Origin of the sequence: Companilactobacillus miaonis, assembly GCF_036913615.1 — a bacterium.
Lineage (GTDB): Bacteria > Bacillota > Bacilli > Lactobacillales > Lactobacillaceae > Companilactobacillus.
This window is the reverse complement of record NZ_JAYKTX010000001.1, coordinates 230,412-286,495: the sequence shown is the minus strand read 5'-3', so window position 1 is coordinate 286,495 and position 56,084 is coordinate 230,412. Positions and strand designations below refer to the sequence as shown.

The 56,084-nt window shown below is 35.7% G+C and carries 51 protein-coding genes (1 of these 51 only partly in view); 35 read left to right on the top strand and 16 right to left on the bottom strand.

Annotation, left to right across the window (positions count from 1 at the left end; translation table 11 throughout):
* Positions 1-149 precede the first annotated feature (149 nt).
* A complete protein-coding gene (locus U8521_RS01350) occupies positions 150-356 on the bottom strand; it encodes a hypothetical protein (RefSeq protein ID WP_334332902.1) in 207 nt (68 codons plus the stop codon).
* A gap of 282 nt (positions 357-638) precedes the next feature.
* Complete coding sequence (locus U8521_RS01345; protein ID WP_334351610.1) at positions 639-902, bottom strand: hypothetical protein; 264 nt, start codon at positions 900-902, stop codon at positions 639-641.
* Between the two features lie 134 nt (positions 903-1,036).
* On the opposite strand from U8521_RS01345, the gene U8521_RS01340 reads away from it, so the two are divergent.
* Positions 1,037-1,462 carry a universal stress protein gene (locus U8521_RS01340; protein WP_334351609.1) on the top strand — a complete coding sequence of 142 codons (426 nt, stop codon included), beginning with the start codon at positions 1,037-1,039 and terminating at the stop codon, positions 1,460-1,462.
* Between the two features lie 100 nt (positions 1,463-1,562).
* On the opposite strand, the gene U8521_RS01335 is transcribed toward U8521_RS01340, so the two are convergent.
* On the bottom strand, positions 1,563-2,090 hold the full coding sequence (locus U8521_RS01335; RefSeq protein ID WP_334332899.1) for a phosphatidylglycerophosphatase A family protein: 528 nt from the start codon (positions 2,088-2,090) through the stop codon (positions 1,563-1,565).
* A 7-nt stretch (positions 2,091-2,097) separates the two neighbouring features.
* Complete coding sequence (locus tag U8521_RS01330; RefSeq protein WP_334351608.1) at positions 2,098-2,751, bottom strand: HD domain-containing protein; 654 nt, start codon at positions 2,749-2,751, stop codon at positions 2,098-2,100.
* Positions 2,752-2,880: 129 nt separating this feature from the next.
* Here U8521_RS01330 and U8521_RS01325 point away from each other — a divergent pair, with 129 nt between their 5' ends.
* From U8521_RS01325 to U8521_RS01315, 3 genes are all read left to right on the top strand, one after another.
* On the top strand, positions 2,881-3,444 hold the full coding sequence (locus U8521_RS01325; RefSeq protein WP_334332897.1) for a peroxiredoxin: 564 nt from the start codon (positions 2,881-2,883) through the stop codon (positions 3,442-3,444).
* A gap of 350 nt (positions 3,445-3,794) precedes the next feature.
* Entirely contained in the window at positions 3,795-4,538 is a 744-nt protein-coding gene (gene pnuC / locus U8521_RS01320) for a nicotinamide riboside transporter PnuC (RefSeq protein WP_334332896.1), read from the top strand.
* A gap of 80 nt (positions 4,539-4,618) precedes the next feature.
* On the top strand, positions 4,619-5,527 hold the full coding sequence (locus tag U8521_RS01315) for an alpha/beta hydrolase (RefSeq protein WP_334351607.1): 909 nt from the start codon (positions 4,619-4,621) through the stop codon (positions 5,525-5,527).
* A gap of 65 nt (positions 5,528-5,592) precedes the next feature.
* On the opposite strand, the gene U8521_RS01310 is transcribed toward U8521_RS01315, so the two are convergent.
* Positions 5,593-6,900 (bottom strand): PTS sugar transporter subunit IIC, encoded by a 1,308-nt coding sequence (locus tag U8521_RS01310; RefSeq protein WP_334351606.1) that lies wholly within the window; start codon positions 6,898-6,900, stop codon positions 5,593-5,595.
* Positions 6,901-7,011: 111 nt separating this feature from the next.
* Between U8521_RS01310 and U8521_RS01305 the strand changes: the two genes are divergently transcribed.
* The 3 genes from U8521_RS01305 (at position 7,012) to U8521_RS01295 (ending at position 11,343) form a co-directional block, all read left to right on the top strand.
* Entirely contained in the window at positions 7,012-7,818 is an 807-nt protein-coding gene (locus tag U8521_RS01305) for an AraC family transcriptional regulator (protein ID WP_334351605.1), read from the top strand.
* Positions 7,819-7,918: 100 nt separating this feature from the next.
* Entirely contained in the window at positions 7,919-9,358 is a 1,440-nt protein-coding gene (locus U8521_RS01300) for a glycoside hydrolase family 1 protein (RefSeq protein WP_334351604.1), read from the top strand.
* Complete coding sequence (locus tag U8521_RS01295; RefSeq protein ID WP_334351603.1) at positions 9,358-11,343, top strand: beta-galactosidase; 1,986 nt, start codon at positions 9,358-9,360, stop codon at positions 11,341-11,343. Before U8521_RS01300 ends, U8521_RS01295 begins: the two co-directional genes overlap by 1 nt.
* A 16-nt stretch (positions 11,344-11,359) precedes the next feature.
* Here the strand turns inward: U8521_RS01295 and U8521_RS01290 are convergent, their stop codons facing one another.
* On the bottom strand, positions 11,360-11,737 hold the full coding sequence (locus U8521_RS01290; protein WP_334332894.1) for a YxeA family protein: 378 nt from the start codon (positions 11,735-11,737) through the stop codon (positions 11,360-11,362).
* A 135-nt stretch (positions 11,738-11,872) separates the two neighbouring features.
* Positions 11,873-12,250 (bottom strand): hypothetical protein, encoded by a 378-nt coding sequence (locus U8521_RS01285; RefSeq protein WP_334351602.1) that lies wholly within the window; start codon positions 12,248-12,250, stop codon positions 11,873-11,875.
* Positions 12,251-12,539: 289 nt separating this feature from the next.
* Between U8521_RS01285 and U8521_RS01280 the strand changes: the two genes are divergently transcribed.
* Entirely contained in the window at positions 12,540-12,701 is a 162-nt protein-coding gene (locus U8521_RS01280) for a hypothetical protein (RefSeq protein WP_334351601.1), read from the top strand.
* A 119-nt stretch (positions 12,702-12,820) separates the two neighbouring features.
* On the opposite strand, the gene U8521_RS01275 is transcribed toward U8521_RS01280, so the two are convergent.
* Positions 12,821-14,110, bottom strand: coding sequence for a glycosyltransferase family 2 protein (locus U8521_RS01275; protein ID WP_334351600.1), 1,290 nt, complete (start codon positions 14,108-14,110; stop codon positions 12,821-12,823).
* Between the two features lie 203 nt (positions 14,111-14,313).
* On the opposite strand from U8521_RS01275, the gene U8521_RS01270 reads away from it, so the two are divergent.
* The 25 genes from U8521_RS01270 (at position 14,314) to U8521_RS01150 (ending at position 48,605) form a co-directional block, all read left to right on the top strand.
* Positions 14,314-15,261 (top strand): LacI family DNA-binding transcriptional regulator, encoded by a 948-nt coding sequence (locus U8521_RS01270; protein WP_334332890.1) that lies wholly within the window; start codon positions 14,314-14,316, stop codon positions 15,259-15,261.
* Positions 15,262-15,355: 94 nt separating this feature from the next.
* On the top strand, positions 15,356-17,017 hold the full coding sequence (locus U8521_RS01265) for a glycoside hydrolase family 13 protein (RefSeq protein ID WP_334351599.1): 1,662 nt from the start codon (positions 15,356-15,358) through the stop codon (positions 17,015-17,017).
* Positions 17,018-17,031: 14 nt separating this feature from the next.
* Positions 17,032-18,324, top strand: coding sequence for an alpha-amylase family glycosyl hydrolase (locus tag U8521_RS01260; protein ID WP_334351598.1), 1,293 nt, complete (start codon positions 17,032-17,034; stop codon positions 18,322-18,324).
* A 206-nt stretch (positions 18,325-18,530) separates the two neighbouring features.
* Positions 18,531-19,769: an extracellular solute-binding protein gene (locus U8521_RS01255; protein ID WP_334332887.1), complete on the top strand. Its 1,239-nt coding sequence runs from the start codon at positions 18,531-18,533 to the stop codon at positions 19,767-19,769.
* A 40-nt stretch (positions 19,770-19,809) separates the two neighbouring features.
* The gene (locus U8521_RS01250) at positions 19,810-21,159 is read left to right on the top strand and encodes a carbohydrate ABC transporter permease (RefSeq protein WP_334332886.1); all 1,350 of its coding nucleotides are present in this window, start codon (positions 19,810-19,812) and stop codon (positions 21,157-21,159) included.
* A 3-nt stretch (positions 21,160-21,162) separates the two neighbouring features.
* Positions 21,163-22,029: a sugar ABC transporter permease gene (locus U8521_RS01245; protein ID WP_334332885.1), complete on the top strand. Its 867-nt coding sequence runs from the start codon at positions 21,163-21,165 to the stop codon at positions 22,027-22,029.
* 154 nt (positions 22,030-22,183) lie between these two features.
* The gene (locus tag U8521_RS01240) at positions 22,184-23,938 is read left to right on the top strand and encodes a glycoside hydrolase family 13 protein (RefSeq protein WP_334351597.1); all 1,755 of its coding nucleotides are present in this window, start codon (positions 22,184-22,186) and stop codon (positions 23,936-23,938) included.
* A gap of 13 nt (positions 23,939-23,951) precedes the next feature.
* On the top strand, positions 23,952-25,574 hold the full coding sequence (locus U8521_RS01235) for a glycoside hydrolase family 13 protein (protein WP_334332883.1): 1,623 nt from the start codon (positions 23,952-23,954) through the stop codon (positions 25,572-25,574).
* A gap of 1 nt (position 25,575) precedes the next feature.
* The gene (locus U8521_RS01230; RefSeq protein WP_334351596.1) at positions 25,576-27,207 is read left to right on the top strand and encodes a glycoside hydrolase family 13 protein; all 1,632 of its coding nucleotides are present in this window, start codon (positions 25,576-25,578) and stop codon (positions 27,205-27,207) included.
* A gap of 33 nt (positions 27,208-27,240) precedes the next feature.
* A complete protein-coding gene (locus U8521_RS01225) occupies positions 27,241-29,484 on the top strand; it encodes a glycoside hydrolase family 65 protein (RefSeq protein WP_334351595.1) in 2,244 nt (747 codons plus the stop codon).
* 56 nt (positions 29,485-29,540) lie between these two features.
* The gene (gene pgmB / locus U8521_RS01220; protein WP_334351594.1) at positions 29,541-30,212 is read left to right on the top strand and encodes a beta-phosphoglucomutase; all 672 of its coding nucleotides are present in this window, start codon (positions 29,541-29,543) and stop codon (positions 30,210-30,212) included.
* 23 nt (positions 30,213-30,235) lie between these two features.
* Entirely contained in the window at positions 30,236-31,222 is a 987-nt protein-coding gene (locus U8521_RS01215; protein WP_334351593.1) for an aldose epimerase family protein, read from the top strand.
* A gap of 376 nt (positions 31,223-31,598) precedes the next feature.
* Positions 31,599-32,183 (top strand): maltose acetyltransferase domain-containing protein, encoded by a 585-nt coding sequence (locus tag U8521_RS01210; RefSeq protein ID WP_334351614.1) that lies wholly within the window; start codon positions 31,599-31,601, stop codon positions 32,181-32,183.
* A gap of 5 nt (positions 32,184-32,188) precedes the next feature.
* Positions 32,189-32,749 (top strand): hypothetical protein, encoded by a 561-nt coding sequence (locus U8521_RS01205; RefSeq protein WP_334351592.1) that lies wholly within the window; start codon positions 32,189-32,191, stop codon positions 32,747-32,749.
* Positions 32,750-32,817: 68 nt separating this feature from the next.
* Complete coding sequence (locus tag U8521_RS01200) at positions 32,818-33,630, top strand: HAD family hydrolase (protein WP_334351591.1); 813 nt, start codon at positions 32,818-32,820, stop codon at positions 33,628-33,630.
* 505 nt (positions 33,631-34,135) lie between these two features.
* Complete coding sequence (gene yicI, locus U8521_RS01195; protein WP_334351590.1) at positions 34,136-36,424, top strand: alpha-xylosidase; 2,289 nt, start codon at positions 34,136-34,138, stop codon at positions 36,422-36,424.
* Between the two features lie 137 nt (positions 36,425-36,561).
* Positions 36,562-37,713 (top strand): ROK family protein, encoded by a 1,152-nt coding sequence (locus U8521_RS01190; RefSeq protein ID WP_334332874.1) that lies wholly within the window; start codon positions 36,562-36,564, stop codon positions 37,711-37,713.
* A 708-nt stretch (positions 37,714-38,421) separates the two neighbouring features.
* Positions 38,422-39,699 (top strand): PTS sugar transporter subunit IIC, encoded by a 1,278-nt coding sequence (locus U8521_RS01185; RefSeq protein WP_334351589.1) that lies wholly within the window; start codon positions 38,422-38,424, stop codon positions 39,697-39,699.
* 1 nt (position 39,700) lies between these two features.
* Positions 39,701-41,155, top strand: coding sequence for a glycoside hydrolase family 1 protein (locus U8521_RS01180; protein ID WP_334332872.1), 1,455 nt, complete (start codon positions 39,701-39,703; stop codon positions 41,153-41,155).
* 315 nt (positions 41,156-41,470) lie between these two features.
* Positions 41,471-42,697 (top strand): GH25 family lysozyme, encoded by a 1,227-nt coding sequence (locus U8521_RS01175; RefSeq protein WP_334351588.1) that lies wholly within the window; start codon positions 41,471-41,473, stop codon positions 42,695-42,697.
* Positions 42,698-42,916: 219 nt separating this feature from the next.
* The gene (locus U8521_RS01170) at positions 42,917-45,607 is read left to right on the top strand and encodes a cation-translocating P-type ATPase (RefSeq protein ID WP_334351587.1); all 2,691 of its coding nucleotides are present in this window, start codon (positions 42,917-42,919) and stop codon (positions 45,605-45,607) included.
* Between the two features lie 148 nt (positions 45,608-45,755).
* Positions 45,756-46,127, top strand: coding sequence for a GntR family transcriptional regulator (locus U8521_RS01165; RefSeq protein WP_334332869.1), 372 nt, complete (start codon positions 45,756-45,758; stop codon positions 46,125-46,127).
* A 2-nt stretch (positions 46,128-46,129) separates the two neighbouring features.
* Positions 46,130-46,978, top strand: a complete 849-nt coding sequence (locus tag U8521_RS01160; RefSeq protein ID WP_334351586.1) for an ATP-binding cassette domain-containing protein — start codon at positions 46,130-46,132, stop codon at positions 46,976-46,978.
* Between the two features lie 14 nt (positions 46,979-46,992).
* On the top strand, positions 46,993-47,622 hold the full coding sequence (locus U8521_RS01155; protein WP_334351585.1) for an ABC-2 transporter permease: 630 nt from the start codon (positions 46,993-46,995) through the stop codon (positions 47,620-47,622).
* A gap of 38 nt (positions 47,623-47,660) precedes the next feature.
* Positions 47,661-48,605, top strand: coding sequence for a quinone oxidoreductase family protein (locus tag U8521_RS01150; RefSeq protein ID WP_334351584.1), 945 nt, complete (start codon positions 47,661-47,663; stop codon positions 48,603-48,605).
* On the opposite strand, the gene U8521_RS01145 is transcribed toward U8521_RS01150, so the two are convergent.
* The 7 genes from U8521_RS01145 to U8521_RS01115 form a co-directional block, all read right to left on the bottom strand.
* A complete protein-coding gene (locus U8521_RS01145) occupies positions 48,585-49,274 on the bottom strand; it encodes a YjjG family noncanonical pyrimidine nucleotidase (RefSeq protein WP_334351583.1) in 690 nt (229 codons plus the stop codon). The two genes, U8521_RS01150 and U8521_RS01145, sit on opposite strands and share 21 nt — an antisense overlap.
* Positions 49,275-49,370: 96 nt before the next feature.
* Complete coding sequence (locus tag U8521_RS01140) at positions 49,371-49,703, bottom strand: ArsR/SmtB family transcription factor (protein ID WP_334332864.1); 333 nt, start codon at positions 49,701-49,703, stop codon at positions 49,371-49,373.
* Positions 49,704-49,735: 32 nt separating this feature from the next.
* Positions 49,736-50,299, bottom strand: coding sequence for a cadmium resistance transporter (locus tag U8521_RS01135; protein ID WP_334351582.1), 564 nt, complete (start codon positions 50,297-50,299; stop codon positions 49,736-49,738).
* 157 nt (positions 50,300-50,456) lie between these two features.
* On the bottom strand, positions 50,457-50,864 hold the full coding sequence (locus U8521_RS01130) for an iron-sulfur cluster biosynthesis family protein (protein ID WP_334332862.1): 408 nt from the start codon (positions 50,862-50,864) through the stop codon (positions 50,457-50,459).
* Positions 50,865-51,023: 159 nt separating this feature from the next.
* A complete protein-coding gene (locus tag U8521_RS01125; protein ID WP_334332861.1) occupies positions 51,024-51,431 on the bottom strand; it encodes an iron-sulfur cluster biosynthesis family protein in 408 nt (135 codons plus the stop codon).
* A gap of 162 nt (positions 51,432-51,593) precedes the next feature.
* On the bottom strand, positions 51,594-52,730 hold the full coding sequence (locus tag U8521_RS01120; RefSeq protein ID WP_334351581.1) for an MFS transporter: 1,137 nt from the start codon (positions 52,728-52,730) through the stop codon (positions 51,594-51,596).
* A 154-nt stretch (positions 52,731-52,884) separates the two neighbouring features.
* Positions 52,885-54,237 (bottom strand): FAD-dependent oxidoreductase, encoded by a 1,353-nt coding sequence (locus tag U8521_RS01115; protein ID WP_334351580.1) that lies wholly within the window; start codon positions 54,235-54,237, stop codon positions 52,885-52,887.
* Positions 54,238-54,376: 139 nt separating this feature from the next.
* On the opposite strand from U8521_RS01115, the gene U8521_RS01110 reads away from it, so the two are divergent.
* The gene (locus U8521_RS01110) at positions 54,377-55,075 is read left to right on the top strand and encodes an EAL domain-containing protein (protein ID WP_334332858.1); all 699 of its coding nucleotides are present in this window, start codon (positions 54,377-54,379) and stop codon (positions 55,073-55,075) included.
* Positions 55,076-55,129: 54 nt separating this feature from the next.
* Here U8521_RS01110 and U8521_RS01105 read toward each other — a convergent pair whose 3' ends face one another.
* The gene (locus tag U8521_RS01105) at positions 55,130-55,555 is read right to left on the bottom strand and encodes an SLAP domain-containing protein (RefSeq protein WP_334351579.1); all 426 of its coding nucleotides are present in this window, start codon (positions 55,553-55,555) and stop codon (positions 55,130-55,132) included.
* A 273-nt stretch (positions 55,556-55,828) separates the two neighbouring features.
* Here U8521_RS01105 and U8521_RS01100 point away from each other — a divergent pair, with 273 nt between their 5' ends.
* Positions 55,829-56,084 carry the 5' portion of a bacteriocin immunity family protein gene (locus U8521_RS01100; protein WP_334332856.1) on the top strand. 32 nt of this gene lie beyond the right edge of the window, so the window shows 256 of its 288 coding nt (coding positions 1-256); it begins with the start codon at positions 55,829-55,831; the stop codon falls past the right edge of the window.

The following is a 56,084-nucleotide window of genomic DNA, read 5'->3' as shown; positions in this document are numbered from 1 at the left end:
AAAACAAAAGGTATGTCCCCCCGTGAATACAGGGAACATACCTTAGTAATTTAAAAAATATAATTTTGTCTAACTTTTCTGTTGCACTTCAATTACCACGGTCTATTTGCCTTAATGCTCGAGAGTTGACCATGTCCTGTTCCACTCTCTTATTTGTCATCACTGAATTCTTGTTCCTCATCAAAGTGAATCGTACGTAATCTTTTCGGAATCTTCATTTGTCTTGAAGCACTGACTTGGCGAACTGCTGACTGGTTATCATTAGTATGATGATGGACGATCAGTAAATCGCAGATGATCATAGTTGAGGTTAAAAATAAATTCAATTTTAAGACTTGTTTAAACTTTTTCTTCAATTACGTCTCCCAATTTTTGTTATCTTGAATTATAACGAAATTATGTATAAAAGGCGATTTTTAAGAAAAAAATAGACGATGCCTAGGCATCGTCCGTTGGAAGATTAATTCTATAGAAGGATTGTACTATTGAGAATTAAATTTTTATTATTGCATGTTTTGGGTTTCTTCCAACAAATATAGTATATTACAGTTGTTACATAAATGTAATATAATCGAACAAATAACATAAATGATAGCGTTTTTATTTAATAATATTATGAATTTAATAGTAATTTTCCATTAAATACTCCTCACCGGCTTTATCAAGCATCTCTTGCCAGCTAGAAAAAATTGAACTTGACGTTCCCAACTTTCCATTGGTAGAGAATCTAAGCTGGCTTGGTTTGTCACTCCAGCTGCCTCAAGAAATTCCTCGATACAGAAAAATTGTGTATAACGTTCCATAAATTGGTTGGAAAAATAATGTGTGAATTGGATTTGTTTTAAATTATTGCGAATTTTACATTCTTTTTCGATGAGCTCCAGTCTGTCCCTAGTCTTCATAATAATAATCCCCTAAAAATTATTGATTACTAGTTTTAATTATATCAAATCTTCAAGTCGTAAATAGCTTATTATTACCAAATTTTTCACTAACTTGCTAGAATTAATTTAGAAGATTAAAAGGGGGCAAGATCATGTTTAAAAAAATTATGGTAGCAATCGATGGTAGTAAGAGCGCTTTCAATGCTTTGAATACGGCAATAGAATTAGCCAAGAAATTTGAAGCAAAACTTTACTTAGTTTCAGTTATAAATACAGCTAATTTACCGATGAATGTCGGCGTATCTTACGCACCTGGTTTGGTACGTGATCTAGAAAACGGTGCTAGAGACGATTTGGAGAAGTCAAAAGAAATCGTCAAGAAGGCCGGTTTATTATGTAATGTTAAATTGTTAAATGGCGAGCCAAGAAATGAATTGACTCGTTTCCCTCAAGAAAATAAGATTGATTTGATCGTGATGGGTAAGACCGGTAATTCGGGCTTGGCGAGGATTTTAGTTGGGTCAGTGACCCGTTACGTGTCTGAAAGGTCTAAAACTAATGTTTTGATAGTTGATTAGAGAGTAGGATAGTTTGTAATTTTTGAATATTAAGACAACTGGCTCCAGATAACCGTGTTTTGATTATCTGGAGCCAGTTGTTTCAAGTAATGCCTTACTCTTATAAATTGCTTTCCTCTAATAAACCTTTAACTTCTTCTTCATTATGAGCTAACCAACCACAGGCTCCGGCCGCGATAGCACCAACTAAATCGTCCAAGAAAACATTGATTTTACCAGTGGATTTATCATTTAATTTCGCTAAGATTCCATGTTTCAATTTATCAACATAGCCATAGTTAGTGACTGAGACAGAGCCATAAAGACTGGCCAACGTTATCGCCATGTTTTCATCGATCCCGTAAGTTGATTCATCGGTCTGCATGATTCTTTGCATAGGTTTTGATAGCAAACCTTTTTCTGCAAGAACATCCAATTCAATTCCTGTCATAATGGCATTTTGAGCTTCCCGTTTGTGCAGAACTTTATTGATAGCATGAATTGCAATATCATTGTTTAAACCTTTGATATAATCTTTTTCAAGAAAAATGACAATCTCGGCGATGTCGTCTAGTGTCACGCCACGATCTTTGAGATTTCTGATAATGTGTTGATAGTATTCTTTATCTTGTTGTGCAAATGAGACCATAATTTATCTACCTTTCTGCATTCCATTCGTTTTTGAATTCTTTTAAGAAGTCGATCATGTATTGATGACGAGCCTGAGCAATTTTTTTAGCTGTCGGTGTGTTCATCATATCAGTTAATTTAAGAAGCTTTTCGTAGAAATGATTAATAATCGTTTCATTACTTAAATTACGATATTCGGCTTTATTTAAATTTTTTCGTGGCAAAATATCTGGATCATAAATTGTTTCGGCATGTTTGCCACCATAATAAATTGCCCGAGTGATTCCGATAGCACCGATGGCATCTAAGCGGTCAGCATCTTGGACAATTTGTCCTTCGAGAGAGAGTTTTTGGCGATTTTCCAAAGACTTACTGAAGGAGAGATTACGAGTGATAAAAAGAATTTTTTCGATTTGATCAGATGTTAATCCAAGTGTCTGTAAGAATTTTTGGATTTCTAAGTCTAATTCTTTAGGATCACTAACTAATTTATCGTCGGCAACGTCGTGTAAATATGCGGCTGCTAGAGTGATCAATTTATTAGCAGGTTCTTCGTTAAGTAATCGTTTGGCTGTTTTAACGACACGTTGAATATGGTCGAAGTTGTGACCGGAAGTGTCTTTTTTCATTTTTTGATATGAAAAATCTTTGATAGCTTGAAGTTGTTGTTCCTCTGTCATGAATATATCCCTCTTTATTTAATAAAGCTATTGTTGCACAAAAGTGTTTTTATTAAAAATAAATCGAAATGTTTGTTACTATATATTTGTGTTTAAACAAAAAGAAATTAAATTCTTGGAGGTTTGACAATGAACTATATTAATAAAGAAATACCTGATTTTACAGTTAATGCATATCAAGATGGGGAACTGAAGACTTTCAATAAATCTGATTTACTTGGAAAATGGTCGATCATTTTCTTCTATCCAGCAGATTTCTCATTTGTTTGTCCAACTGAGTTGAGCGAATTACAAGACTGTTACGATGAATTTAAAGCCGCAAATGCGGAAGTATATTCAGTTTCAGTTGATAGTCAATTCTCACACATGTCTTGGGCAGAAACGACCGATACGATTGGAAAAATTAAGTATCCAATGTTATCCGATCAAAAGCACCAATTGACTGATTTCTTCAATATTTTGGATGAAGATAGTGGTCAAGCGTTTCGTGGCGTCTTTATTGCAAATCCTAAGGGTATTATCAAGTCATATACCGTTAATGCAATGGGAATCGGTCGTAATGCTAAAGAAATTTTAAGAACTTTACAGGCAGCTCAATTTGTTGAGGCACACGGTGATAATGTTTGTCCTGCTAATTGGCATCCTGGGGAAGATACCATCAAACCTAGTGGTGACCTTGTAGGCAAAATTTAAATCAAAATTGTTATATCAAGAAGAGTGACACTTTCATTTGTTTGGAAGTGTCATTCTTTTTTTATAATTACGGCTTCGTTATAACAAGATATAGTGTTACAAATTCAAAAAAAACTATATCTTGTATCAAATGATAAATAACCCGTCTATCAGGTGGGGTAAGCGCTTTACACCGATATGGCATCAATATGGTTAAGATTACTCCTACCATTTTCACTTCAATTGGTGGTATGATTTTATTCGTCGGTTAAATTGATATTTCGGTTTAAGGGATAAATAAAATTCGATTGTTTCAAAATTTGATGATAGAAATCACGCTTTTTGAAATGGTCCAAAGAGGAGAAGATTAAATGAGTATTTTTAATCCAAAATGGTATGTTGAACAAATGAAACACTGGAGTTTCAAGAGTTACATGCTATTAATGTTTGGCTTGGGGGCCATTACTGCTTCAACACTTTCACATTCTATTAATGCAATCGCTATTTGGACATGGTTTGCGGCCGTTTTAGGTTTCACATGTACCGTTGCGATCACAAACGCTAAGCCTCTAAATGGTGTCTTAGGACTAGTTTCTGCACTTATTTATATTTTCGTAGCTATTAATGCTAAGAACTTCTCTGATGTTGTGCTTCAACTAAGTTACATTGTATTGCTTGATATTCCTGTTTTAGTCAGTCCACAATGGGCTAAAGATGCTGAAAAGCATATTCACGGTCTAACTGCTATCAAGTGGCTTTGGACAGCCGTATTCTTCTTTGCATCATGGGGCCTTTTATATTTGATGGATACACATCTATTTATCAGTCCACGTCCCGTAATTGATTCTGTTGCTGCTGCAATTGGTTTCACAGGTGCATTGTTGTGTACATTACGTTTCCGTGAACAATACTACTTCTGGACAGCTCAAGGAGTTATGTCAATCGTACTTTGGGGAGTTACAGCTACTCAAGGTGACGCAAGTCCTGTACTATTCTTGACATACATTATGTATTTCATGAACGATATGATTGCTTTCTTTGACTCACATATTCACTGGTTCCATAAGGATGCTTCTGAAAATCGTGCCAAGGATGAACAAATAGCAAATAACTAATTACATTTTTTGTTGCAATAAAATTGCCAGTTATTTATTATTGTTGAGCAGAAAGAATTTTAGACAAGGGTAATTTAATTGTGAAAAAATTTATTAAGATCACATTGTCAATAGTGGTCGGCGTACTAATTATTGGGGATTTGGCAGGTAGTGGTTATTTGTTTAACTATGCCTTTAATAAAACTGGTTACAGTAGCCAAATTGCTACCCATTTGAATAAAGATGATAAGTGGTTTTTGAAACAAAAACCACTTATCATGGAACAAACTACTAAAGACAATTTAAAGTTGAAAGCTCGTTTTTTACCAGCTGAAAAGAAAACTACTAAAACAGTGATAGTTATTCACGGATTTGGTAGTGCTAGTAAATATATGGGTCAATATGCCAAAATGTTTCATGAGGCTGGTTACAATGTTTTGACACCTGACAATCGTTCATTTGGAATGAGTCAGGGTACTTACACAGGTTATGGTTGGAAGGATAGAGTCGATATTTTAAACTGGATCAAACAATTGAATCAAAAATATGGTTCAAAGTCTGAAATTGGTTTATTCGGCGTAAGTATGGGAGCAGCAACTGTCATGTATACGCTTGGTAAGCATCCCAAGAATGTTAAATTTGCGATTGCTGACTGTGGCTATTCGACCATTTCTGGTGAATTGAATTATCAATTGAAGGAAAAGTTCAATTTACCAAGCTTTCCGTTAGTTCCTACGGCCAGTCTTTTCGGTGATTTCTTAGCAGGTTATAACTTCTATCAAGCAAGTACGAAGGATACCTTAAAGAATAATCACGTACCACTGTTTGTAATTCATGGTTCAAAGGATGACTTTGTTCCAACTAAGAATGCATATCTAAATTATGACTACACCAAAGGTCCCAAGAAACTTTGGATCGTCAAAGGTGCTGGTCATGCAGATTCATTTAGTAAAAATAGTCAATTATACATTGATAAAGCTACGACTTTTGCTAACAAATATTTCCAATAAAAAAATAACCTAATCTCAAAAAAGGGATTAGGTTATTTTTTTATGCGTTTATAAATATGTTTAAATTAAGCATTTTGTGTATTCCCATTGAAATTCTTATTAGCTTTGGTAGCTTTTTCCTCATAATCGGCATCAGTAGCTTCAGCATTTTCTTGTTTGTAAGCAGCTCTATCAAGAACTTTGAAGAATGGTAGGTAAACTGCAACGGCAATAATTAATTCAATCAATTGCCATACTGGTGCACGCCAATCACCACCAGTGATTAGATAACCGTTAATGAAAATAGGGGTTGTCCAAGGAACTTGGGCGATAACCATGCCGATGATATGTGCTTTCATCAAGAAGTAAGTGATACCTTGTAATACCATTGGAATAGCAATGAATGGAATTGCCAATGTAGGATTCAAAACAACTGGAAAACCAAACATGATAGGTTCACTGATTTGGAAGACTGAAGGAATAGCACCTAATTTTGCCAATTGCTTGTAACGTTTGCTCTTAGCAAATAGCAGACAACAAATTACTAAGGCTAAAATTGCACCAGTACCACCGATATTCATACCAAAGTTTAAGAATCCGTCGGCAGTGATGTGTGTTGGAGCGACACCCTTTGAAACTTGTTTGATATTAGCTGTTAAGAAGTAAGTATATACAGGTGATGCTACAGCACCTAGGACGTTATTTCCATGAATACCAACTGTCCATAAAATTAAAGTTAGGAATAATGCAAATTCAACACCCCAGAAACTATTCAAACCAGTAACTAGTGGTGAGAAGATAGCCTGAATGACGGCATTGATTTTGACATTAAACAATACTCTGATTATCCAGAAGAATCCTAAAGATGCGCAAGCTGGAATCAAAGCAACGAATGAACTTGCAACGGCAGGTGGAACAGAATCAGGTAGAGTAATGACAATATGTTTTTTAATGAAAAAGGCAACAATTTCACTAGAGATAATTGAAACGATAATTGCGGTAAACATGCCATCTGTACCTAAAGTAGCAGGATCGATTTGAAATTTATCATTCAACATACAGAGTAAGAATGCTGATAAACCGATTGCAGTACCAGTTAGTGTATCGATCTTGTTTAATTTGGCCATTTCATGACTCATACCGATAGCAACAATAACAGCTAAGATACCGAATGTAACTGTAACGGCTGATTGTAATCTAGCTTGAAATGGAGCTACAAACTGTGTCCAACCAGGAATAGGCAAGTTCGCTATAATCATAAAAATACTTCCGAAAATTGTAAATGGAACTGTAATAATCATCCCATCACGTAAAGCCAACATGTATTTCATATTACTAAGTTTGGCTAACGCTGGGCTAAAACTATTTTGAAACCAATTTGTAATCGCTTTCATAATTAAAAATCCTCATTTCCTTTCCGCTTGATTACCTTTAATCTAGCATACCAAAATGTTATTGTAATTAAAGATAATGCTAGCTAAATATCACATATTGAAGGTGAAAAAATGAGATATAGTTTCAAAGCAAAAGACAGATCTTTGCCCTTGTACGTTGATAGTATTGGATACAAATGGCGTCAAGAACACGTGTCTAGACCAAAGGGATATAATTATGTTCATTGGTTACAAACTTATAGTGGTATAGGAATAGTAAATATTGAAGGTAGAGACATTGAATTGAAAGAAAATCAGGGAATTTTGATCAATCAGAATATTCCTCATGATTATCATTCGAAAAATGGTGAATGGCTAACAGGATATTTCTCTTTTGGTGGACTTTTGATCTCAGAAATTACAAAAACTTTAGGCTTTCGTGATTTTTTGTACATTGAATCTCCGGAAGAAAAATTACGAGATTTTATTTCAGTTCATCATAAAGAATTTAAGGAAAACAATCGTTTAGATATCTATGAATCTTCAACTTTGGTATATGAATTTTTACTATTAATCAAAAAGTATAATGTTGTCAATCCTCATAACTATCAAATGAATAAAAATATCATTGATCCAAATTTGAACATGATTCGCGATTATTATCAAAAGGATTTAACTAATAACGATTTTGTACAAGCGACAAATTATAGTTTGCAATATATCTTAGAGGCATTTCGGAACAATTATGGTAGTTCACCACATCAAATTTTAATCGATTATCGAATAAAAAAAGCCAAGGAAATTTTGTTGAATGAACCAACGTTATCAGTTGAAGAAGTTGGTCGAAATGTCGGTTTCAATACCAATAGTTATTTTATTTCGATGTTTAAACGTGGTGAGGGTGTAACACCGGGAAAATTTAGGGGACTTTATAAATAGTTTCAAAATGTTGTATTTTTGTACAACTATCCTTGATTACTAATTGATTTTTGTGTGCTAGATTAATTCATAATTAGTAAAAAGACGAGGAGAAATGACTATGGAATTTCCCAATAATTTTTTATGGGGTGCCGCATCAGCAGCTTATCAAGTTGAAGGTGCCTACAATGAAGATGGCAAAGGTTTATCCATTTGGGATGAATTTTCGCAAATAAAAGGTAAAACAAAAAATAATACTAATGGCAAAATTGCCGTCGATTTTTATCATCATTATCAAGAAGATATTAAATTAATGTCGGAAATGGGATTGAAAGCTTATCGTTTTAGTGTCTCTTGGAGTCGAATATTGCCGGATGGTGAAGGAAAAGTAAATCAAGCTGGATTAGATTTTTACGAGAAAGTAATTGATGAATTAATAAAAAACAATATCGAACCAGTCGTTACGCTCTATCACTGGGATCTACCAGAAAAGTTACAAGAAAAATATGGTGGCTGGGAAAATCGTAAATTAATTGATTTATTTGTTGATTATTGCCGAATTCTATTTGAAAAATTTGGGACGAAAGTTAAATATTGGGTAACCTTTAACGAGCAAAATGTTTTCACGTCACTGGGGTATCGTTGGGCTTCACATCCACCAAACGTTTCAGATACTAAGCGAATGTTTCAAGCTAATCATATTGTCAATTTGGCTAATGCTCAAGCAATTTCTGCTTTTCATAAATTAGTACCAAATGGGAAAATTGGACCTAGTTTTGGATATGGTGAAGTATATCCATTGACCAGTTCACCGGCTGACGTATTAGCAGCAGTAAATGCTAATCAGTTCAACAATGATTGGTGGTTGGATGTCTATTGTTACGGACGTTATCCAGAAAGAATCTTGAGACTTTTAAAAAAAATGAAATTAGATTTTGAAATCACATCTGAAGATTCAAAAGTGTTAAAGACCGCTAAACCGGATTTCTTAGGAATTAATTATTACCATGGAGGAACAGTTAAAGCACCTAATATTGATAAAGTAAGATCTCAAAAAGATTTTAATAAAACTGATCCCTACTTAATGGCAGCTGATAATCAAGATACTTCACCAGAAAGTTATTTATTTGAATCAGTTGAAAATCCTTATCTTGAAAAAACAAGTTTCGGATGGGAGATTGATCCAATTGGATTTAGAATAGCTTTGAGACAAGTTTATGAAAAATATCAACTACCGATTCTGATTACTGAAAATGGCTTAGGTGCATTTGATAAATTAGAAAATGGAAAAATTGATGACCAATATCGAATTGATTATTTGAATGATCATTTAGTCCAGGTTGGTAAAGCAATCTCTGATGGAGTACCAGTTTTAGGATTTTGTGCTTGGTCTTTTACGGATTTGTTGAGTTGGCTGAATGGCTATGATAAGCGGTATGGCTTTGTTTACGTCGATAGAGATGATTATTCTAGCAAAGATTTGACGCGTATCAAGAAGAAGAGTTTCTACTGGTATCAGAAGATAATTGAGTCTAATGGTCGAAAGTTAGAGGTAAAGTAATGGCAATTCTATATGGTGGTGATTATAATCCAGAACAATGGCCAGAGAGTACATGGCAAAATGATTGGGATTTAATGAAACCAATCGGTATCAATTCAGCAACAATCAATGTATTTTCTTGGGCTTTATTAGAGCCAGAAGAAGGAAAATTTGATTTTTCACAACTTGATAAAATTGTTGAAATCTTAAAAAAGAATCATATTCAAATTGTAATGGCAACTGCAACCGGAGCTTTACCATTTTGGATGACTAATAAATATCCACAGATCAATCGGGTCGATACATATGGTAGACGACAAATTGGGGGCAAACGTGAAAATGCCTGCCCAAACAGTCCAGAATTTCAGCGATTGGACAAAGAATTAGTTGAGCAACTGGCTAAACGTTATGCAAATGTTGATAATATTTCATACTGGCATGTTTCCAACGAATATAATGGTTATTGCTATTGTGATAATTGCGCCAAGGCATTTAGAAAATGGTTGAAAAAGGAATATCACGATGACCTCGAACGTATCAATCACGCTTGGGGAACTAATTTTTGGAGTCATACTTATCATTCATGGAATGAAATTATTCCACCCATGAAGATTGGTGATGCCTTTAATAATGGTAAACCAGTTTTATCTGGATTGGATTTGGCATATCGTCGTTTTCAATCAGATAGTTTACTCAATAATTTTAAGATGGAACGAGATATTATTAGAAAATACGATAGTCGTCCGATTACTACTAATTTAATGGGTAGTCAAAAAGATCTAGATTACTTCAAATGGGCTAAAGAAATGGATGTCGTTTCTTGGGACAATTATCCTAGTTTTGACACCCCAGCCAGTTATACAGCTATGCAACATGATTTAATGCGAGGAGTCAAGGATAAATCATTTATGTTAATGGAGCAGACTCCAAGTCAACAAAATTGGCAACCATTTAATTCACTCAAACAACCAAATCAAATGCGCATGTTGAGTTATCAGGCTATGGCACATGGTGCTGAGACGATTCAATTTTTTCAATTGAAGCAAGCTCGTAATGGGTCAGAAAAATTTCATAGTGCTGTTATTTCACATAGCTTATCGATGGATACGCGTGTTGGTAAAGAATTGAAACAATTAGGACATGAATTGGCAAAATTACCAGAGGATTTAGCAAAAGCGCAAAATAATAATCAGGTTGGGATTATTTTTGATTGGAATGATTACTGGGCTTTAGAAGACTGTATTGGACCAACTAAAAATTTAGATTATGTACAAGAGGTCTTTAATTTTTATCGAGCCCTTTATGAACGAAAAATCGGAGTCGATATGATTTCTAAAGATAGCGACTTTACGAAATATAAAGTAGTCGTCGCTCCCAGTATGTATATCAATTCGTCTGATTTAACGAAAAAAATTGAGAGTTATGTTCAAAATGGTGGAAATTTTGTGACTAATTATATGTCTGGAATTGCTGATAGGGATGATAATGTTTATTTAGGTGGTTATCCAGGGTTATTAAAGCATGTCTTAGGATTGAAATTTGACGAAACTGATGCATTGCCATTTGACCATCAAAACAAATTGATAGCTGATGGAACGATTGTTGGTAAGGGAAGTCTTCTATGTGATTTGATTCAACCTACAACAGCACAGCCGCTTGCCCATTATTCTGGAACTTTCTATGATGAAAAGGCAGTTATGACTAAAAATCATTTTGGACAAGGGTATGCTTTTTATGCAGGCTCAAGATTGGATGAATCGGCAATGAATTTCTTCATACAAAAAATTCTTGATCAAGTAAGTATAGAGTCAGATCTATCTAAATGTGATGTTGAAATTGTTGAACGAATTGGCCAACAAGCTTCGTATATTTTTGTTATTAATACAAGCAGTCAATTTAAAAAAATTTCAAATCCAAGTCCAGAAACAATTGATTTGTTAACAGATCAAAAGACACAAAAAACGCTTAATTTGAAACCATTTGATGTTTTAATTTTAAAGAAATAAAAAAATCCTGATCAAATTAATTATTGGTCAGGATTTTTTCGATTGATTTCTTAGGAACTTTGTCCTTATCGACCTTTTCCCAAGAAAGAACTCTTTGATGTTTTTGATTGTAAGTGATTTTAAGGTAATTGTGAGCTTTGATAGGTCTTTCAATGGCACTGCTGAACTTTAAAAGCTTTTCGTTACCGTCTTGATCATATGATTTCTGTTGATAAATATAATCTTTGTATTCATTTCCAGAATCGTCTTTTTCAATGATTTCTTTATACGAATTGCCAATGTAAGTGTAATAATCATCGCCAGTGTAATTGGGAGCGTACCATAATTTGTAGCCAGCTAGGGGAATTAATAAGATTATAACAACTAATAAACTAACACCAAATTTTTTACTCATTTTTAGTTCCTCCTTAATTCACTAGGAATAATATCATAGAAAGAATCGCTTGTATCCTAACGGTTTTGTAAGGTTTGTAAGGTCAAAGATGAGAATGCATTGGCATCAATTTTTTTATAAAGAAAAAATGTAAGTTTAAATCGTATAAGTTTCCATAAAGTGATTAATTTGATCGTGGTAAGACAGGTTAATAGTTGTTTCTGCTACATCACTTTTGAACGTATAGGATTGTCCAGCAAAAATTGTTTGTCCAACTAAATTTGAAAGTTCAGAAATATCACAAGAATCCAAAACTCCTGGAGTGTTACCAGCATTTCTAAATTCAAGCGTATTTTGATTAAGTCTACGAATGAGCAAATAAGGTCGCAAATTTTGGGCGAGTATCCGATTACGCTTCTTCAATTGGCCTTTGATATTGAAAAGACTAATTGAAATTAAAATTAAACCCACTAATAGCGATAAAGCAATGATGAAACTAGTTATACTGAAAATAATTTGTGTAACAGAATTCATAAAATCACCTCTATATGTAATCGATTTTATTATTTCATAGTTACCTCAATCTTACAATTATGTCACAAATAACTAACAGTTTAGTCATAATTAGGACGATCTATTTACAAGTCAGTTTGAATCAGTAATAATGACATTTGGTAGATACGAATAGTATTTATCAAATAAATTCAGAATAAAAGTACATACAGCAACGTTTTTACTCCGTAACCAGAGTCGCCTTTAGGGCGACTTTTTTGCTATCTAAAAAATAAGATGAGATAATTTATTCGAATAAGAGGCGATGGATATGAAATTTAATGTATTTATAAATCAAATTCCAAAAGATTTATATTTTCCAAAATTTTTGATTAATCCTTTTATCGGAGCAGCAATATTAGCTTTAATGATATTTATAATGATTGAAATTCACAGTTATCGTAAGTCACATGTAAAAAAGAGCATGGTGTAAATATGTCACCTCAAAAAAGGGTATCACTAGACCGGCAAAGTACGCGGATCTAATGATATCCTTTTTTGATTTAATATTAAGTAAACTTATTTTAATTTCAGAGCAAGTTTCTATCCAATCTAGTTGCGTTGAGTTTTATCCCAACTTGTATGACCGATAATCAAATGATAACCAGAAATCATTAAACTGAAGAATAAAACGATATAAATGTAGGAAATTAGACCAATCGATAAAATCATTCTTCTTAATTTGAATTTTTCATTGATCATATCATCTGGTTGAATTACTAGATGAGCTTTATCGCTGACTTTTAGTTCTCTGATATAAATCAAAGTAAAAATTGTTCCAAAGAAGAAGCTTAAAATTGTCATGATCACGAAAGCAACGAAGATAAATTCAGGATTCTTGAGATATTTAAAAATAAATTCAAAGGTCAAATAGATAATACTGAAGTCAGCTAGGATATTGATTACAGGCTGAATGAAAAAGAAATAAGTGTCCAACTTTTGACTTGTCGTGACGGTTTTTGAAAAAGTAATTTCTTTAAGATATTTCCAACAGTTAAAGCCACCTTGAGCCCATCTTGCACGCTGACGAATCAATTTTTTTACGCTGAAGAGGGCTTCTTGTTCAACGTAAGCTTCATCAATGTATTTAATATTCAAACCATTGAGTTCCATGCGCAAAGTCAATTCATAATCTTCAAGTAAAGCGTTACCCCAAGGTTTTGAACCGAGAGCTTTGAAAATGGAGGAGTATCTGAAAAATTGACCGTTACCACATAAAGCGACGGCGTTGAGATGAGTTCTGACTAGTTGAATCAAATGATTAATTACAAAAAACTCGATATCTTGAAATGTTTGTAAAATTTTCTTGGGACTCTTCATTTTGACACGAAGTTGGATTGCATCGACAGAATTGTCGTCAAAACCGTCATTTAATTTATAAATACTATTGGCACTTAAAACTCCGTCGGCATCTAGAACACCAACGATACATTTTTGTGGATCAAGTTGTTTTTCTTTAATCAATCTTTGAATCTCTTCTACAGCACTATTTAAAGCATCACCTTTACCAGTTCTAGCATTAGGTAATTTACGTTCGACAATGGAAATGGGACCATCGATACTTTTAGCTTGTGTAACCGTATCGTCATCAGAAGCATCATCAATGACAATAATCTGTTTGTGACCAGGTAAATTGTTTAAACGAATAAGCGAGTTTTTAATGACCTTTCCTTCATTCAAACAAGGAAGCAACATAAAATAAAAGAATTGATTCATATCTTGGTCTGGTTCGTAAGCATTTTTCATATCTTGTTGAAATTGTTTGCGTTGCGTGGCGTAGATGTAATACATAATGAAACATTGAATCATGAAAATCGTTACCGCTATTAGATAAATAATCATTAAATATCATCTTCCCAATTATTTTTCAATTAAAATTCTACTCAAATTGGAAAGATGTTCAAACAGGTTGCTTATATATATTATTTTATAATTAATTAATATAATTCTAAAAATATGAACTGAAAATTAGCCAAATTTATAAAAAAACTCCTGAAAACCTTTTTAATTGTTATAATAAAATTGTGATGTATGGAGGGGAATTCATGACTACTTTATTAGATGTAGCAAAAAAAGCCAACGTTTCAAAAATGACTGTTTCTCGAGTTATTAACCATCCGGAAAAGGTGACGGATGAATTGAAGAAATTAGTCTATGAAGCTATGCGTGAATTAGATTATCATCCAAATGTAATTGCTAAAGCTCTGGCTAACAAGACAACTCGTATCATCAAATTGTGTATTTTGGAAGATATCGATACAACTGAACCTTATTACATGAACTTGATGATTGGAATTGCGAAGACTCTAGATTTGCATCAATATTCTTTGCAATTAGTAACTCGTCGTAATTTTGATATTGGTAATTGCGATGGCTACATTATTACCGGGATGCGTGAAAACGATGTTAGTTGGATCAAAGATTTAAAAAAGCCAGTAGTTTTGTTTGGTGAGAATCGTTATGGCTTAGATTATGTTGATACAAATAACAAAGCAGCAACTTATCTTATGTCACAACTGGCCTTGAAAAAGGGTTATGATAAATTAATTTATATTGGTATTGATAGTAAGGAATCATTCGAATATTCTCGTGAAGCTGGTTATTTACAGCAGGTTCAGGAGAAACGAATGATCCCTGAATTACATAGGTTTGGTAATCATAGTCATATGGCGGAAGACTTCATTGGCGAAAATTGGGATAAAATTGAAAAGAACACAGCTTTTATCTGTGCCTCTGATCGATTAGCAATGGGTATTGAACGTGGCATTTTACGTCGTGGCGGTAAAATTCCTGAAGATTTTGGTGTAACCGGTTTCGATGGGGTGTTTTTAAATCAAGTCGCATCTCCCAAAATTACTACTATTAAACAGTCTATTATTGAAATGGGTAGTGCTTGTGGAGAGAATCTACTCGATAAGATTCAAAACGGCACTTCTCAAGGTTCATTAGTGTTTGAACCTAATGTTAGTTTAGGTGGTACTTTGCGGAGCTAAACTGTTACCGTTAACATCAATCAAAGCCTTGCTATCGCGGGGCTTACTTTTTTATACTGAGATGAAAGGGTTTACAAGAAGGGGGCTGTGTATTGTGAACTGGTATGACAAAGCAATCGTGTATCAAATTTACCCCAAAAGCTTCCAAGACACCAATGATGATGGTATCGGAGATCTCAAAGGAGTAATTTCACGATTAGATTACGTCAAAGAGATGGGATTTAATACTATCTGGTTAAATCCAATCTTTGTTTCGCCACAAGTAGACAACGGTTATGATGTCTCAAATTATTTTGCAATCGATCCTATCTTAGGGGATATGAACGATTTTACAGAGATGGTTCAAAAAGCTCATCATTTGGGGCTTCACATCATCTTGGACTTGCCAATCAATCATACGTCGGATCAACATCCATGGTTTAAAGATGCTATCAGTAATCCCAATAGTATTTTTAAGGATTACTATATTTGGCATAAAGCTAAAAATGGTGATGTTCCCAATAATTGGGGTTCATTTTTTGGTGGTAGTGTTTGGGCAAAGAATCCTAATAACCCAGATGAGTATTACTTCCACTTGTTTGATAAGAAGATGCCAGATTTAAACTGGCAAAATCCAGAAGTCCAAAAATCAATTGCTGATATCGCTAAGTTTTGGATCAGTAAAGGTGCAGATGGTTTCAGGTTAGATGCTTTTATTCATATTGCTAAGGCCAATTTAGACCAAAACTCTTTAATCTCAGGGGAAAAATATCCTCAAGATGATACCTTTTATGCAAAATTGCCGAAAGTAAAAGATTACTTGGGTCATTTCGTCAAGGAAATCAAAGATTACAAGCCAGAGACGTTCTTATTTGGTGAAGCTTCTTCAGCCAATGCATTGAATGCGGCGGAATATACCCGTCCAAATGAGTATGGCTGTGACGTTGTAGTTAATTCTGGTAATTACGGTGAAGTGTACGATGATTCTAATCCAGATATTCCAGGATTTTTCCAGGATCGTAAGTTATCACTAGATTATTTGAAGAAAACTTATGTAACTTGGGAAAGTGTCTTGGCCGGAGTCTCATTACCAACTTTGACTTGGGGCAATCATGATATTAGTCGGGTATTGGATCGACTGAATTTGCCAGTCGAAAATGATGATGTGGCAAAATTGTTAGCAATGTTGATGTTCTTACAACGTGGAATTCCAGTGATTTATTATGGTGAAGAGATTGGAATGCACGGTTTGAAATATTCGAAAGTTGCTGACTTTACCGACCAAAGAGCGGTTGATCTGATTGAAAATTTACGAGGTAAATCTTTTGATGATCAAACGATTCTATATCTTTTGAATAATCAAGATGAAATGACAGCTCGTGGTCCAATGCAATGGAATAATTCTACGTATCACGGTTTTTCCAAAGCTAAGCCATGGAATTGGGGCCAAACGCAAGCAGTTGATGTTGATTCTGAGTTAAAAGATCAAGATAGTGTTGCAGTCTTTTATAAGAACCTTTTGTGTCTGAAGAAACATGACTGTTTTACAAAGGGTAATTATCAACTATTGATTACCGATAAAGATATTTATGCATATTTGCGTCAAACGGAAGATAGCGAAGGCTTAGTTGTCGCAAACTTTTCAAGTGAATCGAAGAAATTCACTTTACCGGCTGGCAAATGGAGAAGAGCGCTGGCTAATCAAGCAACAAGAGTTTCCAATGGTGTAATCACATTGAATCCTTGGGGATGCTGTGCATTAGAATCTAAAAAATAGTAGGGGTGTAAATAATGGCAGAAGATACAAGTGTTGAATTAAGAAAAGCTCAAATTTACAGTGTGTTTGTCAGAAATCACACTAAAAAAGGTACTTTGAAGGCTTTGGAAGATGACCTTCAACGAATCAAGGAATTGGGAACAGACTATATCTGGTTACTACCTATTTATCCAATCGGTAAAAAAGATCGTAAAGGTAAATTGGGTTCACCATATTCTATTAAAGATTATCGTTCAATTGATCCAAAAATCGGTTCATGGGATGATTTCGTTCATTTTTCTAAAAAAGTCCATGATATGGGTATGAAATTAATGATCGATATCGTTTATAATCACACATCACGCGATTCTGTTTTGCTTAAAGAACATCCAAATTGGTTCTTACGTGATCACATGGGTAACCTTAAAAATAAGAATCCTGACTGGACCGATGTTGCCGAATTAGATTATTCTCATAAGGATTTGTGGACTTATCAAATTGATACTTTGAAGAAGTATGCTGATTTAGTCGATGGATTCAGATGTGACGTGGCTCCACAAGTACCACTAGAATTCTGGAAAGAAGCCAGAAAAGAAGTAGCAAAAGTAAATCCAGACATGGTTTGGTTAGCTGAAACTTCTGGTGGCGGTTATATTAAATATCTCAGAGATAGAAATTATCCTGCTGCATCAGATAGTGAAATGTATCAAGCCTTTGATATGACTTACGATTACGATATTGATGAAATTTGGAGAAAATATGTTAAAGATAAGGCTTCATTGAGTCGTTATATTGAGGCTTTGAATCAACAAGAATATATTTATCCGAAGAATTATATTAAGATGCGTGCCTTGGAGAATCATGATCAAGTCAGAGCTCATAAGATGTTTATCAATGAAAATGATATGTTCAATTGGACAGCCTTTTCCGAATTCCAAAAGGGTTCAACTTTGATTTACGCTGGTCAAGAAGCAGGTATGAAACATACACCTAGCTTGTTCGATAAGGATAAGATCGATTGGAAAGACCAAAAGATGGACTTGTCTGCTTTGATGTATAGAATGCACCAATTGAGCCAAGATCAAATCCAATATGAAGGTAACTATACGGTTGAAGCACTCGAAAATGATGTTGTCAAAGTAAGTTACACCTTTGATGGCAAGATTCGTGTGGGACTATTTACTTTGAAAGGTCAACCAGGACGTGCCAAAGTAGATGTTCGTAGTGATCACTATACTAATTTGATCGATAATTCACTAGTTAACATTCAAAATGGTATTTTAACGATCGATTATGATCCAATTATTATTGAAGGAAATCTCAGATAGACTTGAAAAATACAAATAGGAGTGCTCATAAACGTTGAGCGCTCCTATTTTTTAGCAATTAATCAGACAATTATCTTATTTTTAGTAAACATAATACTGAATTTATTTTTGTTAACGGTAACATCGTGAAAGCGATTGCAACCTGACGAAAAATCAGTAATATAGAAGGTGTTAAGTGATTAGATATTTTTTAGGAGGAGAAAAGCATGAAGAAGAATTGGAAAAAGGTTCTTTTAGGTGGATTAGTTCTAAGTATGTCAATGCTAGTTTTAGCTGGTTGCGGCAGTTCTAAGAGTAGTTCATCAAGTGACAGTACAAGCAGTACTCAAAATCTAAAGGTTTGGATCGATACTGAACATGTGGCCGCAATTAAGTCACAAGTTAAGAAATTCGAAAAGGCCAATCCAAAAGTTCATGTTACAGTTAAATCAGGTTCATCAGCTGATGCTTTGAAGGATGTTTCAAAAGATCCTGAAAAGGCTGCCGATGTCTTTATGATGCCACATGATCAAATTGGTCAAATGGCAGATGCCGGATTGCTTTACCCAGTATCTAAGAAGTACACAAAGACAGTTCAAAACAACAACGTTAAGTCAGCTGTCGATGGTGTTACATGGAAGGGCAAGATTTACGGATTCCCATATGGTGTTGAATCACAAGTTCTCTACTATAACAAATCAACATATTCAGCTGACGATGTTAAGACATGGGATTCATTAACATCTAAAGGTAAATTAGGTACAAACTTTGGTGAAGCTGGTGCCAACTACATCTTTACACCACTATTTATGAGTAATGGGGATGTCTTATATGGTAAAGATGGTGAAACAGTTAAGGGTACAAACTTCAACAATGAAAAAGGTATCCAAGTTCTAGACTGGATTGCAAAACAAAAGAGTAACTCAGGTGTTGTACAAACAAGTGCCGCCGCTCTATCAAACTTGCAATCAGGTAAGACAGATGCATTCCTTTCAGGTCCATGGTCAAAGAACGATGTTAAGAAAGCTCTTGGTAAGAACATGGCCGTTGCACCTTATCCAACAGTAGACTTTGGTAATGGCGCAACACAAATGAAGGCATTCTTGGGTGTTAAAGTTTATGGTGTTAACCAACAAACTAAATCACCAGTTGCCGCTATGAAACTTGCTAACTTCTTGAGTAATGAATCAACACAAAAGGTTGAATTTGAAAAGAACGGTGTTGTTCCATCAAATACAAAGGCTCAAGGATTACAAGAAGTTAAAGATGATGAAACAGCTAAAGCTGTTATGACAATGTCAGCATCAGATCACTCAGTCGTTATGCCTAAGGTTCCAGAAATCACAAACTTCTGGCCACAAATGGACTCATTGATCAACGATACATACAAGGGCAAGATCAAGTCATCAGATTATCAAACGAAATTAGATAAAGTTGTTTCTGTTGCATCAAAGAAGTCAAATTAAAAAACAATTTTCTCTAAAAAAAAAGTAAGGGTGCGATTATATGTTTAAGAAACATTCCACGGAACAACATATAACATTTAGAGAATTGTTTATGAAGGGCGGATTGCCAGAGAAGCTTTCATTTATCATTATGGGCTTTTCAAACTTTGCAAATAAACAAATTCTTAAAGGGTTAATATTTTTAGTTGCTGAAGTTGGATTTATATTCTGGCTAATTCGCAATGGTATACATGCTTTAGCAATGTTGCAAACATTGGGAACTAAGAAACAAGGTTTGGTTTATGATCCTAAGTTGGGTATGGATGTCCTGCAAAAAGGTGACAATTCAATGCTCCTCTTATTGTTCGGTATTGCAGCGATTTTAATCTGTATAGTTTTAGTTGTTCTTTATATAGTTAACTTGAAGAGTGCTAGACACATCTTCGAATTAAAAGCAGCAAACAAGAAGATTCCATCAACAAAGGATGATCTTAAGAGTCTCTTGAATGAAAGATTCCACCAGACTTTAATGACAATTCCTCTATTGGGTGTATTGTTCTTCACAATTTTGCCACTTTTGTACATGATTGCGATTGCATTTACAAATTACGATCATAATAACTTACCACCAAAGAATCTCTTTACTTGGGTTGGTTTTCATAACTTTTCTAATGTTATCACAGGTGACATCGCTTCAACTTTCTTCCCAGTCTTGGGTTGGACTCTAGTTTGGGCCGTTGTAGCAACTGTCTCATGTTTCCTATTAGGTGTTGTTCTCGCTCTATTGATCAATACAAAAGGAATTAAGTTTAAAAAAGTATGGCGTACGATCTTTATCTTAACAATGGCTGTTCCACAGTTCATTTCACTATTGATCATGCGTAATCTATTGAATGATGCTGGTCCTGTTAACGCTTTGTTGAAGAATTGGGGCTGGATTTCTAAGTCAATTCCATTCTTAACAGATCCAACAATGGCTAAATTTACCATTATTGTTGTTAACTTATGGATTGGTATTCCAGCAACAATGTTGATTACAACTGGTATTATTCAAAACTTGGATCAAGAACAAATTGAAGCTGCCATCATGGATGGTGCCAATAAGTTCCAAATCTTTAAGTCAATTACCTTCCCACAGATTTTATTTGTCATGATGCCATCACTTATTCAACAGTTGATTGGTAATATCAATAACTTCAATGTTATTTACCTATTAACTGGTGGTGGACCAACAAATTCAAACTACTATGGTGCCGGATCAACCGATTTGCTTGTAACTTGGCTCTATAATTTGACCGTAAATACAATGGATTACAATTTAGCTTCAGTTATCGGTATTTTGATCTTTATTCTATCTGCAGTGTTCAGTCTATGGGCATATACTCATACAAATTCATACAAGGAGGGTTAAAAAATGGCACAAAAGAAAGCAATCAATTACAAAGCACAAAAGAAACGCAACCGGGCTATTGTTTATACCATCCTTACAATAATGGCTATTGTCTGGCTATTTCCAATCGTATGGATTGTTCTGAACAGTTTCAGAGCTGAAGGTGGAGCCTTCGTTCCATATATTATTCCAAAGCATTTTACAATCAATAATTATATTAAGCTGTTGACTGATTCTTCAGGAAACTATCCATTTGTCCGTTGGTTTGTTAACACATTAATCGTTTCCGTATGTACTTGCGTATTGTCAACCTTTATCACAATTTCAATGTCTTACGCATTGTCTCGTTTAAGATTCAAGATGCGTAGACCATTCTTGAAGGTTGCTTTAGTTCTAAACATGTTCCCAGCTTTCATGAGTATGATTGCTATTTACTACATTCTTAAGGCTTTAGATTTAGCTGGTAGTTTGTTAGCTTTGATTCTAGTTTATTCAGCTGGAGCTGCATTGACATTCTATGTTGCTAAGGGATTCTTCGATACTATCCCAATGGCTTTGGATGAATCGGCTATGATCGATGGTGCTAATAAATGGCAAATCTTCACAAAAATTACCTTACCATTATCTAAACCCATCATTGTTTATACAGCATTGACAGCATTCATGGGTCCTTGGATGGACTTCATCTTTGCTAAGATCATCATGGGTGATGATGTTAAGAATTACACCGTTGCCATTGGCCTATATTCAATGATGACGAAGACAACTGCTAATTCGCTATTTATGACATTTACCGCAGGATGTGTTCTGATTGCGATTCCTATTACATTGCTCTTCATGTATATGCAGAAGTACTATGTCGAAGGTGTCACATCAGGTGCTGTTAAGTAATTTAGCTTTAGAATTTGATTCTGGAAACTTGAATTACTAAATTCGTATAGTTTAACTGGCTCTGCATAAAATTAACTCAATACGTGAATGTCTTGAATTTATTTAATGCAGAGCTTTTTTTATTCAAATTTTTAAAAAATGAGAGGTATTTTCAATGAATACACCAGCAATCTATCATCGTCCAGACAGTGAATTTGCATATCTTTATAAAGATAATTTGATGCATATTCGCTTGAGAACAGCTCGCGGCGATATGAAAGAAGTCGCTTTAATTCACGGGGATCCGTATACATTACAAACCGATCATTGGCAAGAAAAGGCTAGTCCGATGAAGCGATATTTGACAACAGATTTATATGATTTTTGGACAATCGAACTAACTGAACCATTTAAACGTATCTCGTATGCGTTTAAGATCACGGGAAATGACGGAATTACCATCTTTTATGGCGACCATGGTGTGTTCGATTTTAAACCAGACGTATACAACAGCCCCGATAACTACTTTAGAATGCCTTACTTCCATGAAGTAGATCGTTTTAAAGCACCTGAATGGGTCAAAAAGACTGTTTGGTATCAGATCTTCCCAGAGAGATTTGCCAATGGTGATACAGCAAATGACCCCGAAAATACTTTGCCATGGGGTTCAAAAGATCCATCACCAACTGACTTTTTCGGTGGTGACTTGCAAGGTGTGATCGACCATTTAGATTATCTGCAAAAACTAGGTATCAACGGAATCTATTTCTGTCCTATCTTTAAAGCTAAATCTAATCACAAATATGACACAATTGACTACATGAAAATAGATCCAGCCTTTGGCGACAAGCAGACATTCAAAAAACTGGTAAATGAGTGTCACAAACGAGGTATCAAAGTGATGCTAGATGCCGTCTTTAACCATATGGGTGACAATTCTCCACAATGGCAAGATGTCGTGAAAAATGGTAAGAAATCAAAATATGCTGATTGGTTCCACATCAACAAGTTCCCAGTAACTTATCAAGATACTGGGTTCGATGAAGCTAAAGACATAACTTATGATACTTTTGCTTTTACACCACATATGCCAAAACTCAATACTGCTAATCCTGAAGTTAAAGAACATTTGATCAAGATTGCTAAGTATTGGATCGAAGAATTTGATATTGATGCTTGGCGACTAGACGTTGCTAACGAAATCGACCATGAATTTTGGCGTGACTTCAGACGGGCTTGTGACAGTGTTAAAAAAGACTTCTATATCTTGGGAGAAGTTTGGCACTCATCACAAGGTTGGCTACAAGGAGATCAATTCAGTGCGGTAATGAATTATGCCTATACTGATTCAATTTCTAAGTATTTGTTGAAGAAACAAATTTCTGCTGACAAGATGGTTTCAGACATCAATGATCAATTGATGCTTTATCGTGATCAAACTGACCAGATTCAATTCAACGTGTTGGATTCACACGATACAGCTAGATTGTTGACTGAAGCCGGTGATGACAAAGATTTGATGAAACAAACTTTAGCCTTTACTTACTTACAACCTGGAGTTCCATGTATTTACTATGGTGACGAAGTTGGTATGGACGGTGGCAATGATCCTGACTGCCGTAAATGTATGGTTTGGGATGAATCAAAACAAGATAAGAACTTGTTTAGTTTCTTCCAAAAGTTAATTGAAATTAGAAAAAATAATCAAAAAATTCTTTCCGAAGGTGAAATGGTTTGGGAAAAAGTTGCCGACAATGGGTTGATCATCTTGAGTCGCCAATTAAATGGTCAAGAAGTCAAAATTATTTTGAACTCTGGTACACAGGCTCAAACTGTTTCCAATAATCGAGAAGTAATCTTAAGTAATTTAATTGAAAATAATAATCAAGAATTAACTATTAGTCCTAAAGGGTTCGCATTAGTTAAATAGAGAGGTGCTTAATTTGCAAAAACATTGGTGGCAAGAAACAACTGTATATCAAGTTTATCCACGTAGTTTTAAGGATTCAAATGGTGATGGAATTGGTGATCTTCAAGGAGTCATCAGCAAACTAGATTATTTACAAAATTTAGGAATCGGAGCTATCTGGCTCTCACCAGTCTATCGTTCACCTAATGATGACAACGGTTATGATATTTCTGACTATGAAGATATCATGCAAGAATTCGGCACGATGGCCGATATGGATGAATTGATTGCAGAAGCTAAGAAAAGAAATATTAAAATCGTTATGGATCTAGTAGTCAATCACACGTCTGATGAACATAAGTGGTTTATTGAAGCTAAAAAAGGAAAAGATAATCCGTATCGTGATTACTACATCTGGCGAGATCCTAAAGATGGCGGCGTACCAAATGATTTGAAGTCATCCTTTAGTGGTAGCGCTTGGCAATTTGATGAAAAATCCGGTCAATATTACTTACATCTTTTCAGTAAAAAACAACCCGATTTGAATTGGGAAAACAAAAAAGTCCGTCAAGCAGTTTATGACATGATGAATTTCTGGATCGATAAAGGTATCGGTGGTTTTAGAATGGATGTTATCGACCTGATTGGCAAGCAACCGGACAAAGAAATTACTGGCAATGGGCCAAAGCTTCACGAATATCTCCACGAGATGAACCGAGCAACCTTTGGTGAAAAGGACATGCTAACAGTTGGTGAAACCTGGGGTGCAACGCCTGAAATCGCCAAACTTTATTCTGATCCTAAACGCGAAGAATTAGCCATGGTCTTCCAGTTCGAACACAGCGAATTGGATCAACAACCAGGCAAACAAAAATGGGATTTACTACCATTGAATGTTGGCAAATTAAAAGCTGTTTTGGCCAAATGGCAGACAGAACTTGGCAATGAAGGTTGGAATTCACTCTTCTGGAATAACCACGACTTACCAAGAATTGTTTCCCGTTGGGGTAATGATCAAGAATATCGAGTTGAAAGTGCTAAAATGTTTGCCATTTTGCTTCATATGATGAAAGGAACTCCTTACATCTATCAAGGTGAAGAAATTGGAATGACAAACAAACCGATCACTGATATTTCTGAAGTAGAAGACATTGAAAGTCGCAACATGTATCATGAACGACTTGAAGCAGGATATAAGAAAGAAGATATTATCAAGTCAATCAATACTAAGGGGCGTGACAATGCCAGAACACCAATTCAATGGGATGAAAGTGCTAATGGTGGTTTCACAACCGGAACACCTTGGTTAGCTGTTAATCCTAATTACAAACAAATCAATGTTAAGGATGCTTTGGCCGATAAAAATTCAGTTTTCTACACTTACAAGAAACTAGTTCAACTCAGAAAAGATAATCCAATCATGATCTGGGGTGACTTCAAGTTACTTGATACACCAGATACGATTTTTGCTTATGAAAGATCTTATCAAGGTCAAACTTGGTTAATCGTCAACAACTTTTCAAACGATAAACAAACAGTTTCTTTCGATAAAAAAGTTGGTGAGACGATTATTCAAAATTACGATCACGCAATCAAGGATCTCTCAAAGCTTGAATTAAGTCCTTGGGAATCATTTGTTGTGAAAGTGGAGGATTAAGATGGCAGACAAAACTTGGTGGAAAAACGCTGTTGGATATCAAGTTTATCCACGGAGTTTTAAAGATACTAATGATGATGGTGTGGGTGATATCCGCGGTATCATCGAAAAGTTACCTTATTTAAAAGACTTAGGTATTGATTTTATCTGGGTCAATCCGATTTATAAATCTCCTAATGTTGATAATGGTTATGACATTTCCGATTATGAAAGTATTGAACCTGAATTTGGGACAATGGAAGATTTCAAAGAGTTGTTGAGTAAAGCTCACGCTTTGGACATCAAGGTTATTTTAGATTTAGTAATCAATCACACCTCTGATCAACATCCTTGGTTCTTAGAATCAAAAAAAGGTAAAGACAATCCTTATCGTGATTACTATCTATGGGCTGATGCGACACCTGACAAGATGCCAAACGATTGGAAGAGTTTTTCTGGACATTCTGCTTGGACTTATGACAAAAACTCAGGTCAAGCATATTTCCATGTTTTTGCAGCCGAACAACCGGATTTGAATTGGAAAAATCCTAAAGTTCGTCAGGAAATTTATAAGATGATTCGTTGGTGGCTTGATCTTGGTATTGATGGATTCAGAATGGATGCCATCAGTCACATTCAAAAGGAACCTTGGGACTTTAAAATTAAAGATAATCCTTGGGCACCATTTATGAATGTTAAAGGGATCGATAAATATATGACTGAACTTCGTGATATTTTTAATGAATATTCAGTCATGACAGTTGGTGAAGCTAGTGGTGTTACGAGTCGCAAAGCCATCAACTGGACAGATCCTAATCGTTATGGCTACATCAATATGATTTTTCAACTTGAGCAAAACGTTCAAGTCGGCAAGCCCGGGGAACAACGAATCGACCCACGTGGATTTAAGAAAGTCTTAGCTCGCTGGCAAAGAGATTTAGCTGATGGCGGTTGGAACGCACTTTACGTAGAAAACCATGATAATCCTAGAATCAATACAGTTTTAGGTAATCAAACTAAACAATCAGCTAAGGCAATTGCAGTAACCTACATGCTGTTAAGGGGTACGCCATTTATTTATCAAGGTCAAGAACTAGGAATGACTAACTATCCATTTACTAAACCAGAACAGATGGATGGCTTGGATATGGATATTTTTAAAAAGATTGAAGAGAATCATTCAAAAGAAGAGACGATGAAAATTATGTCACATTGGTCACGAGATAATGCGCGGACACCAATGCAATGGGATGATTCACAATTTGCTGGTTTTTCTAAAAAGAGTTCTTGGTTGGCAGTTAACGATAATCACAAGACAATCAATGTTGAGACCGAAGAAAAAGATAATGATTCTGTCTTGAATTTTTACAAGAAACTGATTGCTTTGAGAAAGAGTGAGAAAGCTTTAACTGATGGTGATTTTGAATTGATTTTGGATGATGATCCGAGTGTATTCAGTTACTTACGTAAAGACAAAGATCAAACTTTCTTAATTATCAGCAATTTAAGCGAAAAACTTCGTAATGTAACGTTACCTAATAAAATCGTTAAAAATGATTGGCAAATAGTTTTAACTAATGATAAAACTTTGCAAATCAACAAATTTGTACAAGTTAAACCTTATGCTGTAACAGTTTTCAAAAAAATTAATTAGAAATTAAATTTTATATGTATGGTGGTTTGAAAGATGAAAAGAATATTTGAAGTGGCACCTTGGAATGTGGTCACACACAAATTAGACAAGGAAAATAAACGATTACAAGAAAGTTTGACCAGTTTAGGAAATGGTTATATGGGGATGCGTGGTAATTTTGAAGAAGATTATTCTGGCGACAGTCTTCCTGGAATTTATTTAGCTGGTGTTTGGTATCCTGATAAAACTCGTGTCGGCTGGTGGAAGAATGGCTATCCTGATTACTTTGGTAAGGTTATCAATGCCGTTAATTTCATTAAGATGAATTTTTTGATCAACGGTTCAAAGCTTGATTTATACACTGATAAAATCAGCGACTTTACTTTGGATTTGGACATGAAGAATGCTAAATTGAATCGTTCATTCGTGGTTGAAAAAGATGGCAGTAAAGTTAAATTCAACTTTGAAAGATTCTTGAGTGTAGCTCAAAAGGAATTGTCAGTTCAAAAAGTTAGTTTTGAAAATGTTGGCGATAAAGAAGTCAATGTTAAGGTAATTTCTAGTTTGGACGCTGACGTCAAAAATGAAGATGCAAACTACGACGAGCATTTCTGGCAAGTACTAGAAATTACGGAAAATGGCATTATTGCTGAAACTAAACCAAATGACTTTGGCACTCCAAGATTTACTTCAGGGATGCAAGTTAGTTATGTGACTGAATTAAAAGAAGTTGACCATCAAGTTGGTAAACTGGAAACAAGCAAAACTTTTGAAATCAACCTTCAACCAAATGAAGTTGGTAGTCTTGAAAAGCGTGTTATCGTAGTGACATCACGTGATTATGAATCAGTTGACGATATTCGAGATGCTATGGAAGGTATTTCTGCAAGAACTGTTAAAGTTTCTTACGAAGATTTACTCTCAGCACATGAAAATGTTTGGGCTGATCGTTGGAATCAATCAGATATCAAGATCGACGGTGACACAGATGCTCAACAAGGTATGCGTTTCAACCTCTTTGGTTTATTTACAACGTATTCTGGCGAAGATTCACGACTAAATATTGGGCCAAAAGGCTTTACTGGTGAAAAATATGGTGGAGCTACTTATTGGGACACAGAAGCATTCTGTATACCAGTTTACTTAGGCGTATCACAGCCAGAAGTTACTAGAAATCTCTTAATGTATCGTTATAACCAACTCGATGGAGCTTACATTAATGCCCAAAGACAAGGACTTAAGGGCGCTTTGTATCCAATGGTTACTTTCAACGGAATCGAATGTCATAACGAATGGGAAATTACTTTCGAAGAGATTCATCGTAACGGCGATATAGCGTTCGCTATTTACAACTACACACGTTATACAGGTGATAAGTCATTTGTTCTTCATGAAGGTAGTAAGATGTTGACTGAAATGTCACGCTTCTGGGCTGATCGTGTTCACTATAGTAAACGTAATGAAAAGTACATGATTCACGGTGTAACCGGTCCTGATGAATATGAGAATAACGTTGACAATAACTGGTATACAAACTTGTTAGCACGTTGGACATTGAAATACACTTTGGAGATTCTTGGTGAAGTTTCAAAAGAACAATTTGAAAAGCTGGCTGTTACTAAAGAAGAGATGGATCATTGGCAAGATATTGTAGACAAAATGTATCTACCATATGATGAGGATCTAGGAATTTTCGTTCAACATGACGGTTTCTTAGACAAAGACATCGAACCAGTCAGTGCTATTCCAGAAGATCAATTGCCAATCAATCAACATTGGTCATGGGATAAGATTTTACGTTCACCATATATCAAACAAGGTGATGTTCTTCAAGGAATCTGGGACTTCATCGATGATTTCTCAGAACGCGAAAAGAAACGTAATTTTGACTTCTATGAACCATTGACAGTTCACGAGTCAAGTCTTTCGCCTGCAATTCACTCTGTATTAGCAGCTGATCTTCATTATGAAGAGAAAGCGGTTGCTTTATATGAGAGAACAGCTAGACTAGACTTAGACAATTATAATAATGACACTGCAGATGGTTTGCATATCACATCCATGACTGGTGGCTGGTTAGCTATGGTTCAAGGATTTGCTGGTATGCGTGTACATGACGATGGTACTTTGAGTTACAAACCATTCCTACCTAAGAAATGGAATAGTTACTCATTCAGACAAGTATTCAGAGGTCGTGTCATCGAAGTAACTGTTAAAGAAGCTGGACCAGAATTCAAGTTAGTTTCAGGAGATCCACTTCAAATCAACGTTTATGACAAACCACTAATGCTTAAATAATTGTATTTAAGGTGTCTGAAGATTCTTCGGGCACCTTTTTGTGAAGGAGAAGACTTATGGTAAAATTTGAACTAATTAAAGGTTTTGTATTCGATCTAGATGGCGTGATTGCTAGTACATCAATTTATCACGCTAAAGCTTGGCACCAATTGGCTGATGAGTTAGGTGTCACATGGACAGATGAACTCGGCGACCAATTAAAGGGTGTTAGCCGCATGGATTCTTTGGAATTGATTCTTAAAGCTGGTGGCAAAGAAAACGATTACACACAAGAAGAGAAAGTAAAATACGCTACTAAGAAAAATGAGAACTACGTCAATCTTTTGAGCAATTTGACTGATGACGATATTTTGCCTGGTATGAAAGCTTTCATCGAAGATCTTGCCGCTCACAACTATTTGATTTCTCTAGCTTCAGCTTCAAAGAATGCACCAAAAGTTTTGGAAGCTTTGAATCTCGACAAATACTTCAAAGAACGAGTTGATCCAGCTACTTTGAAACACGGTAAGCCAGATCCAGAAATTTACGTCCGTGGAGCAGAGATTCTCAACTTGAAACCAGAAGAGTGTATCGGAGTTGAAGATGCCGCAGCTGGTGTACAATCAATCAACGCTGCTAATGAAACATCAATTGGAATTGGTGATCCAGAGGTCCTTAAAGCTGCTGACATCAACTTCAATGACACTTCAGAAGTAACTTTGGAAAATATCAAGAAAGCTATGGCTTAATAAAATAAAAAGTAGGTAGGAATATGACAGTTTCAAAAACAATTTTTGGGGAAATTGATTCTGAACCGGTTTACCTCTACAAGATTACTAATAAAAACCAAACTAGTATTAGTCTTTTAAGTTATGCCGCAACTTGGCAAAACTTTGAAGTGGTGGAAGACGGACAGAAACATTCATTGATCGAACATTTTGATAATCTTGATGATTACATCAAGACACCTTATCAAGTTGGAAAAACGATTGGACGTGTGGCTGGTCGTATTAAAGATGCCACTTTCAAGATCAAGGGACAAGAGTATCAGATGGAGCAAAATGAGGGTGAAAATTTCCTGCATGGTGGTAGTCACGGTTTGCAATATCAAAACTTTCAGGGTGAAATTGTTACTGACCAAGCGGTTAAATTTAAGTACGTAGTCAATGGTGAGGATGGTTTTCCTGGCAAGTTAGCCGTTAGTGTCGTTTATATTTTAAGTGATGACGACGAAGTAACGATTCTTTATTCTGGTATCAGTGATCATGACACGCTCTTTAATCCAACATGTCACGTTTACTTCAACGTTGGTGACGAAAATATTCGTGATCAAAAATTACAAATCAACGCCGATGATTTTCTCGATGTAGATGATGGTAAGGTTCCAACTGGTCGATTGTTACCAACCGATGGACCATATGACTTCAAACAACCTAAAAAGATTGGTCAAGGTCTAGATGAATTGGCTTTATTAGATAAGTTTGAATATGATGATGCCTTTGTGGTAGGTAGAAAAGCTGCAACCATCAGTAGTCAGGATCGTGCGGTCGATCTTGAAACTGATCGTAATGGGATGGTGATTTTTACCGCTAACCCAATTGATGAAAAAAAAGCTGATAAACGTGAATATGATTGTTTGGCAATGGAACTACAGACGTTACCTGACGCAATCCATCATCCAGAATTTGGCGATATTGTGTTGAATAAAGATGAAAAAGTGGTTTATACGAATAAATATCGTTATCGCAAATTAAATTAAATTTAAAAATCCTAAAGGCAAAAAGGCTTTTAGGATTTTTTTGGGTGAAGTGTGCCGTTCTCCACAGCAAATTCAGTTTGTTGCTCCGGACTAAATAGCAGATTTTTAATTTCTTAGGATAATTTTTAGTTATACGTTATTTGCATTTTATAAAATGCAAGATAAGTATTAGACGAAACCTGCCATTGACTTTACTCTATAAGTAAAGTTAATTGAATAAAGACGAAGTTTTGAAAAGAGCGCGTGAGGGTGGAAATCTGCACTTTAATGGTGAAGAACAAAAGCTAGTTGATGTGGTTGAAGCAAATTGTATTTATGTTAGGTCTAGTTAAAAAGTTACGTACTTTAAATTATTAAGAAGGGGGAGTTTATTTTGATGACAGAACATGAGAAATTATTAGCAGGTCAAGATTATGATTATCGTGATCCAGAACTACAAGGGATGATTCAAAATGCTAAAAATTTGATTTACGATTTGAATCACGAGACTGATCAGGATAAACGTCAAATCGTTATTAGAAATTTATTTGGCCACGTTGGCTCAAATTTGACGATCAATGGTCAATTTGGAGCAATCTATGGTAAACACATTTCGTTCGGTGACAGTGATTTTATTAATGGTAATTGTTATTTTCAAGATTCTAATAAAATAACTTTGGGTGATCGAGTAATTGTGGCTCCGGATACTAAATTTTATTGTGGTGAGCATGCACTTGATGCCACAAAACGTTTTGGAACTAGGGAGGATGGAAGTAAATACTTAATTACTTACACGCAACCAATTTCAGTCGGCAATGATGTCTGGATTGGTGGCAACGTTACGGTTATTGCTGGAGTCCACATTGGTAATAACGTTATCGTTGGCGCGGGAGCAGTCGTTGTCAAAGATGTTCCTGATAATTGCGTTGTCGGTGGTGTACCAGCTAAAGTGATAAAAAAATTACCAAAGTTAGGTCGGTGAAATAGATGAATTTAGAGCAAGCTCCAATTTTTCGGATGTATAAATTAGTGATTGATTCAAATAAGCGGCAGGCTTTTTTGGATGAAGGAGAAAATAATTTTCAAACATCTTTTGAAACAGAAGCGAATACTTTGATGATGTTGTCTACACATTTGGATACAGCTGGGACGACTAATTTTGTTTTTGAAATGTATAAAGATAATACTAGTTATCAAATCCACGCCAACTCGCCCCAATTTAAACAGTATGGTCAGTTGGCTCAAAAAATTGTCAAAGAAAAATCATTACAAGAGTTAGAGCCAGTTTTTTTAGATGTTTCACAAATGAAGTTATCACAAGCCAAAGTTCGCGTGACACAATTTAGTTCATTTGATGAATCAAAGTTTGCCCCCAAAAATGATTTGGAAGCTTTAATGATAGCTAAAAATGATGATGGTTATTTGTCGGTGGAAGTGAGTGATTTGTCACGATTCAATGATTTTAGAAATGTCGGTAGGATAGAGCAAGTCATGGATTTGAACCTAGATAATTTTGTTAGCCATGGAGTGAGATTTCCAACAAAGTAAAGTAAACGGTTGCAAAAATTTGGTACAATGTATTATGAGTTTACTAATAAGGATTCGAGGGAGTTTACATGCCAAAATATCTAGTTTTTATGGATCTTGATAACACTTTATTAGGAAGTGACCATAAACACATTTCCGTTCGTACCAAAGCCACCATCGAGAAATTGCAAAAGCACGAAGTAAAATTTTACATCTCGACCGGTAGAATGTACGAACTAGCCAAAATCACGCAGAACCGTTTGAATTCAGAAGTAGGGATGATCACCTCAAATGGCGCAGTTTTTGATGGAATCAACGGTCAAGAAGTTACATTATTGGGCAAGAAGACAGTGGAAGCTGCCTACAAAGTGACACACGACAGAAAGTTACCGATGATGCTGTTCACCCCAGATACAGCCTACTTCACCGAAAAAATTCCACACTTCATTGCTCAAAATGCCGGAAACTTTGATGAAGCCTTTGGTTATCACGAGATTGAAAACTTTGAAGAGCTACAAAAAATTGCCGGAATTATTACTAATGGAGTAGTTTTGTCACGCGGTGATATGGACGAATTGGACCAAGTAAGAAAAGAATTAGCAGCAACTAAATTATTACGCCTATCAGCTTCAGGCCCTGATAATATCGAAATGATCCCGTTAAAGACCGACAAGGGTACAGCTATCAAGAAAGTTCAACTAGAAACAGGAGTAGACAAAGATCACACATTTGTTTTCGGCGATGGAATGAACGATTTGGGAATGATGAAACAAGCTCATTATTCAGTAGCAATGGGCAATGCTATTCCAGAAATCAAAGAAGCAGCTAACTTTGTAACTGATTCGAATGTAAATGACGGAATAGCAACATTTTTAGAAGCACATTTTAGAGAATTGTTTTAGAAATAGATTGAAGAAGTTATTTTGAAGAGAGGGTATGTTGCCGTCTTCCGCAACAGTTCTGGGAAACGCTGGAACGCTGTGGGTATAGCTGGATTTCAGTTTTTTTGCAGTATCTCAATAAATTCTGGAATTGAATAGTATTCTATTCGAATTGAGATTTTTACGGTTTTACGGTCTGGATACGTTATAGCCTTTAATATTTTAATTGATTTAATCTGATGTAAAAAAATAGAAGATCTTACTAGAGTTGTTGGAAACTGCTGCAATCTAGTAGGATCTTTTTCTATTTCTATTATTACTTCTATTTTGAATAAAGAGGGGAAACCCAATAACTTGTCAAAATACCACCTTCCAAATACCACAAAATACTACCTTTTTAACAAAATTTGAAAAGAAATCAAAAAATCAATTGAATTCCAGGGCGAATGTTGTTTATAATGTAAGCGTTAACTTAGTTAGTTCGTTAAAAGAACAAACTAAAATACCAATAAAGAGGGTGCATTTAGTGAAGTTTACTAATGGTTATTGGATGAATCGTGAGCAATATGACGTTAATTCACCAATGGAAGTTTATGACGTAAAAAAAGCAGATCGGACATTGTCAGCTTTTGCGCCATTTAATAAAATCACTACTCGTGGTGATCAATTGAACCTTGGGGCAACGACCTTGACCTTTACTTCACCGGTTGAGAATGTAATTGGCGTAAAGTTAGAACATTTCGACAGTGAAGATCATGGCCCGGCATTTAAAATTAATGATTTGAAACCAGACGTTGATATTTCAATCGGTGAGGATTCGGCTAGTCTACAAAGCGGCGAACTGAAAGTAACCTTACCTTTGAAACGTGATTTCAATTTAAAATTTAGCGCAAATAATCATTTGATTACTGAGTCAGCACCTAAGGCTCAAGGGGTCATTTATGATCATGATAAAAAAATAAATTACATGCGTGAACAATTATCAATGGGAATTGAGGAAAAAATCTATGGTTTAGGCGAACGTTTTGGTAATTTCGTTAAGAATGGTCAATCCATTGATACTTGGAATCAAGACGGCGGCACTGGTAGTGAACAGGCCTACAAGAATGTGCCATTTTATATCAGTAGTAACGGCTACGGCGTGTTTGTCGATGAACCGCAAAGAGTCTCGTTTGAAGTCGGTTCTGAAAATGTTGATCGGGTACAATTCAGTACTGAAGGTCAATCGTTACAGTATTACGTGATCTATGGTCCAACGCCACAAGAAGTCTTACATCGTTATACGCAATTGACTGGTAAAATCAATTTGCCTCCAGCTTGGTCATTCGGACTTTGGCTCAGTACTTCATTCACAACTGATTACAGTGAAGAGACGGTATTGAAATTCATCGATGGTATGAAAGAACATCATATTCCATTAGATGTCTTCCACTTTGACTGTTTCTGGCAAAAAGGCTTTGAATGGTGTACTTTGGCATGGGATAAAGATCAATTTCCTGATTCTGAAGGTTTATTGAAAAAGATTCATGACCGAGGAATCAAGACTTGCGTTTGGATCAATCCTTACATCGCTCAAAAATCACCTTTGTTTAAAGAAGCTAAGGAAAAAGGATATTTGTTAAAGCGCTTAAACGGAGACGTTTGGCAATGGGATCTTTGGCAAGCTGGTAATGGTTTTGTTGACTTCACTAATCCAAATGCTGTTAAGTGGTATCAAGACAAGCTCAAGGAGCTATTAAAGATGGGTGTCGACTGCTTTAAGACTGACTTTGGCGAGCGCATTCCAGTCGATGATGTGAAGTTCTTTGACGGTTCCGATCCTCAACAAGAGCATAACTATTACACTTTGCAGTACAATAAGGCTGTTTATGACGCAATTGCTGAAGTAAAAGGTGAAGATGAGGCGGTAGTATTTGCTCGTTCAGCAACCGCTGGTTCACAATCGTATCCCGTTCATTGGGGTGGAGACTGCCTTTCCAACTACAATTCGATGCGTGATACTTTGCGTGGTGGTTTGTCATTCTTGCTTTCTGGTTTTGGTTTCTGGAGTCACGATATCGGTGGCTTTGAAGATGGCAAAGATATGCCAACAGCTGACCTTTATAAACGTTGGACTCAGTTTGGCTTGTTGTCTTCACACAGTCGCTATCACGGCAGTAATGTCTATCGAGTTCCTTGGAACTTTGATCAAGAAGCAGTTGAGAATACCAAACGTTACGTTGATTTGAAGTTGTCCTTGATGCCTTATTTGTACACTCAAGCAGCACATTCTGCAAGTTATGGCAATCCTTTGATGCGCCCGATGTTCATGGAATTTCCAAAAGATCCAAACGTCTATGACAATGGTACTCAATACATGTTTGGTTCACAGATTTTGGTTGCTCCGATCTTTAACGAAACAGGCCAAGCACACTTCTATTTGCCAGGAGGCAAGTGGACTAGCATTTTAGACGGACAAGTCTATCAAGCACCTGAATCCGGCAAGTGGGTCGATCAACAATTTGACGAATTAAGTCTGCCAGTTTTGGTTAGAGAAAACAGCATCATCGTCCGCCACAATAATAGCCATCACGCTTCATATGACTACACGAAGGATGTTGAGATTCATTTATATCAACTAACAGATGGGACAATCTCAACCAAAGTAGCCAATATTCACGGTCAGGATGTCGCAAACATCACCGCTAAAAAAGAAAATAATCGCGTAATTGTCAAGACCTCTGGACTTTCTGGAGATGTGACAGTTATCTTGCACGACAACGACAAGACTAAATCAGCCAAGTTAGTCGCAGACGAAGCTGAATTTACTTTCTAAAGAGATTTCGCGCCCTCGAAATGCCCCAATTGTCGTGCATAAACATCAATTCAATGGATTGGTGTTTTTTTTATTCGTTGGTCTATACACATGTAGTATGATTGTACATATAGATAAATTTATAAGGGGTTGGTGAAATGAATCGACTAACAATCAGAAGAATTAATGAGTTAAATGTCTTACGCGAAGTTTTTAATCAGACACCAACCTCAAGAGCTGACGTGGCTAAAAAATTAGGTTTGACCAAATCGACGGTCTACAATATTTTCACTCAATTGGAAAATGATAATTTAGTTTATGATATTGGACAAGGTAACAGTACAAGTAGTGGCGGTCGCAAACCGGTTTTAACTAACTTTAATGCTCAAGCTGGCTACACCATCAACACTAAAATTAACAGTAATTCGGTCAGCTGTATGGCAAACTGGCTTGATGGCAGTACGATCGATCACAAGGAATTTCCAACTGAAGGCAAAGAAGCTTCCCAACAATTATTGGCCTTGTATTCAGGAATCAAATTGATGGAATTAGACAATTCAGATTTAATGGGCATTTCAGTGGCAATCGATGGAGTAGTCAAAGATAACCATATCGTCTGTGCCTTAAATGATGATTTAGCAAAATTTGATCTAGTTCAGATTCTTCAAAGCAGGTTTAATGTTCCAGTTGTCATAGAAAATGAAGCTAGTTTAGCAGCTTTAGCAATTAGAGATTTTTCAGAAAAAGAGATTGAATCCGCTGCAGCGGTCAGTTTGTTTGATCGAGTTGCTGTAGGGATGATTATTGACGGCCAATTATACAGTGGGAAAAATTCTCAAGCTGGGGAAATTGGCAATGCCAGATACCTCGGCTTAGGAAGCAGTCAACCGACAGCACTGGATGAAGTCGGTTCAGACCAAGCAGTCTTGAATAACTTAACTGATTTGAAGGGTAAACCGGTAGTGATTGCCGATATTAAGCGTTGGTATGACTTGGAAGATGAAGATACCTTAGTAGTCTTAAAAAATTTCCAAGCAAGTCTTTCAATTATTTTACAGAATATTTTATTGCTGTTTGATCCCGAAAAAATTGTCCTCAGTTCAAAAATTTTACGAGCAATTCCAGAGTTATTGCCAGAAGTAGAGAATTTGATGAGCAATGTGGTTAATCATCCGATTAATATTGAGATGGCAGACAGTACGAATAATGACAATCTGCTTGGGGGCTGTGCTTTAATTACGCGCAGTATTTTAGAGCTACCAAAAGCTGAATTGAAATTTAAAAAGAGAACAGTACCAAGTGTTGATTAACTTTTTTATGTGGGGGAAAAGTATGCCGTCCTCCGCAACAAACTCGATTTTGGCTGGAACAATGTGGGCACGACTTGAAACTACCGCAAGGTGCGCGGCATTTCCAAGCTCGGCCTTTTGGTAAGTGCTAAAGCACTAACCAAAATTTCACATTTGAGCCAAATCGAGTTTGTTGCTCTGGACTGAAGAACGGATCTATGGTTTAATTCTTTCTAGTTTTTTAGAAATAACCGTTCTATTCCAGATTTTTCTTGTATGATTTAAAACAAAAAAATAGCAGTATCTATTTTTATAGTGAACGAATTAAGTTTCAAACACTAGAAAATGGATACTGCTTTTTTTATTATAAATAGAAATTCTAAGGATTCGGAATAGAAAAGGTTACCAAAATCAGAATAAATTACCCAAAAACTAAGAATAGGATCTAGTCTGGAGTGAAAGCTTTGTGGATGCTCAGCCGTGAAATTTCACTTAATGCTTTAGCATTTAGTGAAAGGGTGAGCTTGAAGACAATTCCTGATTTTGGAATTGGCTCCAAGTCGCCCCACAGCGTTCCAGCGTCCACAAAGCTTTCATGGAAGACGGCAATTAACCACCACCCATCAAAAAGAAATTTAGTTTTTCTTCAATAACTCTTGACTAAGTCAAAGAAAACGATTACATTTTAGTTAGTTCTTTTAATGAAAAAACTAACTAGGAGGGAAAATTATGAAGAGTATTATTTCTGGATTTCAAAACAAATTTTTGCCAGCTTTAGCAAAATTTGGAAATCTAAAGTACATGGTTGTGCTTCGTGATGGGATGATCATTACAATTCCATTTACGATTTTTGGAAGTATTTTTATGATTGTGGCAAACTTGCCATTCACTTGGTGGGCTGATTTCATCAAACCTATTTCAGGTTACTTGAATGCCGCAGTTACAGTAACATTTGGTATTTTGGCTTTGATTGTGGCAATGGGTATCAGTTATCAATCAGCTAAAGCCAATAAATTGGATACGATGACCGGAACAGTTATCCCAACAGTTGCATTTTTATTAGCAATGTTGAATGACAAAATGGCTATCGATCCAGCTGACCTTGGTTCTGGTGGTATCTTTACCGCTATCGTGGTCTGCATTATTTCTAGTGAAATTATTCGTTTCTGTGTAGCCCGTAATTGGACGATCGAGTTGCCAGATTCAGTTCCACCTGCAGTAGCAAAATCATTTTCATCTTTGATTCCTGGTTCCATCGCTTTATTCATTGTTTGGTTAGTCAGAGTTGTGTTGCATATCAATATCAACTCAGTTATTCAAGTTATTTTCTCACCATTAGTTGTCGGACTAGATAGCATTTGGGGAATTGAATTAGCTATCTTCTTAGTTTTGGCACTATGGGTCGTTGGTGTTCATGGTACAAATGTTATCGGAAGTATTTATACACCTGTTTTCTTGAGTTTCTTGACTGCTAATATCAATGCGGTATCAAAGGGCCATGCTCCAGTTCATATCGCAGCCGATGGTTTCTTGAACTTTGGTTTGACAATCGGTGGTACCGGTGCAATTTTAGGTTTAGTTTTATGTATGTTCACTGCTAAGAGTCAACGTTACAAGGCAATGCGTAATTTAGGATTGATGCCTTCAGTCTTCAACATTAGTGAACCTATCATGTTCGGTCTACCAGTTGTTTTGAACCCAACTCTGATGGTTCCATTTATTGTTACGCCAATGGTTTTGGAATTCATCACTTACTATCTGATGAAATTTGGCGTTATTGGTATGATCGTAGCCCAAGTTCCATGGACAACGCCAACTGTTATCAGTGGTTTTCTAATGACCGGTGGTGACTGGCGTGCAGCTCTTTGGCAATTGATCGAATTGATCGTTGCAGTAGCAGCTTATTATCCATTCTTTAAAGTCTTGGACAGACAAGAATTAAAGACTGAACAAGAAGAAGATGCTCAAAAGGCTGCTCAAGCAGATTCAGCTGTAAAAGGAGCTTAAAATGTATTATCAAAAATTAAAAAAGTTTCCAAAAAATTTTCTCTGGGGAGCTGCTTCGGCGGCCTACCAAATAGAAGGTGCTTGGAATGAGGATGGTAAAGGACCTTCGATTTGGGATACCTTTTCCAAGATTCCCGGAAAAACATTTCACGGTACAAATGGTGATGTAGCGGTTGATCACTATCATCGCTATAAAGAAGACGTCGAATTAATGGCGGAGATGGGTTTGAAAGCCTACCGTTTTTCAATTGCCTGGTCAAGAATTATTCCTGATGGTGATGGAGAAATCAATCAATTAGGAATCAAGTTCTACGATGATTTGATCAATGATTTATTAGCGCATGATATTGAACCAGTAATCACGCTTTATCATTGGGATATTCCTCAAGCCTTGCAGGATAAATATGGTGGTTGGGAATCTCGAAGTGTGATCGATGCCTTTAAAAAATACTGCCAAGCTGTTTTCAACGCTTATGGAAGTAAAGTTAAATACTGGGTCACATTCAATGAACAAAATATTTTCACGGCTATGGGATATCGCTGGGCTTCACATCCACCAAATGTGACTGACATCAAAAGGATGTATGCCGCTAACCATATCATTAATTTGGCCAATGCCACGGCTATCAACTTGTTCCACGAATTAGTTCCCAATGGCATGATTGGACCTAGTTTTGGTTATGGACCAACGTATCCAATCACCGCTAACCCAGATGATGTTTTGGCTGCTGACAATGCTGACGATTTTAATAACAATTGGTGGTTAGACGTCTATTGTCGAGGAACATATCCGGCCTTAGTGATGAACCACTTGAAGGCTTTGGGAGTTGCTCCAGAAGTTAGTGCTGCCGATGAAAAACTTTTAAAGTCGGCTAAACCAGACTTTTTAGGAATCAACTACTATCACGGTGGAACTTTCCAACAAAATCAAATTGAACATCCAAATACAGATCAGCACGAAAAGAATTTTTCTAAAACAGATCCGTATTTGATGCAACCAAAGTCCGCTCAGGCACAAGCTCCAGAGACCACGATGTTCAACAATGTCCAGAATCCTTATCTGAATAAAACTCAATGGGGATGGGAAATTGATCCAGTCGGTTTTAGAATTGCTTTACGTCGAGTATATGAAAAGTATCAATTACCAATCATGGTGACAGAAAATGGCTTGGGTGCCCAAGATAAGTTGGAGTCAAACAATGTCGTCAATGATCAATACAGAATCGATTATTTGCAAGAGCACATTACCGAGATGCAACGAGCTTTGACCGATGGAGTAGAATTGTTAGGTTATTGTGCTTGGTCGTTTACTGATTTGTTGAGCTGGTTGAACGGATATAAGAAACGTTATGGCTTTGTTTATATTAATCGGGATGACGATGATCAAAAAGATTTACGCCGGATTCCTAAAAAGAGTTTCTATTGGTATCGAGATTTTATTAGTAAGAATTCATAATAGAAATATATTAAAAATTAAATATCTTTATTGGACAGTATCTATTTTTATAGTGAACGAATTAAGTTTTGTGGACTAGAAAATAGATGCTGTTTTTTTGTTTTTCTTTGGAACGAATATTTAATTCAGAACAGAGGCGGCAATCAACCAATTCTCCAAAAAGTCAAAAAAATCAATATTTTTATTTTACTTTTTAGTTACATTATTGTTACTTTGTTACTTTCAGTGAACATCTTTGTAACTTTTAACTCTAAGCAAAAATATTGACTTATAATTTGGTTTGTTGCGATGGCAACGAAAGGGAGAACAAGGGATATGGCTTTAAAAAAAAGGATTATTGTTACACTTGCGGCAGTTTTGTCCGTCATGTTCGTCTTTTTTGGAGCGACTAAGGTCCAAGCTGCTCGGACTGATATGGTCGATGTATCTAATAATAATGGTGCAATGACTGTTTCTAACTTCAAGAATATGCACGACAGTTATGGCGTCAAAGCTGTGGCAATAAAAATTAGTGAAGGTACATCTTTTAAAGATGCGAATGCGGCTGGTAATATATCAGCTGCTAAATCTGCTGGGATGTATGTCAATGGTTATCACTATGCAAGATACAACAGTGTAAGTGGTGCAATTGCCGAGGCAGATTACGCTGCTAAGTTGGCTCAAGCCGATGGTTTACCAAGCGGGGCTGTTTTAGCAACTGATGTTGAGAGCTCAGAACAAAGTGGTTTGTCAGTATCACAAAATGATGCTAACAATGCAGCTTTTATGAATGAGGTTGCCAAATATGGTTACCGTTCTGTTATTTACACAATGGGTTCATGGGTTGGATATAAGATGAGTGTCAGCCAAGGCTGGATTGCATCATATCCATATGACCCAACAGGTAAAGAATGGTATACAACTGAACATGCTTGGCAATGGTCAAGTACTTATAAGTTTAGTGGTAGTAGCGGTAATTTTGATGTTTCTGAATTGTATGATGATTACTTTACAAAGTATTCATCACCAACATCAACTACAACAACAACTGATAACAATTCATCAGCTACGACCGACAGTAGTGCTAACTCAAGTAGTAGTACCGTTTCTAGCAAAAATGTAATTAAAGTTAACAACACTTCTGGAAATTATGTTCCATTGATGGCCTTACAAAGTGATGGTACGATGCAAAGAATCACAAATCGTGCTTTGAGTAATAATACATCATGGCAAACTGATCAAACTAAAGATGTCAATGGGGTAACTTATTATCGTGTTGCCACAAATGAATGGGTTGCAGCTAGCTTTCTATCAGGAGCTACAACTAATAGTGGTTCAACTGATAGTTCAACAACTAAGAATGTAATCAAAGTTAATAATTCAGCCTCATATGCTGTTAAACTAGAAGCACTTCAAAGTGATGGCACGATGAAAGTGATTACAAACCGTGCTTTGGCTAATAATACATCATGGCAAACTGATCAAACTAAGGTAGTCAATGGGGTAACTTATTATCGTGTTGCTACTAATGAATGGGTCAATGCAAGCTATGTAGTAAAATAAATAATTTTGAAATTTAATTTAAAAGTGAGAATAAATTTCTCGCTTTTTCTTTTGCTTTAATTTTTTCAATCATTTATAATGACTTTAAACAAGGGAGTAACTTGCAGAAGTTGCCTGTGGCAAAATCATCAACAAGACGTAGCTCTGGTTTTGTCTTAAATAGTGAGACTTGTACGCTTATTTAGTGTGCAAGTCTCTTTTTTTAAAGGAGGGGTTTTTATGAAGGATGAACAAAATGTCAAAGCAAGGTTTTATGCTTTAGACGAAGCTTCACTGTTAAAACAATTTAATACCAGTGAAGAGGGATTGAGTAGCGACGAAGCAAAAAAACGTTTGGAGCAAAACGGTCCCAACGCCTTAGCACAAGGCAAGAAAAAGACGATGTTTCAAAAGTTCTTTGATCAATTCAAAGACTTTATGATCATTGTTTTATTAGTAGCTGCTTTAATATCAGGTATTGTCGCCAAAGAGTGGGCCGATGCTGGTTTAATTTTGGCAGTTGTTATCGTTAATGCAATCTTTGGTGTTTTCCAAGAATCAAAGGCGGAAGAAGCAATTGATGCTTTACGTGAAATGTCAACGCCGGAAGCTCATGTTAAAAGAAATGGGAAACTAGAAACTATCAGCAGTGAGGACTTGGTAGTTGGTGATGTAGTTTTACTTGAGGCTGGTGATATTGTTCCAGCTGATATCCGCCTGTTAGATTCAGCTTCCATGAAAATTGAGGAATCAGCTTTGACTGGTGAATCAGTGCCAGTTGAAAAAGAAGCTGAGATTTTACCAGATGAAGATATCCCACTTGGTGATCGCAAGAACATGGCTTATATGAACAGTAATGTTACCTATGGTCGTGGTACAGGTATCGTAGTTGGTTCTGGTATGAATACCCAAGTTGGTCAAATCGCTGGTATGATCAACAAAGCTGAAGAAACTGGAACTCCACTTCAGGATAATTTGAATTCATTAGGTAAGACGTTGACTTGGTTGATTTTAGGAATTGCTGCCGTGATTTTTGCGGTTGGTATTTTCAATAACCACGAAGGTTTACCAATGAATCAATTAGTTATTGAAATGATGTTAGTTGCTATTTCACTAGCCGTTGCTGCTATCCCAGAAGGATTGCCAGCAATTGTTACAATTATTTTGGCCTTAGGTACTACACGAATGGCTAAAAGAAAAGCCTTAGTTCGTAAATTGCCAGCTGTTGAAACTTTGGGTAGTACGGAAATTGTCGCATCTGATAAAACTGGTACTTTGACGCAAAATAAAATGACCGTTGAAAAAGTTTACCAGTATGGTAAATTGCAAGATTCCTCAGCTCCAATTAGTGGCACTGATAAAGTTTTACAAGTGATGACTTTTGCTAATGATACCAAAATCCAAAATGATGGTGTCTTAGTCGGTGATCCAACTGAAACAGCTTTGGTCCAATTTGGTTTTGATCATGGCTACAAAGTAGAGGATGAATTACAAAAAGAACCTCGTGTTGCTGAAGTACCGTTCGATTCAGAACGTAAATTGATGTCGACGATTCATCAATTAAGTGACGGTAAATTCTTAGTTGCCGTCAAAGGTGCTCCGGATATGCTTTTACAGCGAGTAACCAGAATTCAAGCAAGTAAAGATGAGGTCCGCGATTTCACTGACGCCGATAAAACAGAATTGTTGAAACAAAATAAAGCCATGGCTACACAAGCTTTAAGAGTTTTGGCAATGGGATACAAGATTATCGACGCTATTCCTGACAAAGTCGATACTGAGACAGTCGAAAACGATTTGATTTTTGCCGGTTTAATTGGAATGATCGACCCAGAACGTCCTGAAGCTGCCAAAGCGGTTGAAGATGCGAAAAAGGCTGGAATTCGTCCAATCATGATTACTGGTGATCATCAAGATACCGCTGAAGCTATCGCTGGTCGTCTTGGCATTATCAAACCGGGTGATGACGCTGCCGTTATCACTGGGGCTCAATTGGATCAAATGAGTGACGAAGAATTCGCGAAAAAAGTTAAACAGTATTCGGTTTATGCTCGTGTGTCACCCGAACATAAGGTTAGAATTGTCAGTGCTTGGCAAGATAAGGGTAAAGTCGTTGCTATGACTGGTGATGGTGTAAATGATGCGCCAGCTTTGAAGTCAGCTGATATTGGTATCGGTATGGGTATTACAGGTACTGAAGTTTCTAAGGGTGCCTCAGATATGGTTCTTGCCGATGATAACTTTGCCACTATTATTGTCGCCGTTGAAGAAGGTCGTAAAGTCTTTTCCAATATTCAAAAATCAATTCAATATCTTTTGTCCGCTAACTTAGGTGAAGTTTTGACTTTGTTCATGATGACCCTATTGGGATGGGATATTTTACAACCAGTTCAATTGCTCTGGATCAACTTAGCAACTGATACTTTCCCAGCCATTGCCTTGGGAGTTGAACCAACTGAACCAGGAATTATGGATCGTAAACCTCGTGGGAGAAAATCAAGTTTCTTAAGTGGCGGAATCGGTTCATCGATTATTTACCAAGGAATTCTTGAAGGTTTGATTACTTTAGGAGTTTACGGTTTAGCAATCATGTTCCCAGTTCATACTGAAAGTGCTGCTATGCATGCTGATGCTTTAACAATGGCTTATGCAACCTTAGCCTTGATTCAGTTGTTCCATGCATTTAACGTTAAATCAACTTACCAATCAATTTTCTCAGTTCATCCATTCAAGAACAAGATGTTCAACATTGGTGTCGCAACTTCCTTTATCATGGTTGCTTTAACAATCGTTGTTCCTGGCTTTAACAAATTGTTCCACGTAACAGAATTGAATCTCTTACAATGGTCAATCGTTCTTGGAGCAGGCATTCTGATGATTATCGTGGTTGAAATCGTTAAAATGTTCCAACGTCAAAGTAATAAGAAATAATACTTTTTGTTAAAAATAACAGCATCTATTTTCTAAATAAGTTGGAGAATAGAGGCTGTTTTTTTGATTTTTAAAAAATAAACAGTATATAACACTTGAAAACTGTTAGTCACTGTTATACACTGTTTACATTCAAAGGAGAAAATGAATGGAAATTATTATCAATCACTCATCGATGATTCCAATCTATGAGCAAATAGTTGAACAGATCAAGACTTTGATTCGTAAGGGTGAATTAAAGGAAAATGATAATCTTCCATCAGTTCGGTCGTTGGCTCGTGAATCAAAAATCAGTGCCTTAACGGTCAAAAAAGCTTATGATCAATTGGATCAGCTGGGTTTTACGGTCACGATTCATGGGAAAGGGACCTATGTTACTGCAACTGATACTGATTTGTTATTCGAAGATCAAAAAAGAGAACTGGAAGAGGACTTTGAGAAAGCTATTCAAAAAGGTCGAAGTTTTGGAATCAGTGATGGTGATTTAAAAAAATTATTTGAATTAATTTTGGAGGATTAAGCGTGTTAGAAGTAAAAGACATTCAAAAAACTTATCCTAAGTTCAAACTGGATTGTTCTTTAAAGGTAAAACAGGGTCAAGTTACTGGTTTGATTGGTCAAAACGGTTCTGGTAAAAGTACTACTTTTAAGGCAATTTTGGGCTTAATTAGAATTGATAGTGGTTCAATTACGTTGTTTGACAAACCTATTTCACAGTTAACTGTTGCCGATAAGGAAAATATTGGAGTTGTTTTGGCGGACTCTGGTTTCAGTGGCTTTTTGACAATTAAGGATATCATGCCGGTTTTGAATAATTTATATAGCAATTTTGATAAAGAATTTTTTAGTAAACAAGTTGATAAATTTGAATTGCCTTGGAATAAAAAAATTAAAGAGCTATCGACGGGAATGAAAGTGAAGATAAAAATTTTGGTTGCGATGTCGCATGGTGCTAAGTTGTTGATTCTTGATGAACCGACTGCAGGATTAGATGTCGTGGCTCGAGATGAATTGTTGGATATTTTAAGAGAATTTCTAGAAAAGGACGAGGACAATTCGATTTTAATTAGTTCCCACATTTCTAGTGATTTAGAATCATTGTGTGATGATCTCTACATGATCAATCAAGGAAAAATCGTTTTGCATGAAGATACTGATGTCTTGTTAAGTGAATACGGAATGTTGAAAGTAAATGAAGACCAATTTGCTAAGTTAGATAAAGATTATCTGCTTAAAATAAAAAAAGAAAGTTTCGGTTACAGTTGCTTAACCAATCAGAAACAATTTTACTTAGAGAATTATCCTGATTTAGTGGTCGAAAATGGCAATATTGATGAAGTAATTACAATGATGAGTCGAGGTGACAAGTAGTGAAGGGACTTTTTGTGAAAGATTTTGAGTTGATGAAAGAACAAAAGAATGCTTATTTATTGATAATCGCAATTGCATTAGTTATGACGGTCTGGTCGAAAGAAAATTATTTTGCAATCGGATTCTTGGGTTTGATTGGATCATTGTTTACATTAAGTTCGATCAGTTACGATGAATTTGATAATGGTAACGCATTTTTATTTACACTACCGATTACAAGAAAAAGTTATGTTTATGAAAAATATTTATTTGGTTTAACCATTGGGATTTGCTTTATAATTGTTGGCATGATGATTAGTTTAATAGCTGTAGTTATTAATCATGTTGAAATGACCGGAATTTTTGAACAAGCGTTGCCAATGCTGTCGATGATAATTATTGCTTTAGCTTTAATGTTGCCGATCCAATTAAAATTTGGTGGTGAGAAAGGAAGAATTATCCTTATTGGTATAATTGGAGTAATATTTTTTCTAGGGATGCTGATCAAAGATAATCTGCAAGCACTGAATTTAACAGAAATTATCCGAAAATTGTCAGAGATGAGCGATGTAACCTTATTTTTGTTCTCTCTATTGGTGGCAATAGTAGCTTTGATAATTTCTTTGTATAGTAGCATCTTGATCATGGAAAAAAAGGAATTTTAAAAAGGCCCCGATACGAGGCCTTTTTCTGAGGTGAAAATATGAAAGCAGCATTTATTAAACAAACTGGTAGTTTTAAAGAAATCCAAATAGGTGATCTGCCAATACCGAAAACTAAAGCTGATGAAGTCTTAGTTAGGGTGATAGCTGTTTCAGTTAACTATGTTGATACCTTTGTTCGCGGTGGTGGGTTTAAAACGGAAATGAAATTTCCCTTCGTAATCGGTCGCGATGCTGTTGGTGAAGTGGTTGACACTAATAATGGTTTCGTTAAAGGTCAGTTAGTTTGGACCAATAGCATGGGATATGACGGTAGAACTGGAACGACTAGTGAATTTGTTGCTATACCAAAAGATAGACTTTTCGTTGCACCTAAGGTAGATCCAATTAAATTAGTAGCGAGCGTCCATTCGAGTGCAACTGCTGCCATAATTTTGAGAGATATTTTTCAGATAAATAAAGGTAAGAAAATTTTGATTGAAGGTGGAGCAGGGCATGTTGGTCGTAAATTGGTTGAGTTAGCAAATTTAGCAGGTCTTGTGGTTTCAACGACTAGCAATCAAAAGGATTTTGCCAAATTAGCACAGCTGGGCTCCAAGAATTGTTTTGACTATCAACAGTCGACAGCAAAAATTGCTGATAAATTCGACTATATAATAGATACTTCTGGTAAAGTTTCTTTGCAAACTAATCTCGATAAACTGAATTTGTTCGGTCAAATTGGCTTAATTACCGCACCTAAAGATAACAATTTCAATTTCAACGTCCGGCAAATGTACACCCAGAGTCAGTCGATCAAAGGCTTTGTCATCAGTCACGCCAGTTTGTCACAAATTCAGACTTCAGCTAAGTTGTTGAATCAATATTTTGCCCAGGGTAAACTTTTGGATGAGGAAATTTTGTCACTTCCCATCACGCAAGCTCAACATGCGCATGAATTGATGGAACAACACGTTAAAGCTAAATTAGTTTTGACCGTCAATTAAGGTGATCAATTGATTTAAATCACTAATTTCAAAAGTAGGTCGAAAATTAGTGTCGTTATTAACTTTTTTAGGGTTGAACCAGACACTATCTAAATCAGCTTTGTTGGCTCCAGAAATATCAGCTGTTAGGGAGTCCCCAATTACTAGCATTTGCGATTTTGACCAATTCAAATCATCGACAACGTATTTGAAGAAAGTTGGATCAGGCTTTTGGTAACCGATATCTTCGGATAAATAGAGTTTTTCAAAGTATTGCATCAAGTGTGATTGGGTCAATTGGTTGTATTGCTTGTCTTTAGTTCCGTTGGAAACAGCAAAGATGCGATGATTGTGGCTTAATTTTTCTAAAGCATTTTGTGCATGGGGCATTAACACATCTTGCATTTTGAAGAGGTTTAAGTAAGTTTGATTGAACTTTTCGCCATCAACTTTACGATTAAAGTGTTCAAAATAAAGTTTAAATCTTTTGACTAACAAATCAGAGCGAGTTAATTTTTTTTGTTCAAATTCTTCCCAAAGTTGATCATTTAGCACATGCCAGTATTTAATTTGTTCCGGATTGAACGGAAAGTCAATCAACGGAGACATTTTGTGGAGAGCTTTTTCAGCATTGGCCTTGGTATCAAGAATCGTGTTGTCCAAATCAAATAACAAAATTGGATATTTCATAATTTTCCTCCATTTATAGTTCTCATAACTTTTATTATACTGGATTATTGAAGCGTGATAATGATAAATGATTTGAAGTTGGAAACTTTTTTTACTTTATTCACCATGTTTTTTTCCACGGATTACGTGATCAGCGTGCTCTAACATTTCATTGATGACATCGAGAATATGTGGATCATCTAGGCGGTAATAATTAAATTTACCGTCTTTTTTTGAGCTGACTAATTGATGTTTTTTTAAAATTGCCAATTGGTGTGAAACAACTGACTGTTCGATATTTAAAGTTTGACTGATTTCATTGACGCTTAATGATTTTTCTTCCAGTAGCTTTAACATTTGTAAGCGATTAGGATTGCTTAATAATTTGAAAATTCGTTCTGATTCTACTAATTGGTTAGGATTTATTAAATTAACCATTTTCTTACTCATTTTAATTAAGTCCTTTTTGTATATTAACTTAATTATAGCAGAACCAAGAGATGGGTAATTAAACCACTATCCCAGAAAACGTATAAACCGATGGTCAGATAACAAATTTTCATTGCCGTATCACCGTATTTTTCCATTAAGTGTGAAATGAGTGCAAAATTAGATATCAATTTGATTAGAAAAACAATCACGATGGTTAAACAGCTAATGAATAATAATGTCAGCAGAAAAGTTTGTAAATTCTCTTGAATTAGAACCGGTAAGAAAATTGATAAATTACAGCCTGCACAGACGGATAAATAAGTAAGCAAAACGCTGATTATGTTTGATTTATGGGTAGGGTGTTTTTCATCATCATCGTCATCATGAAAAGCTAGATAGATGGGGATTATTCCTAGGGTTCCTAAAATCCACTCAGGTAGAAATGTTGATAAAGTTTTACCAAGAATAAAACTGAGTATCAGTAAAATGATGTTACCCAGTAAATAACCGATTATAACCTTAACTAAAGAATACTTTTTTAATAAGAAAAGTAACATAAAGAAAAAATCAAGATTTACACTCAAAAACGTTAACAGTAAAAGCCAGTAATTCATTTTTTGCCTCTTTCATATGTTATTGATAACATATGTTGATTATAACATATATAATTCAAAAAAAACGAACAAGTCTATTTTGGATTTAGTAGACTTGTTCGAATATTTTTGTTTTGAGGATAATTGTGATAAATCTGGGAATTTTCAATATTCCTTATTAACAGATTTGATCACCTAATTTAACCATTTGTTCATGTCTTTCTTCATCTGTTAATGGCTTTACGTCTCTCCAGTCAACAACTGAAAGGGCACCATCTAAGATTCCTGAGTTATCTTTTAAAGCTAGAGCATTATGCCATAGAGAAATATTTAATCCGTTTGTCATCAAATCAGCATCGTTAGGGGATGTCTTTAAGTCGTATCCGGCGTTATTTTCCAAAGTTTCTGTATAATTAGGATCTTCATCTTTTAAGATAACGATTTGGAATTTATCACCAATAGCACAGCTACCACCAAGGCTAGAGTATTTATTTGAACCATCATCTGTTGTTAGGATCATTGGGTAACCGCTAGGAATTCTTTCGTTTAAGTATGCTTGTGCTTCATCTTTAATATTAATTTTCATAAATGTAAAACCTCTTTTTATTTATTTTGTTAAATTATCTTGTGTTCAATCTTTATTACAAATACTAGTATACATCTTAAATCGATTATGTGCAAGTTAATTGCACACAATTTATTATTTAAAATTAAAAGATGTACTTCATGCACATCTTTTTTTAGCTTAGCAGATTTGGTCGCCAAGTTTAACCATCTTATCATGACGTTCTTTTTCAGTTTCAGGTTTTACGTTTCTCCAATCAACAACTGAAAGGGCACCGTCCAAAATACCTGAGTTATCTTTGAGCGCAAGGGCATTGTGCCACAATGAAATATTCAAACCTGCTGTAAAGAAGTCAGTGTATTGTTCTGCTGTACTCATAACATAACCAGCATTATTTTCTATGGGAACAGTGTACTTAGGATCGGCATCTTTAAGAATAACTAATTGGAATTTATCACCAATGGCACAGCTACCACCTAAACTTGAGTACTTGTTTGATCCGTCATCAGTAGTCAAAATAACTGTACTTCCTGCAGGAATTTTGTCTGCCAAATATTTTAGTGCATCATCTTTAAAATTAAGTTTCATAATTAAGATCCTTTCCGTCACAAAGTTAATTGTGCAATTGCTATTTGTACGCAACCTTTATTACACGTATTAATTTACAGCATAAAAGAATCAGTTGCAAACATCTTGCTCACATAAAAAATATAAAATATTAATAATGTTTTGTAAGTATTGGAATAAAAGCTATTTTTCTGCAATAAATTTTTTTGAGATAGATAAAAATGTTAAACCAAATAGTAACAATGTAATCAAGAATAAGACATTTTCACTAACATCGCCAGTGCCTAAAATTCCTAAGGTGTTCCATAGTAATGGGGCAAAAAACGCACTGATGATCGTAGCAATTGTTAAGTAACTACTTAAAGTATTGATTTGCTCCTGTTTAAGACCTTGGTTGCTAGTGAAGACTAGAAATGGACCTGTATAGGAGTAAATAAAATTAAAGAAGACGGCACTGGCAATCGCAATTATGCCATTGTTTGTTATCCAAAGTAATAGTAGTGAGAGTGCAGCTCCACAGTAGCCAAGAGTTAAAGTATAGCGGTGAATCTTTTTATGAATCATACCAAAAGTTAATCCAGCTAATAATCCTCCGAGATTCATTGCTGAAAGAGTCCAATTAATAATTTGAGAATCACCTAGCTTTTTGTAAGTGAAGTAACTAGGTAGCTTTAATTGCACGCCCCAGATTAAAAGATAAGTAATAAACATTATTAGAATCAAACGCCATTTAGTTTTTGGTAAGGAAGCCTTTGATTCTTTTGAATCAACTTTGATGTTTGGTACAAAGAGGAAAATCAATAGAGCAATGATTAATAATAGTAGATGTAGGAAAAATACTTGATGCCAAGAGATTCCAATCAAAATACCAGCAAAAGCCAATAAAATAGAATTCCCTAAAGCAGTCAAACCAGTCTGATAACCCAAGAGCCGAGCCCTTAATTCACCGGAATAAGAATGGGCAATCAAACTGATGGCATGTGGTGAAAATAAACCGACACCTAAACCTAAAAGGATTCGACTGACAAAAATTGCCCAAAAGTTATTGATGAACGCGGGAATCAATCCAGTCAGGGCACTGAAAATTAATCCAGTGACTACAACAGCTTTGATCGAAAACTTTTCAGTTAATTTGGGATTTAAAAGTAGTGTCACTAAAGCACTCAAATTGGCAACGGTGACTGACCATTCAATCAGAGTTGTCGGAATAGTAGGAAATGACTGTTTGAGTTGGGGAATAACGCCAGTGATAATGGTGGTTATATTCGTGACAGTTGATAAGCTTAAGATACTGATAGTAGTTTTTAATTTTTGTTTCATACTAGGCCTCGGAAGTCTTTAATAGACTTACCTTATCATCTATTAAAGTCTGTTTGAGGACATTTCTACAAGTAAAGGAGGACAATTCTCACAGACATTTGGTCAATATAGCAGAGTTTAAAAAAAGCGACCGACAATTAAGTGGTCGCTTTTACTAATTATTATGTTTAAATTCTTGGTCAACCGCTTTTTGAGCAGCCAAGTTTAAATAGTTGAATGGTTCATCAAAGTTAGGCGAGAACAACATATCAACATAAGCTAAGTCATCAATCGTATTTTTATTCTGAATGATGACAGAAATCGTGTTAGCGGACTGGGAAATTTCGTGTGGACTCATTAACTGAGCACCTAAGACACGGCGGGTTTTGCGGTCATAGAGCAATTCAATGTCGATAGTTGCATTACTTGGCATAAAAGCCGGGCGGTAAATGCCGTTGAAGAAGACACTTTGAACGTCGAATCCAGCAGTTTTAGCGGCTTCAATTGTCAATCCAGTGCAAGCCACGGTTTGATCAAACAATAACATTGCAGTTGTGGCTTGAGTTCCCATTGATTTAAGGTGATGTTTGAAAAGATTTGCTCCAGCAATATTTCCTTGTCTAATTGCATGAGATGCTAATGGAATATAACGTGAGGTCAAAGTCGGATTGTAATGAACTTGGGTGACGTCACCAGCTGCAAAAATATCAGGATCTGAGGTCTCCATGTATTCATTCGTCAGGATTGCACCATTTTTAGCCATCTCAACTTGGCCCTTTAAAATATCTGATTGTGGTAAAACACCAGGATTGATAGCAACCATATCGACAGTGAAATTTTGGTTGTTAGTTTTAATTAGGACTTGGTTATTCTCAGTGTTTTCAAAACGCGTGACAGTTGTTTTAGTTAAAACCTTGATATCGTTTTGCTCCAGAAGAGTCTTCACGTTTTCAGCCATAACTGGGTCCATATATTCATTCAACAAGTGTGTGTGCTTGTGGATCAAAACTACCTCATGACCGGATTTGACGTAACCCTCAGCTAACTCGACGCCAGCATAACCTCCACCGATGATGGCAATTTTATGACATTTTTTTGCAGCCTCGCCAAGTTTTCTAGCTTGATCACAAGTTTTACAAAGCATAACTTTTGGGTTCTCAATACCTTGAATAACGGGAATCGAAGTTCGTGAACCAGTAGTCATGATCAACTTATCGTAAGTATCGTTGATGAATTCTTTAGTTTTTAAATTCTGAGCGAAGATAGTATGTTTCTTGGAATCAATTGTGATTACGTCATGCTCCATTCGCATATTGACGCCCTGCTTGGTAAATTCATCGGGATCAGCATACATTGCGTCTTCCAAATTGGGGACACTTCCGCTGATATGGAGATAAGTCGCACAAGACAAATAAGAAATGCTTGCATGTCTTTCGTAAACGGTAATTTCCGCGTCAGGGTAGTACTTTAAGCACTGTTTCATAGCCGAGATGCCGGCGTGGGTACGTCCAATAATGGCAACTTTCATTAGAACATTTCACACTTTTCTAATTATATTTAATATAATTTTTATAATATTTTCTATCTAATGTAGAGTATACTAAAGTCAAGATGATTTGTTAAAAATGTAAGCGTAATAAATCAAATTTAAAAAAAGAAGGCATTTAATGAAAGATATTTATCGGTATTTTGTACAGCCACAGATTGATATGCACACGCAGACCATAATGGGCTATGAACTTTTAATTAAGAAATGGACTCCCGAAGGTTGGAGACTTCCTGAATCATTCGTTGATATTGACGTCGGTATCGTTTCAAAATTGTTAATCGCCAGTACAAAAATTTTAGGATTAAAGGTTCAATATTGTTCAGTTAATGTAAACCGTGAGCAACTGATGGATACGCAAATGACTGATGCTATTATTCAAAGCCAAATGCAACTTTTTCCAACTAAGTTGGTAGTTGAATTAACTGAAGATAAGGGACCTAAAGAATATCCTGACAGTCGGTTGATTCCACAATTAAGAAGATTTATGGAACATGGGATGCAAATTTCACTCGATGATGTTGGTACGGGTATCAATGGAATTGAGCATATTAAAGATTTGTTACCATTAGCTTCAGAAATAAAGTTTGCTCTACAAAATTTTCGTTCTAATATCGAAGATCCCAATTTACGCGAGAAATTGATGAAGTGGAAACATCTCGCCGACAAATTTGGACAGAGGCTAGTACTTGAAGGAGTCGAAGACAACCAAGACGATTTAATGAGTGATAGCCTAGGAATTAACTTCCGTCAAGGCTATTATTACGGTAAACCAGAATTATTGCCATTGCCAGGTGATACTACAGTATTGTCTGCATAAAAAAAGTGTCGATGAATTTTTGAAAATTCAATCGACACTTTTTTTGTTCACAAACTATCTAACTCTAGTCATGGGAACAATGTGATGTTCAGAAACTTGATAGTAGGTCTTATTAGCAAATTCCTTTTGACCACCCAATGAGCAAGTTGTTCCTTGTAATAAATCGTGTGGTAACTTTTCGCCCTTTAGATTGTAGGTCGTTGCGTTAGGAACGGTTACTTCAATTGAATATTTACCGTTACTAGATGTCACAACATCATTCGTTCCTGTAACATCTGGAGAACCATTAGTAACTATTTTAACGTCTCTGGCTTTAACTAATTTATCTTTGCCAACTAAGAAGTAGAGATTTTGCTCTTGAATACTCTTAACGGTGCATGTCTTAGTTGAAGCAGCTTGAACAGGTGTTGTTGCGATGACTGGTGCAACACCGACTGTAAATAAAGAAGTTAATAATAAGCATTTGTTTAATAGTTTCATGATCTAATCTCCTAAAAGATACCTATTTAGATTTCTTTCATTGATAACTAGTTTATTAATATCCTGTTATCAAAAATTATCATAATACCCTCCGTCTAAAAAAGCTTGTTTGACATGTTGCCATTGTGTATATTTTTGTGCCAAAAGTAGGTGAATACTCATTTAATTCAAAGATATTATCTAATTTTTCGCTAGAGTTGGCATTACGTCAAGGTTTCATTGACAACAAAAATTGTAATGTTACCCTTTACATGTACAAAGGGGGATGTCAAAATGGCAGAATTAGAACCAGCAGAAAGCTTAATGCAAGCAATTCACACCGCAAGTTTAGATCAAGAAGTTCAAAAGAACTCTGAATTGATGGGCCTCTTAGTTAAGAGTGCAAAGCAATTAAAAAAAACTGACAATTATCATCAAGTTGCCGCTAATTTAAACAAATCATTACAATATTGGGGAATGGGTCACACAGGTGGTCCTAAAGCAATCGATGTTTTATATCAAGCAACTATCAACGACACACACGGTCGTG

What these genes read in the sequence shown, in the direction of transcription:
- U8521_RS01275 (WP_334351600.1), bottom strand. Translation starts at nt 14,110, where the DNA reads ATGATTATTTATCTAATAGCGGTAACGATTTTCATGATTCAATGTTTC.
- U8521_RS01295 (WP_334351603.1), top strand. Translation starts at nt 9,358, where the DNA reads ATGGCAATTCTATATGGTGGTGATTATAATCCAGAACAATGGCCAGAG.
- U8521_RS01270 (WP_334332890.1), top strand. Translation starts at nt 14,314, where the DNA reads ATGACTACTTTATTAGATGTAGCAAAAAAAGCCAACGTTTCAAAAATG.
- U8521_RS01225 (WP_334351595.1), top strand. Translation starts at nt 27,241, where the DNA reads ATGAAAAGAATATTTGAAGTGGCACCTTGGAATGTGGTCACACACAAA.
- U8521_RS01180 (WP_334332872.1), top strand. Translation starts at nt 39,701, where the DNA reads ATGTATTATCAAAAATTAAAAAAGTTTCCAAAAAATTTTCTCTGGGGA.
- U8521_RS01250 (WP_334332886.1), top strand. Translation starts at nt 19,810, where the DNA reads ATGTTTAAGAAACATTCCACGGAACAACATATAACATTTAGAGAATTG.
- U8521_RS01210 (WP_334351614.1), top strand. Translation starts at nt 31,599, where the DNA reads ATGACAGAACATGAGAAATTATTAGCAGGTCAAGATTATGATTATCGT.
- U8521_RS01325 (WP_334332897.1), top strand. Translation starts at nt 2,881, where the DNA reads ATGAACTATATTAATAAAGAAATACCTGATTTTACAGTTAATGCATAT.
- U8521_RS01105 (WP_334351579.1), bottom strand. Translation starts at nt 55,555, where the DNA reads ATGAAACTATTAAACAAATGCTTATTATTAACTTCTTTATTTACAGTC.
- pnuC (WP_334332896.1), top strand. Translation starts at nt 3,795, where the DNA reads ATGAGTATTTTTAATCCAAAATGGTATGTTGAACAAATGAAACACTGG.
- U8521_RS01175 (WP_334351588.1), top strand. Translation starts at nt 41,471, where the DNA reads ATGGCTTTAAAAAAAAGGATTATTGTTACACTTGCGGCAGTTTTGTCC.
- U8521_RS01145 (WP_334351583.1), bottom strand. Translation starts at nt 49,274, where the DNA reads ATGAAATATCCAATTTTGTTATTTGATTTGGACAACACGATTCTTGAT.
- U8521_RS01280 (WP_334351601.1), top strand. Translation starts at nt 12,540, where the DNA reads ATGAAATTTAATGTATTTATAAATCAAATTCCAAAAGATTTATATTTT.
- U8521_RS01230 (WP_334351596.1), top strand. Translation starts at nt 25,576, where the DNA reads ATGGCAGACAAAACTTGGTGGAAAAACGCTGTTGGATATCAAGTTTAT.
- U8521_RS01110 (WP_334332858.1), top strand. Translation starts at nt 54,377, where the DNA reads ATGAAAGATATTTATCGGTATTTTGTACAGCCACAGATTGATATGCAC.
- U8521_RS01345 (WP_334351610.1), bottom strand. Translation starts at nt 902, where the DNA reads ATGAAGACTAGGGACAGACTGGAGCTCATCGAAAAAGAATGTAAAATT.
- U8521_RS01150 (WP_334351584.1), top strand. Translation starts at nt 47,661, where the DNA reads ATGAAAGCAGCATTTATTAAACAAACTGGTAGTTTTAAAGAAATCCAA.
- U8521_RS01200 (WP_334351591.1), top strand. Translation starts at nt 32,818, where the DNA reads ATGCCAAAATATCTAGTTTTTATGGATCTTGATAACACTTTATTAGGA.
- U8521_RS01330 (WP_334351608.1), bottom strand. Translation starts at nt 2,751, where the DNA reads ATGACAGAGGAACAACAACTTCAAGCTATCAAAGATTTTTCATATCAA.
- U8521_RS01130 (WP_334332862.1), bottom strand. Translation starts at nt 50,864, where the DNA reads ATGAAAATTAATATTAAAGATGAAGCACAAGCATACTTAAACGAAAGA.
- U8521_RS01185 (WP_334351589.1), top strand. Translation starts at nt 38,422, where the DNA reads ATGAAGAGTATTATTTCTGGATTTCAAAACAAATTTTTGCCAGCTTTA.
- U8521_RS01260 (WP_334351598.1), top strand. Translation starts at nt 17,032, where the DNA reads ATGGCAGAAGATACAAGTGTTGAATTAAGAAAAGCTCAAATTTACAGT.
- U8521_RS01245 (WP_334332885.1), top strand. Translation starts at nt 21,163, where the DNA reads ATGGCACAAAAGAAAGCAATCAATTACAAAGCACAAAAGAAACGCAAC.
- U8521_RS01165 (WP_334332869.1), top strand. Translation starts at nt 45,756, where the DNA reads ATGGAAATTATTATCAATCACTCATCGATGATTCCAATCTATGAGCAA.
- U8521_RS01285 (WP_334351602.1), bottom strand. Translation starts at nt 12,250, where the DNA reads ATGAATTCTGTTACACAAATTATTTTCAGTATAACTAGTTTCATCATT.
- U8521_RS01205 (WP_334351592.1), top strand. Translation starts at nt 32,189, where the DNA reads ATGAATTTAGAGCAAGCTCCAATTTTTCGGATGTATAAATTAGTGATT.
- U8521_RS01190 (WP_334332874.1), top strand. Translation starts at nt 36,562, where the DNA reads ATGAATCGACTAACAATCAGAAGAATTAATGAGTTAAATGTCTTACGC.
- U8521_RS01135 (WP_334351582.1), bottom strand. Translation starts at nt 50,299, where the DNA reads ATGAATTACTGGCTTTTACTGTTAACGTTTTTGAGTGTAAATCTTGAT.
- U8521_RS01335 (WP_334332899.1), bottom strand. Translation starts at nt 2,090, where the DNA reads ATGGTCTCATTTGCACAACAAGATAAAGAATACTATCAACACATTATC.
- U8521_RS01125 (WP_334332861.1), bottom strand. Translation starts at nt 51,431, where the DNA reads ATGAAACTTAATTTTAAAGATGATGCACTAAAATATTTGGCAGACAAA.
- U8521_RS01340 (WP_334351609.1), top strand. Translation starts at nt 1,037, where the DNA reads ATGTTTAAAAAAATTATGGTAGCAATCGATGGTAGTAAGAGCGCTTTC.
- U8521_RS01300 (WP_334351604.1), top strand. Translation starts at nt 7,919, where the DNA reads ATGGAATTTCCCAATAATTTTTTATGGGGTGCCGCATCAGCAGCTTAT.
- U8521_RS01120 (WP_334351581.1), bottom strand. Translation starts at nt 52,730, where the DNA reads ATGAAACAAAAATTAAAAACTACTATCAGTATCTTAAGCTTATCAACT.
- U8521_RS01305 (WP_334351605.1), top strand. Translation starts at nt 7,012, where the DNA reads ATGAGATATAGTTTCAAAGCAAAAGACAGATCTTTGCCCTTGTACGTT.
- U8521_RS01215 (WP_334351593.1), top strand. Translation starts at nt 30,236, where the DNA reads ATGACAGTTTCAAAAACAATTTTTGGGGAAATTGATTCTGAACCGGTT.
- U8521_RS01290 (WP_334332894.1), bottom strand. Translation starts at nt 11,737, where the DNA reads ATGAGTAAAAAATTTGGTGTTAGTTTATTAGTTGTTATAATCTTATTA.
- U8521_RS01310 (WP_334351606.1), bottom strand. Translation starts at nt 6,900, where the DNA reads ATGAAAGCGATTACAAATTGGTTTCAAAATAGTTTTAGCCCAGCGTTA.
- U8521_RS01140 (WP_334332864.1), bottom strand. Translation starts at nt 49,703, where the DNA reads ATGAGTAAGAAAATGGTTAATTTAATAAATCCTAACCAATTAGTAGAA.
- U8521_RS01255 (WP_334332887.1), top strand. Translation starts at nt 18,531, where the DNA reads ATGAAGAAGAATTGGAAAAAGGTTCTTTTAGGTGGATTAGTTCTAAGT.
- U8521_RS01170 (WP_334351587.1), top strand. Translation starts at nt 42,917, where the DNA reads ATGAAGGATGAACAAAATGTCAAAGCAAGGTTTTATGCTTTAGACGAA.
- U8521_RS01115 (WP_334351580.1), bottom strand. Translation starts at nt 54,237, where the DNA reads ATGAAAGTTGCCATTATTGGACGTACCCACGCCGGCATCTCGGCTATG.
- pgmB (WP_334351594.1), top strand. Translation starts at nt 29,541, where the DNA reads ATGGTAAAATTTGAACTAATTAAAGGTTTTGTATTCGATCTAGATGGC.
- U8521_RS01240 (WP_334351597.1), top strand. Translation starts at nt 22,184, where the DNA reads ATGAATACACCAGCAATCTATCATCGTCCAGACAGTGAATTTGCATAT.